The 56,137-nt window shown below is 71.9% G+C and carries 47 protein-coding genes, 1 tRNA gene and 6 pseudogenes (1 of these 54 cut by a window edge); 18 read left to right on the forward strand and 36 right to left on the reverse strand.

The genetic code is table 11. The annotated features are described in order from the left end of the window. Nucleotides 1–90: 90 nt before the first annotated feature. Nucleotides 91–684, forward strand: a pseudogene (locus ABD350_RS19460) (YihY/virulence factor BrkB family protein); the annotation flags it as partial. A gap of 174 nt (nucleotides 685–858) precedes the next feature. On the opposite strand, the gene ABD350_RS19465 reads toward ABD350_RS19460, so the two are convergent. Together ABD350_RS19465 and ABD350_RS37975 are read right to left on the reverse strand one after the other, a co-directional pair. Continuing rightward, nucleotides 859–1,908, reverse strand: a complete 1,050-nt coding sequence (locus ABD350_RS19465) for a fatty acid desaturase family protein (protein WP_344349449.1) — start codon at nucleotides 1,906–1,908, stop codon at nucleotides 859–861. 115 nt (nucleotides 1,909–2,023) lie between these two features. Continuing rightward, nucleotides 2,024–2,234: pseudogene (locus ABD350_RS37975) on the reverse strand (YhjD/YihY/BrkB family envelope integrity protein); the annotation flags it as partial. A gap of 52 nt (nucleotides 2,235–2,286) precedes the next feature. On the opposite strand from ABD350_RS37975, the gene ABD350_RS19470 reads away from it, so the two are divergent. Further along, on the forward strand, nucleotides 2,287–2,940 hold the full coding sequence (locus tag ABD350_RS19470) for a hypothetical protein (RefSeq protein ID WP_344349450.1): 654 nt from the start codon (nucleotides 2,287–2,289) through the stop codon (nucleotides 2,938–2,940). 7 nt (nucleotides 2,941–2,947) lie between these two features. On the opposite strand, the gene ABD350_RS19475 is transcribed toward ABD350_RS19470, so the two are convergent. Further along, nucleotides 2,948–3,166, reverse strand: coding sequence for a hypothetical protein (locus ABD350_RS19475; protein WP_344349451.1), 219 nt, complete (start codon nucleotides 3,164–3,166; stop codon nucleotides 2,948–2,950). An 89-nt stretch (nucleotides 3,167–3,255) separates the two neighbouring features. Here ABD350_RS19475 and ABD350_RS37980 point away from each other — a divergent pair. Then, nucleotides 3,256–3,412: pseudogene (locus tag ABD350_RS37980) on the forward strand (IS5/IS1182 family transposase); the annotation flags it as partial. 47 nt (nucleotides 3,413–3,459) lie between these two features. On the opposite strand, the gene ABD350_RS19485 reads toward ABD350_RS37980, so the two are convergent. Further along, nucleotides 3,460–3,942: a DUF6644 family protein gene (locus ABD350_RS19485; protein WP_344349452.1), complete on the reverse strand. Its 483-nt coding sequence runs from the start codon at nucleotides 3,940–3,942 to the stop codon at nucleotides 3,460–3,462. Between the two features lie 2 nt (nucleotides 3,943–3,944). Next, nucleotides 3,945–4,616 (reverse strand): DUF6152 family protein, encoded by a 672-nt coding sequence (locus ABD350_RS19490; RefSeq protein WP_344349453.1) that lies wholly within the window; start codon nucleotides 4,614–4,616, stop codon nucleotides 3,945–3,947. A 77-nt stretch (nucleotides 4,617–4,693) separates the two neighbouring features. Here ABD350_RS19490 and ABD350_RS19495 point away from each other — a divergent pair, with 77 nt between their 5' ends. Then, entirely contained in the window at nucleotides 4,694–5,608 is a 915-nt protein-coding gene (locus tag ABD350_RS19495) for a LysR family transcriptional regulator (protein ID WP_344349455.1), read from the forward strand. 756 nt (nucleotides 5,609–6,364) lie between these two features. Here ABD350_RS19495 and ABD350_RS19500 read toward each other — a convergent pair. Further along, nucleotides 6,365–6,805, reverse strand: a complete 441-nt coding sequence (locus ABD350_RS19500) for a YybH family protein (protein WP_344349457.1) — start codon at nucleotides 6,803–6,805, stop codon at nucleotides 6,365–6,367. Nucleotides 6,806–6,947: 142 nt separating this feature from the next. Here ABD350_RS19500 and sigJ point away from each other — a divergent pair, with 142 nt between their 5' ends. Together sigJ and ABD350_RS19510 are read left to right on the forward strand one after the other, a co-directional pair. Continuing rightward, a complete protein-coding gene (sigJ, locus tag ABD350_RS19505) occupies nucleotides 6,948–7,883 on the forward strand; it encodes an RNA polymerase sigma factor SigJ (RefSeq protein WP_344349458.1) in 936 nt (311 codons plus the stop codon). 124 nt (nucleotides 7,884–8,007) lie between these two features. Beyond that, nucleotides 8,008–8,169, forward strand: a complete 162-nt coding sequence (locus ABD350_RS19510) for a hypothetical protein (protein WP_344349459.1) — start codon at nucleotides 8,008–8,010, stop codon at nucleotides 8,167–8,169. 1,796 nt (nucleotides 8,170–9,965) lie between these two features. Here ABD350_RS19510 and ABD350_RS19515 read toward each other — a convergent pair. Beyond that, a pseudogene (locus tag ABD350_RS19515) lies at nucleotides 9,966–10,288 on the reverse strand (transposase family protein); the annotation flags it as partial. Between ABD350_RS19515 and ABD350_RS37985 the strand changes: the two are divergent. Then, nucleotides 10,271–10,333, forward strand: a pseudogene (locus tag ABD350_RS37985) (hypothetical protein); the annotation flags it as partial. The pseudogenes ABD350_RS19515 and ABD350_RS37985 sit on opposite strands and share 18 nt — an antisense overlap. Nucleotides 10,334–10,546: 213 nt before the next feature. On the opposite strand, the gene ABD350_RS19525 reads toward ABD350_RS37985, so the two are convergent. The 6 genes from ABD350_RS19525 to ABD350_RS19550 all read right to left on the reverse strand — a co-directional run bounded on the left by ABD350_RS19525 (nucleotide 10,547) and on the right by ABD350_RS19550 (nucleotide 17,267). Next, a complete protein-coding gene (locus ABD350_RS19525) occupies nucleotides 10,547–11,038 on the reverse strand; it encodes a sensor histidine kinase (RefSeq protein WP_344349460.1) in 492 nt (163 codons plus the stop codon). Further along, a complete protein-coding gene (locus ABD350_RS19530) occupies nucleotides 10,969–12,066 on the reverse strand; it encodes a histidine kinase dimerization/phospho-acceptor domain-containing protein (protein ID WP_344349461.1) in 1,098 nt (365 codons plus the stop codon). Before ABD350_RS19530 ends, ABD350_RS19525 begins: the two co-directional genes overlap by 70 nt. 35 nt (nucleotides 12,067–12,101) lie before the next feature. After that, nucleotides 12,102–12,842 carry a response regulator transcription factor gene (locus tag ABD350_RS19535; RefSeq protein ID WP_344349462.1) on the reverse strand — a complete coding sequence of 247 codons (741 nt, stop codon included), beginning with the start codon at nucleotides 12,840–12,842 and terminating at the stop codon, nucleotides 12,102–12,104. Between the two features lie 87 nt (nucleotides 12,843–12,929). Beyond that, nucleotides 12,930–14,396, reverse strand: a complete 1,467-nt coding sequence (locus tag ABD350_RS19540; protein ID WP_344349463.1) for a streptophobe family protein — start codon at nucleotides 14,394–14,396, stop codon at nucleotides 12,930–12,932. A 30-nt stretch (nucleotides 14,397–14,426) separates the two neighbouring features. Beyond that, a complete protein-coding gene (locus ABD350_RS19545; RefSeq protein WP_344349464.1) occupies nucleotides 14,427–16,628 on the reverse strand; it encodes an MMPL family transporter in 2,202 nt (733 codons plus the stop codon). Between the two features lie 180 nt (nucleotides 16,629–16,808). Further along, nucleotides 16,809–17,267, reverse strand: coding sequence for a hypothetical protein (locus ABD350_RS19550; protein ID WP_344349466.1), 459 nt, complete (start codon nucleotides 17,265–17,267; stop codon nucleotides 16,809–16,811). 295 nt (nucleotides 17,268–17,562) lie between these two features. On the opposite strand from ABD350_RS19550, the gene ABD350_RS19555 reads away from it, so the two are divergent. Then, the gene (locus ABD350_RS19555; RefSeq protein ID WP_344349468.1) at nucleotides 17,563–18,942 is read left to right on the forward strand and encodes an MFS transporter; all 1,380 of its coding nucleotides are present in this window, start codon (nucleotides 17,563–17,565) and stop codon (nucleotides 18,940–18,942) included. A gap of 154 nt (nucleotides 18,943–19,096) precedes the next feature. Here ABD350_RS19555 and ABD350_RS19560 read toward each other — a convergent pair whose 3' ends face one another. After that, a complete protein-coding gene (locus tag ABD350_RS19560; protein ID WP_344349469.1) occupies nucleotides 19,097–19,693 on the reverse strand; it encodes a TetR/AcrR family transcriptional regulator in 597 nt (198 codons plus the stop codon). Between the two features lie 161 nt (nucleotides 19,694–19,854). Between ABD350_RS19560 and ABD350_RS19565 the strand changes: the two genes are divergently transcribed. After that, nucleotides 19,855–21,411 carry a class I adenylate-forming enzyme family protein gene (locus ABD350_RS19565; RefSeq protein WP_344349470.1) on the forward strand — a complete coding sequence of 519 codons (1,557 nt, stop codon included), beginning with the start codon at nucleotides 19,855–19,857 and terminating at the stop codon, nucleotides 21,409–21,411. A gap of 23 nt (nucleotides 21,412–21,434) precedes the next feature. Continuing rightward, on the forward strand, nucleotides 21,435–22,628 hold the full coding sequence (locus tag ABD350_RS19570; protein ID WP_344349471.1) for an acyl-CoA dehydrogenase family protein: 1,194 nt from the start codon (nucleotides 21,435–21,437) through the stop codon (nucleotides 22,626–22,628). Nucleotides 22,629–22,662: 34 nt separating this feature from the next. On the opposite strand, the pseudogene ABD350_RS19575 reads toward ABD350_RS19570, so the two are convergent. Next, nucleotides 22,663–22,936 (reverse strand): annotated as a pseudogene (locus tag ABD350_RS19575) (hypothetical protein); the annotation flags it as partial. Between ABD350_RS19575 and ABD350_RS19580 the strand changes: the two are divergent. The 3 genes from ABD350_RS19580 to ABD350_RS19590 all read left to right on the forward strand — a co-directional run bounded on the left by ABD350_RS19580 (nucleotide 22,850) and on the right by ABD350_RS19590 (nucleotide 25,806). After that, nucleotides 22,850–23,275: a hypothetical protein gene (locus ABD350_RS19580; RefSeq protein WP_344349472.1), complete on the forward strand. Its 426-nt coding sequence runs from the start codon at nucleotides 22,850–22,852 to the stop codon at nucleotides 23,273–23,275. The pseudogene ABD350_RS19575 and the gene ABD350_RS19580 overlap by 87 nt on opposite strands. Before the next feature lie 336 nt (nucleotides 23,276–23,611). Further along, a complete protein-coding gene (locus ABD350_RS19585; RefSeq protein WP_344349473.1) occupies nucleotides 23,612–25,363 on the forward strand; it encodes a cellulase family glycosylhydrolase in 1,752 nt (583 codons plus the stop codon). A 218-nt stretch (nucleotides 25,364–25,581) separates the two neighbouring features. Further along, on the forward strand, nucleotides 25,582–25,806 hold the full coding sequence (locus tag ABD350_RS19590; RefSeq protein ID WP_344349474.1) for a hypothetical protein: 225 nt from the start codon (nucleotides 25,582–25,584) through the stop codon (nucleotides 25,804–25,806). A gap of 483 nt (nucleotides 25,807–26,289) precedes the next feature. Here the strand turns inward: ABD350_RS19590 and ABD350_RS19595 are convergent, their stop codons facing one another. The 3 genes from ABD350_RS19595 to ABD350_RS19605 all read right to left on the reverse strand — a co-directional run bounded on the left by ABD350_RS19595 (nucleotide 26,290) and on the right by ABD350_RS19605 (nucleotide 32,545). Next, the gene (locus ABD350_RS19595) at nucleotides 26,290–28,479 is read right to left on the reverse strand and encodes a WD40/YVTN/BNR-like repeat-containing protein (protein ID WP_344349475.1); all 2,190 of its coding nucleotides are present in this window, start codon (nucleotides 28,477–28,479) and stop codon (nucleotides 26,290–26,292) included. A 40-nt stretch (nucleotides 28,480–28,519) separates the two neighbouring features. Beyond that, nucleotides 28,520–30,904, reverse strand: coding sequence for a non-reducing end alpha-L-arabinofuranosidase family hydrolase (locus tag ABD350_RS19600; RefSeq protein WP_344349476.1), 2,385 nt, complete (start codon nucleotides 30,902–30,904; stop codon nucleotides 28,520–28,522). Nucleotides 30,905–31,084: 180 nt separating this feature from the next. Continuing rightward, nucleotides 31,085–32,545 (reverse strand): sigma-70 family RNA polymerase sigma factor, encoded by a 1,461-nt coding sequence (locus ABD350_RS19605; RefSeq protein ID WP_344349477.1) that lies wholly within the window; start codon nucleotides 32,543–32,545, stop codon nucleotides 31,085–31,087. Nucleotides 32,546–35,007: 2,462 nt separating this feature from the next. Between ABD350_RS19605 and ABD350_RS19610 the strand changes: the two genes are divergently transcribed. Beyond that, nucleotides 35,008–35,433, forward strand: coding sequence for a helix-turn-helix transcriptional regulator (locus tag ABD350_RS19610; RefSeq protein ID WP_344349478.1), 426 nt, complete (start codon nucleotides 35,008–35,010; stop codon nucleotides 35,431–35,433). Between the two features lie 212 nt (nucleotides 35,434–35,645). Beyond that, the gene (locus tag ABD350_RS19615; RefSeq protein WP_344349479.1) at nucleotides 35,646–35,861 is read left to right on the forward strand and encodes a hypothetical protein; all 216 of its coding nucleotides are present in this window, start codon (nucleotides 35,646–35,648) and stop codon (nucleotides 35,859–35,861) included. Between the two features lie 668 nt (nucleotides 35,862–36,529). Here the strand turns inward: ABD350_RS19615 and ABD350_RS19620 are convergent. Next, a tRNA-Pro gene (locus tag ABD350_RS19620) sits at nucleotides 36,530–36,603 on the reverse strand. 126 nt (nucleotides 36,604–36,729) lie between these two features. Here ABD350_RS19620 and ABD350_RS19625 point away from each other — a divergent pair. After that, nucleotides 36,730–37,437, forward strand: coding sequence for a transketolase (locus tag ABD350_RS19625; protein WP_344349481.1), 708 nt, complete (start codon nucleotides 36,730–36,732; stop codon nucleotides 37,435–37,437). A gap of 32 nt (nucleotides 37,438–37,469) precedes the next feature. Then, on the forward strand, nucleotides 37,470–38,390 hold the full coding sequence (locus tag ABD350_RS19630; RefSeq protein ID WP_344349482.1) for a transketolase family protein: 921 nt from the start codon (nucleotides 37,470–37,472) through the stop codon (nucleotides 38,388–38,390). A gap of 208 nt (nucleotides 38,391–38,598) precedes the next feature. Here ABD350_RS19630 and ABD350_RS19635 read toward each other — a convergent pair whose 3' ends face one another. From ABD350_RS19635 to ABD350_RS19705, 15 genes are all read right to left on the reverse strand, one after another. Next, nucleotides 38,599–39,915: an MFS transporter gene (locus tag ABD350_RS19635; RefSeq protein WP_344349483.1), complete on the reverse strand. Its 1,317-nt coding sequence runs from the start codon at nucleotides 39,913–39,915 to the stop codon at nucleotides 38,599–38,601. A 193-nt stretch (nucleotides 39,916–40,108) separates the two neighbouring features. Next, nucleotides 40,109–40,468: an MmcQ/YjbR family DNA-binding protein gene (locus ABD350_RS19640; protein ID WP_344349484.1), complete on the reverse strand. Its 360-nt coding sequence runs from the start codon at nucleotides 40,466–40,468 to the stop codon at nucleotides 40,109–40,111. Between the two features lie 30 nt (nucleotides 40,469–40,498). After that, the gene (locus ABD350_RS19645; protein ID WP_344349485.1) at nucleotides 40,499–41,032 is read right to left on the reverse strand and encodes a GNAT family N-acetyltransferase; all 534 of its coding nucleotides are present in this window, start codon (nucleotides 41,030–41,032) and stop codon (nucleotides 40,499–40,501) included. After that, the gene (locus tag ABD350_RS19650) at nucleotides 41,029–41,595 is read right to left on the reverse strand and encodes a helix-turn-helix domain-containing protein (protein ID WP_344349486.1); all 567 of its coding nucleotides are present in this window, start codon (nucleotides 41,593–41,595) and stop codon (nucleotides 41,029–41,031) included. Before ABD350_RS19650 ends, ABD350_RS19645 begins: the two co-directional genes overlap by 4 nt. Before the next feature lie 46 nt (nucleotides 41,596–41,641). Further along, on the reverse strand, nucleotides 41,642–42,544 hold the full coding sequence (locus ABD350_RS19655) for a LysR family transcriptional regulator (protein ID WP_344349487.1): 903 nt from the start codon (nucleotides 42,542–42,544) through the stop codon (nucleotides 41,642–41,644). Nucleotides 42,545–42,575: 31 nt separating this feature from the next. Beyond that, a complete protein-coding gene (locus ABD350_RS19660) occupies nucleotides 42,576–43,769 on the reverse strand; it encodes a glycine C-acetyltransferase (RefSeq protein ID WP_344349488.1) in 1,194 nt (397 codons plus the stop codon). A gap of 36 nt (nucleotides 43,770–43,805) precedes the next feature. Next, nucleotides 43,806–44,834, reverse strand: coding sequence for an L-threonine 3-dehydrogenase (tdh, locus tag ABD350_RS19665; RefSeq protein ID WP_344349489.1), 1,029 nt, complete (start codon nucleotides 44,832–44,834; stop codon nucleotides 43,806–43,808). A gap of 219 nt (nucleotides 44,835–45,053) precedes the next feature. Further along, nucleotides 45,054–45,626 carry a GAF domain-containing protein gene (locus ABD350_RS19670; RefSeq protein WP_344349490.1) on the reverse strand — a complete coding sequence of 191 codons (573 nt, stop codon included), beginning with the start codon at nucleotides 45,624–45,626 and terminating at the stop codon, nucleotides 45,054–45,056. Nucleotides 45,627–45,687: 61 nt separating this feature from the next. Further along, nucleotides 45,688–46,287, reverse strand: a complete 600-nt coding sequence (locus tag ABD350_RS19675) for a GTP-binding protein (protein WP_344349491.1) — start codon at nucleotides 46,285–46,287, stop codon at nucleotides 45,688–45,690. Then, nucleotides 46,265–46,636: a DUF742 domain-containing protein gene (locus ABD350_RS19680; protein ID WP_344349492.1), complete on the reverse strand. Its 372-nt coding sequence runs from the start codon at nucleotides 46,634–46,636 to the stop codon at nucleotides 46,265–46,267. Before ABD350_RS19680 ends, ABD350_RS19675 begins: the two co-directional genes overlap by 23 nt. 2 nt (nucleotides 46,637–46,638) lie before the next feature. Further along, nucleotides 46,639–47,073, reverse strand: a complete 435-nt coding sequence (locus ABD350_RS19685) for a roadblock/LC7 domain-containing protein (protein WP_344349494.1) — start codon at nucleotides 47,071–47,073, stop codon at nucleotides 46,639–46,641. A 95-nt stretch (nucleotides 47,074–47,168) separates the two neighbouring features. After that, a complete protein-coding gene (locus ABD350_RS19690; RefSeq protein WP_344349495.1) occupies nucleotides 47,169–49,481 on the reverse strand; it encodes a sensor histidine kinase in 2,313 nt (770 codons plus the stop codon). 503 nt (nucleotides 49,482–49,984) lie between these two features. Next, nucleotides 49,985–51,151, reverse strand: coding sequence for an MBL fold metallo-hydrolase (locus ABD350_RS19695; protein ID WP_344349496.1), 1,167 nt, complete (start codon nucleotides 51,149–51,151; stop codon nucleotides 49,985–49,987). Nucleotides 51,152–51,839: 688 nt separating this feature from the next. Continuing rightward, on the reverse strand, nucleotides 51,840–52,625 hold the full coding sequence (locus tag ABD350_RS19700) for an SGNH/GDSL hydrolase family protein (protein ID WP_344349505.1): 786 nt from the start codon (nucleotides 52,623–52,625) through the stop codon (nucleotides 51,840–51,842). 176 nt (nucleotides 52,626–52,801) lie between these two features. Continuing rightward, nucleotides 52,802–54,874, reverse strand: coding sequence for an alpha-galactosidase (locus ABD350_RS19705; RefSeq protein WP_344349497.1), 2,073 nt, complete (start codon nucleotides 54,872–54,874; stop codon nucleotides 52,802–52,804). A gap of 172 nt (nucleotides 54,875–55,046) precedes the next feature. Between ABD350_RS19705 and ABD350_RS19710 the strand changes: the two genes are divergently transcribed. Beyond that, a complete protein-coding gene (locus tag ABD350_RS19710) occupies nucleotides 55,047–55,844 on the forward strand; it encodes a tyrosine-protein phosphatase (RefSeq protein ID WP_344349498.1) in 798 nt (265 codons plus the stop codon). Between the two features lie 17 nt (nucleotides 55,845–55,861). Here ABD350_RS19710 and ABD350_RS19715 read toward each other — a convergent pair whose 3' ends face one another. Beyond that, nucleotides 55,862–55,984, reverse strand: coding sequence for a DUF6126 family protein (locus tag ABD350_RS19715; protein WP_344349499.1), 123 nt, complete (start codon nucleotides 55,982–55,984; stop codon nucleotides 55,862–55,864). Then, nucleotides 55,981–56,137, reverse strand: the 3' portion of a protein-coding gene (locus tag ABD350_RS19720) for a helix-turn-helix domain-containing protein (RefSeq protein WP_344349500.1). 464 nt of this gene lie beyond the right edge of the window; only the last 157 of its 621 coding nucleotides appear in the window; its start codon lies beyond the right edge, outside the window; its stop codon occupies nucleotides 55,981–55,983. The genes ABD350_RS19715 and ABD350_RS19720 overlap by 4 nt, the downstream gene beginning before the upstream one ends.

Below are 56,137 nucleotides of genomic sequence, written 5' to 3' on the forward strand. Positions count from 1 at the left end.
ACTGGGCGTCAGTCAACGACACACCCAGACCAACGATCCGATGATCTGAAAGAAACGGCCTAGACGGAGCCAGAAGGCCGCGACGGGGCCGTGGGGCCGAACGAGGGGGTGGACGAGCGGGCTCCGGACGCGCCGACCGAGCTTGGAAAGCGATCCTGGTGGGCGGTGCTGAGGGAACGCTGAAGGAGTTCAAGGACGATGAGCCCGCAGACCGGGCGGCTGCATGAGCCCGCAGACCAGGCGGCTGCCCTGACCTATTACGGGGTGCTGTCCCGTTCCCGGCGATGCTGGTGCTGGTGTCGCTGATGGGTATCGCGGGGCAGTCGGCAACGCGCAGGTGATGGACAACATCAACGAGCCGGCGCCGGGTTCCGCGCGCAGCATCATCAGCAGCGCCGTGAAGCGGCTGCAGGGCTACGGCGGCGTGGGCTCCGTCATGGCGATTGTGGGTCTGGCGCTAGCCGTGTGGTCGGCGGCGGGCTATGTCGCCGCCTTCATCCGTACCGCCAACGCCGTGTATGACATGCCGGAGGAGCGTCCGTGGTGGAGGTGCTGCCGGTCTGTCTGGGTGTGCCGGTGATGCTGCTGGTCCTGGCGGTGATCAGTGCGCTGATCGTTGTGTTCACCGGTGGGCTGGCACGTCAGGCGGGCGCCGTGCTGGGCCTGGGCGACGCGGCGCTGACGGCGTGCAGGAGGACCGACGCCGTTTCGCCTGAGGCAGCCGCACCGCCCGGGCGTCGGGCTCGCCCGTGAGCGCGCCGGTATTCGCCGCGCGTGGCGGGCGTGCGTTGCTTGCCGGGCCATGGGCCGCGCGGCCTCCTTCTTGGCGGGAGCCGCCCTGCGGTGGGCGGGCGAGCGTTACGCACGGGCGGTGCTGATACGGGCTCGCCGCAGTGGCGCTCCTGCTCGGTGGAGGCTGGCGAGTGCCTGCCGGTAGGAGCTGATCAGGCCGGTTTCCAGGTAGTCCACTCCCAGTTCCTGGCAGTAGCGGCGGACGATGGGCTGGGCCTTGCGCAGGTGGGGGGTGGGCATGCTGGGGAACAGGTGGTGTTCGATCTGGTGGTTCAGTCCGCCCAGCGCGAGGTCGGTGAACCAGCTGCCGCGCACGTTGCGTGCGGTCAGGACCTGGCGGCGCAGGAAGTCGGGACGGTCGTTGCCGGTCAGGATCGGCATGCCTTTGTGGTTGGGTGCGAACAGGCAGCCGAGGTAGAGGCCGAACAGGCACTGGTGGACGGCCAGGAACGCGATCGCCATGCCTGCGGGCAGGACGAGGAACAGCGCGGTCAGGTAGGCCGCGGTGTGCCCGTAGAGCAGCATGCCGTCCAGGGTGCGGTTCTTCAGGGCGCGGTTGCCCAGTGCCCGCGCGCTTGAGACGCGAAGGTTGACCCCCTCCAGCGCGAGCAGCGGGAAGAAGAGGAACGCCTGCCAGCGGCCGATGAGCCCCGGCAGTCCGGTGGCGGCGCGGGCCTGGCCTTGAGACCACACCAGCAGGTCGGGGGCGATGTCCGGATCGAGGGCCTCGTGGTTGGGGTTGGCGTGGTGGCGGGTGTGTTTGTCCTGCCACCATCCATAGCCCATCCCGATCGCGGCCCCGGCGATACGGCCGGACGTCTCGCTGGGCCGGCGTCGACGGAAGACCTGGCGGTGCGCGACATCGTGGGCGAGCAGAGCGACCTGTCCGAATATCACGGCGAGGTAGGCGGCGACCGCCAGGCTCCACCAGCCGGCGCCGACGAGGACGAACGCGGTCCAGCCACCGGCGTAGGCGACGGCCACGGCGATGGACCGGACGGTGTAGTAGCCGGGGCGCCTGTTCATCAGGCCGGCCTCGGTGATCTGCTTGGACAGGCGGGCGAAATCACCGCCGCCCGCGGGGGGCGGGCGGCGGGATGCGGTGTGCGTGGTCATGCTGTCGGTGTGTCCTTCCCGGGTGACGGGCCGCGTCCGGCCGACGGTGTGCCGGATGCGCGGTGGCAGCCGGGTACCCGCATCCGTGCCGTCGGCACGGCAGCCGGGGTGCTTGTCAGAGTTTGCGGGTGTCGCGGGGCTCGACCCAGGGCTCTTCGCCGGGAGGGTGGCCGCTGTCGACGGCCCGGGCGCGTTCAAGGCCGAGCAGGATGGCGATGTCGGAGATCCACGACCAGACGGGAAGATGATCACTTCGGCCAGCTGCCGTAGTTCTTGTTGTAGCTGCTGTAGTTCGCCACGTAGAAGGCGAACGCGACGATGGCGGCCGTGACGAGCGGCCCGCCGTCGCCGGAGGGCGGCTCGAGTCAGTACAGCGCCATGAGCGGCGTCGAGATCGGCCGCAGCCCCTCCCCCTCGGTCTCGGAGACCAGCAGCGCGAACTCGGAGCAGCTGCGCGGCCGGCTGACCGAGACCATCACCCGGGTGATGGCCGTGCTGTCGAACAACCCGTACAACCTGTGGGCCGGCGAGAGCCTCGCCAATCAGTCGATCAACCGTGTCGGCCAGCAACTCTCGGCCCGGCTAGGGCAGTTCGAGGACGACGACGAGCTGATCGAGGAGGTGCGGAGGCGGGCGGCCGCAGGTGCCGACAACGCCAACCAGGACCGGAACGTGTGGACGCGGGTCCGGGACACCCTGGAGGGCGTGGCCGCCTCCGACGCCCGCAAGTTCATCCAGTCGATCGTGGACTCCTTCGACATCGACATCCCGGTGACCGGCGAGGACGAGACCTCCAGCACGTACGGCGGTCTGGCGGACCAGGCGGCCGTCGTCCGCAACGTCCTGGCCACCGGCCTCGCCCAGGAGGTGCTGCAGATGAGCGGAGGTACCCTGCCCGACGACTTCGACGACCTGATCGCGCACGTGGGCGACTGGCTGCGGCGGTACCTGCGCCCGCAGACCCTGCAGACCGGCATGTCCCGGGGACGCCGCCTGGTGGGCGAACGGAGCCGGCAGGGCGAGGAGGGTTGATGCCTCGTCAGGACGCCGGGCCGCGGTCGGCGTCGCCGTCAGGCTCCGGGAGGCCGAGGAGGCGGAGGTGGGCCGCGGCGGCGGTGGCGACCGAGCGGCGGGCGGATTCCAGCAGCGCCCGCAGGCCGTGGCCGTCGTCGCGGGTGCCGCTCAGCGCGACCCCGAACCCGGTGAACGCCGACCGGCGCAGCGCCGCGTCGCCTGGTGGGCCGGGAACAGCGAGCACGACCGCAACCACTGAGCCGAACGGGTGACGGGCCGCGCCCACGCCGACAACGCGTGAACACGAGGACCTCATCGTGCCCGCCCGTATCGGCCCGGGTGTGGGCCAGGTCCACCGCTTCGTCCTGGACGAACTCGGCGCCCGAGGCGAGCTGGACTGGTCGGGGTGCGCGTTCGACTCCGTCAGTGTCCGGGCCCTCGAAGGGGGCACCTGACAGCTCCTCGTCCTGGACGGCGAGCACACGCTGGCAGAGGTGGGACCGTCGGCGTGGGTGACGGCTGAGGCAGGGTCCCGTGTCAGGTGTAGGCGAGCAGGCGGCCGGCGGCGATCACTCCGGACCACACGAGGATCGAGACGACGGCCGCCGTCCTCGCCCGCACCGGGCTCGGGACCCCGATGTCCCAGCCGTCGACGTGGCGGAAGGCGCCCCAGTGGAAGACGGCGGTGTTGACGCCGGCGAGGGTCAGCAGGCCGAGCTTCCACGGGGCGGCACCGCTGTTGCCGACGGCCACGGCCCCGGCGACGAACAGCACCACGCCGCTGACGACGGCTACCGCGAGGCCGAACCGGGCCAGCGGCAGCAGATGCCGGGCGGCCGCCGTGACGGGCAGCAGCCGACGGCCGACCCCGAGCAGCCGCAGGTCGAAGGCGACGGCGGGGCCGACGAGCAGCGCGATGCCGAGGATGTGCACGCTCTCCAGTGAGGAGTACACCAGGGGGGTGGTGCGGACGGCCTCGCCGAGGCCGGAGCGCTCGAGCCGGGAGAAGAAGTCGTCCACGGTCAGCCCCGTCCGGCGCGGCGCACGACGTAGTACCCGCCCCCCAGGAAGAGCAGCAGCACGCCACCGCCGGTCAGCAGCCAGACGGTCGTGTTCGCGGGGGCGTTGGACAAGTGGGCGGTGCTGCTCTGCTCGCCGGCCGGTGCCGTCCCGCCCGTCCCGGAAGGGGGTTCGGGGGCCGCCGGCAAGGGCACGGACCGCTGGCGTACGGTCTGTCCGTTCTCCAGGACGATCATCTCGGGGCGCAGTTCGTCGTCGTGGTCCCGGTCCGGGTAGCCGACGACCTCCAGCTTGTCGCCCTCCTCCACCTCCCCCTCCATGCCCCAGGCGGACAGCCGCTCCAAGGGCGCCAGGATCAGGGTCAGCTCGTCGCTCGGACCGGAGTAGGAGCGGGTGGCCCGCATGACGTCCCGGCCGCCGATGTCCTCCAGGTCCGGGGGGATCTCCCGGCCGGCCCAGCCGTCCGGGACCCGCGTGTGCTCGACGCGCAGCGTCACCTCGGGGTGCGGGTTGCCCCAGCGGACCCCGGTAACGGTGCCGGCGGCGTAGGAGGGGGCGGTCGTGTCGTAGTGCTCCCAGCCGTGGTGCGCGGACGCCGGAGCGGCGGGTATCAGGGCCAGGGCGAGTGCGGCAACGGTCATGGCCGACGCGGACGTGGAGGAACGAGGTCGCATGTCCCGCAGTCTCGTCGGCCGGCCCGGCCGCACCTCCGATTGTTCACCGGACTCGGGGCGCGTGATTGCCTGGGGGCATGAATCTCGAACAGCTGCGCTGCGTGGTGGTCCTGGCGGAGGAGCTCCACTTCGGCCGCACGGCACGGCGTCTCGGTCTGCAGCAGCCGACTCTGAGCCAGCAGGTGCGCAGGCTGGAGGACGAGCTGGGCGTGGCCCTCTTCGAGCGGACCACCCGCGACGTGGCCATCACGGCGGCGGGCGAGAGTTTCGTCGCCGAGGCCCGCCTGGCCCTGCACCATGCCGAGCAGGCGCGGATCGTCGCCCGGCAGACCGGGCGCGGGGAGGTGGGCCGGCTCTCCCTGGGCTTCGTCGGCTCGGTCGTCCCCGAGCTGCTGCCCCGGCTGCTGCGCCGGTTCCGCCGGGCGTATCCGGGTGTGGAGCTGGAGATGCGGGAGTTGCCCAGCGCCCGGCAGGCCGAGGAGTTGCTCGCCGGACGCATCGACGTGGGAATACTGCACGCATGGGGTGAGGGTGAGATGCCGGACGGGCTGGCCGCCCAGGAGATCCACCAGGAGGCCTTGGTCGCGGCGCTGCCCAGACGGCATCCGCTGGCGGCCCTCGCGCCGCTGCCCACGGCGCGGCTGGCCGGGGAGCCGTTCATCCTGTTCCCCCGCCGTCTGGGGCCGGCCCTCCACGACCGGATCACGGAACTGGCCAGGAGCGCCGGTTTCGAGATCCGGGTGGCGCAGGAGGCGGGTCACATGCAGACCATCCTGGGGCTGGTCGCGGCCGAGGTGGGGGTGTCCGTCGTGCCCCGGACGATGGCGGCGCTGCGGCAGCCCGATGTCGTCTTCCAGCGGCTCGACCCGGAGCCCGCGCCGCTCCCGATGCAGCTCGTGTGGCGGCACGGTGACACCAGCCCGGTGGTGCGCACCTTCCGGGCCATGCTCACGGCGGCGCCCTCCGAGCCCCGCGGACGCCGCGACGGGTGACTCCCCGCCCGCCAAGGGCCGCGCCGTACCGCTTGGAGTTCCTGGAGACCGGGTTGGTGAGGAGGGCGGCGTAGGGATCCGGTCAGCCTCCGTGCCGCGTGGGCGAGTTCGCCGCTGTCCCGTGGACAGGGGATGAGGTCTTTCAGCCGCACCGGGTGGGAGTCGAATTCGACCTGCGTGTCCCACCGGCAGGAGACGGGCGGTGTCACCGATGGGGCGAAGTGCTCGGCGGTATCGACGCGTTGCCGGGAAGTGTGACACGTCGCGGGAGCGAGCCGGTGGGGGACTCGGGTGCCGTCCGGCAGAAGCAGGCGGGCTCCGTCTCTGCCGATGGAACTACCTGGTCCACCTCCGCCGCGTCGGGGTGGCCAGGCCTTCGACCGGGGCCTCCCGAGAGGCGCCGGTTCGGAACCGGTTCCCGCAACCATCGCCACGGCGCCGCCCGCGCATGCCGCCGATCCCCTCTTCGACCATGTGCACGTGGTGGTGAACGAGCAGACCGGCCGCGGTCCGCACGATGCCCTGCGGCAAGACGTACGGGCCCTTGCACCGGAATCCCAGGATCAACAGGGGAACCAATGCCCTGGTAAACGAGACATGACCCAACGTCCTCGACTCGAACAGCAAGGGGAACGTGTATCTGAAGGAGAGGACAACCGGCAACCGTTATCAGAGCTGGCTTTTCTCCGGGCCTGACGCGGCCCGCGTCCGCTGCCGCGAACCGCACTTCGGCGACGGACACGAGCCGACTGAGGATCAGGCGGGCTGGTCCTTGTCGGTGGGCAGCCAGACCCGCATGGTCGCCGGGTCGATCGGAATCGAGATGTGCTCGTGCGTGATCGACCAGGCTCCGTTCGACCGCCGGAGGCAGACGGTCTCCCGTACCCATATCGACGCCTGGAGCCCGCCCTTGCGCTCTCCCGAGTCGCGGTGAAGCATGTGCGCGAACGCGGTGTCCCCGCTGGTCACGAGGGTGAGGTCGTGCGTGTCCAGGCTGATGGGGCCGACGTACCCGTCGAACCAGCGCAGGAAGTTGCGGCGGATCTCGTCGGTCCCGGCGAACCGCAGTGGGGGGACGACGTCGTAGTAGACGGCGTCGGCGGCGTAGAAGGACATGAGCCGGTCGATGTCCTTCGTCTGCTGGGCCTCGGCGCGGTTCGCCAGCAGGGCCCGAAGCTCGGACTCGTGGGTGGCCATTCGTGTACTCCTTCGATCGAGGTGTGTTTTGGGTACGACGAGACGGCCCGGCGGATTGTGAGGCGGGGCGCCGGTCTCACATTCCGGGGCCCTGTCTCGTCGTACAGGCGAGGGAAGATCCGACCGAGGGAGCCGCGAGACCATGACGACCAGTTCGACCGTGCCGGAAGACGGCCGCCTCGACCCGGTTCCGGGCGCGGTCACCGGTGAACGCCGCCGGCTGATCAACCTCGCCTACCGGATGCTGGGCTCCCTGGCCGAGGCGGAGGACGTCGTCCAGGAGACGTACGCCCGCTGGTACGCGATGTCCCCTTCGCGGCGGGAGGCGGTGGCGTCCCCCGGCGGCTGGCTGACCAAGGTCGCCGGTCGTATCTGCCTCGACGTGCTCCGCTCGGCCCGGGCCCGGCGGGAGCGCTACGTGGGGGAATGGGTCCCCGAGCCGCTGCCCGAGCGCACCGAGTGGCCCGCCGGCGCGACGGACGGCAGCACGGCCGATCCGGCCGACCGCATCACGCTCGACGAGTCGGTCAGCATGGCGTTCCTCGTCGTACTGGAAGCGATGACCCCGGCGGAGCGCGTGGCGTTCGTCCTCCACGACGTCTTCCGTTACCCCTTCTCCGAGGTGGCCGGCATCGTCGGCCGCACCCCGGCCGCCTGTCGTCAGCTGGCGTCCTCGGCCCGCCGCCGCATCGAGGTCTCGCGGGCTCCCTTGTCGCCGACGGCCCAGCCGGCCCGTGTCGTCAGGGAGTTCAAGCAGGCGTGGGAGACCAAGGACATCCACGCACTCATCGGCCTTCTCGACCCCGACGCCACCGCCGTCGGAGACGGCGGCGGGCGCGTCACGGCCCTGCTCCACCCGATCGAGGGTGCCGAGCGCATCGCCCGCTTCTTCGCCGACCGGACCCGCCCGGGCCGCCTGAAGGTTCGGGAGTACACGGTCAACGGCCAACCCGGACTGGTGGCCCACCTGGACGGCGTCGTCGTGGCGGTGTACGCGTTCGATGTCGCGGACGGCCGGATCCGACGGATCTGGGCCGTGCTCAATCCCGAGAAGCTCCGGCCGTGGAGGACGGGCTGACGTCCGCCCTCCACGGCGGACCGCGAGATGACGTGCCGCGAGGTGGAGATCCCCGAGGTCATCCCCCTGGTACTGCTCGTCAGCGACGGAATCCCGGACAGGTGACCATGGCGAGGCCGAGGAATTGCGCCGGGACCGCGCGGGCACGCCGCAGGCCCTCGCAGACGCACTCGGCGCCGCCGTCGACGTCCACAAGATCACGGCCGCCGGCGCGGCACTCTCCGCGCACCTCAGCGCGGCCGGTGCCCCCTGCTCGCTCCCGGGCCCGATCGTCATGACCCGCTGACACCGGTCAAGGGAGCACCGGCCCTCAACTGGTCCCCAAAAACGGTCAGGGCCGGGTTCGGATGTCTCCGGACCCGGCCCTGACCTGCGACTCTCACGAGTCGGGACGACAGGATTTGAACCTGCGACCCCTTGACCCCCAGGAGCGAAAGCCTCACTCCGCCGCCCCGAGCGAGGAAATCGCAACAGGCCCTTTCGGAAGGGGGGAGTCATCTTGCCTGTCACTCGCTGCACCCGGGAGAGCCGGACCGGGAGGAAAAACATTTCCCCGGGGTATCCAAGGTCCGCGACTGCACTAAAATCTCCTGAAAGTAAATAAAACACTTGCCCGGAATCCTGCCGGGTTCCCGTTTCCGGTGTCCGCCCGGCATGCGGGCGGCGGGACAAAGGTTCTTCCTGGCCGGTGTCCCGTCGGCGCAGCCCGTGGCAGGAGTGGCCCCCCTGTAGAGCACGACGGCCGGTCACCGCGCCGGCCGGGTACGGATCGCCGCCTGCCAGCCCGCGGCACGGCCGGTCCACGCGGACATGCCGCTTTCCCCGCCCGCCTGTACGAGCCAAAGATTTTCGGGCGGACCAGAAGACAAATCGGCCATTAATCATCGAAACAGAACTGCCTAAATAATACTTTTTACCCGGTCGGTCACTCGGGTTATCTCAGCCGAAAAGATGGGGACATCCGGTATGAGCAAGGAGATGAATCCGGATATCCATTCGCCTGGGTGCCGAGCGAGGCGCCCGGGTAAATGATCGCCGGGACTCATGAACCATCTCGCCCGGTGGCGTCCCTCGCCTCGGCTGCGGAACGGCTGCCACCGGACACGACGTGTAGGACTACGGCAACCGGGAGGCATCATGGCTTCACCGTCAGCGAATCCCCCCACGACCGTCCCCGCGCAGGCTTCCCGGACGCCTGACAGCGCGGACGCTCCCGATCCCAGGTGTGTTCCCGACACCCCGCCCGAAGAACCTCCGGAGCCGCCGTGCGGGCCTCAGTGCCCTCCTGATCCCCAGGGGCCGCCCGGCCCACAGGGGCCGCCCGGTCCCCAGGGGCCGCCCGGTCCGCAGGGGCCGCCCGGCCCACAGGGCGTGCCGGGGCCCCAGGGAGCACCCGGCCGTATGGGCAACGCCGGGCCTGCGGGCCCCACGGGGCCTGCGGGCGAGACAGGGTGCGCGGGACCGGCCGGGCCCGCCGGCCCGGAGGGGCCGCCTGGCCCGCGGGGCCCCCGCGGGGTGGAGGGCCCGCCCGGCTGCGCCGGGCCGTCCGGTCCGCCGGGCCCCGAAGGTCCTCAGGGGCCGGAGGGCTGCGAAGGCCCGCCGGGCAGGGACGGCAAGGACGGGAAGCCCGGTGCACACGGGCTGCAAGGGGCCGACGGCCGTGAAGGCCCCCCCGGCCCCCGCGGCCCCCAGGGTCCGCAGGGTGAGCCGGGGCCGGTCGGTCCCTGCGGCCCCCGTGGCCCCCGGGGCCCGCAGGGTGACCCCGGCGATCCGCCGAGCCGGGAGCACCTGCGCCAGCTCGTCCGTGAGTGCCTCGCCGAGCTCGGCTTCTGTACATCCGTCTGACCGGGGCCGCCGGCGGGGGGCCCCGGTGGCGGTGTTGGGGGCCGCGTACAGGGCGGAGGGCTGCCACGGCACCCCCGCCTCGGGGTACAGGCAGGCGTGTCCGGCTGCTTCGACGGCGGGCAAGGTGATCTGGTGCGTCCGTACGTGGTCGGGGTGGCCCGTCAACCGGCCGAGAACCTCGTGCGTGATGACTTCCCTGGAGCGGCAACGCCGAACAAGCCCAGTGAACCTCTTCCATCCTGAGTAGTTGCAGGTCAGGAGCGTGTGGACGGCCTGGACGATGGTGCTGATGCGGCGGGTGGAACAGCGGGCCTGCCGGAGCAGTCGCCAGGTCTTGAGTCGGGCGAAGGCGCGTTCGCCCGGGGCCCTCGGTTTGGCGTGGTCGCGGTTGAACTGCTGGTAGTGCTCGGGGTGTTCGCCGTGGTGGTAGTAGGGGGTACGGAACGTGGCGCCGGCACCCTGGTAGGCGCGGTCGGCGAGTACGAGGATCTGTCGGGTGGGCAGGCTTGGTCGATGCCGTGGGCGCGGGCCGCGGTCAGGTCGTGGGTGCGGCCCGGCGAGGACGCGCCCTGCCCGCCTACCACACCGACAACGAACAGGGGTTCACCTTCCGCACCCACGACCACGCCTGGCACCCCACCGACCACGAGGGCCTCACCCTCCTCCACCGCCCCTCACTCCCGGCCACGCCACGCCCGACAACCGAGCCACCCGCAACCGCGGCGGTGCCGGCAGCGGCCGGCCGCGGGTGTCTTCTCCGTCCATCGGGAAGAGGCACACGGGCGGAACCCCCACCTCCTGGTCGCTGGAACCTTCGCTCACGTCGTCGCGTCCACGGCCCGGTCGTCCAGCGGGTCGGGCAGGGGCAGCAGGACGCGGAAGGTGCAGCCCCGGCCGGGGGCGGTGACGAGGGTGATCTGGCCGGCGTGGGCGGTGACGAGGGCGTGGGCGATGGCGAGGCCGAGACCGGAACCGCCGGTGGCACGGGTGCGGGAGTCGTCGGTGCGGTAGAAGCGGTCGAAGACGTGGGCACGTTCGGTGGCGGTGAGGCCGGGACCCTGGTCGGCGACCTCCAGGACCGCGTGCCGGCCGACGGTGCCGACGCCGATACGGATGGGGGTGCCGGGAGGGGTGTGGGTGACGGCGTTGCCGATGAGGTTGGTGACGACCTGTCGGAGTCGGGCCTCGTCGGCGTGTGCCGGGGCGGTGGCGGGTTTTCCGCCGCCGGGCCCGGTCAGGGTCACCGGGCGCGTGGCGTCCAGGGCCTGGACGTCGTGGAGGGCGTCGGCGGCGAGGGTGCGCAGGTCCATGGGGCGAGGTCGAGGGCGAAGGCGGATTGCCTGGCGGCACGCGTGCCGCCGGTGGCCGCGCCCTCGGTGTCCTCGTCCAGGCGGGCGAGGAGGAACATCTCCTCGACGAGGCGGGTGAGGCGTGCGGACTCCTCGGCGATGCGAGTCATCGTCTGGTCGACGTCCTCGCGGGTGGGCATGGCGCCCATGCGGTACAGGTCGGTGTAGCCCTTGATGCCGACGAGCGGCGTCCGCAGTTCGTGGCTGGCGTCGGCGAAGAAGCGCCGGGTTCTCGCCTCGGCCTCCGCGCGGGCCCGGAAGGCCGTGTCGATGCGGCCGAGCATCTGGTTGAGACAGGTGGTCAGGCGTCCCACTTCGGTGTTCGGGGCGGCCACTTCGGGGACGCGGTGGGAGTAGTCGCCGGCGGTGATCGCCGTCGCGGTCTCCTCGATCCGGGTGAGGGGGCGCAGTCCGGAGCGCACGGCGAACCAGCCGGCGACGCCCAGGATCGTGAGCAGCGCCGCGCCTGCCGTCAGGGAGAGGTTCCGGGTCTTGGTGACAGTGCGGTGCACCTCTTCCAGGGAGGTGGCCACGACGACGCTGCCGCGGGGCGCGGAGCTGTCCGGGGGGAAGACCTGGGCGGGCTGGGTCAGGGCGATGACCCGCCAGTGGTGCTCGCCACCGCGCGCGGGCACGGTGAAGGGGCGGCCCCGGTGGGCGAGGACGGTGGCACGGTCGAGACGGGGCAGCTCGGGACCGCCGCCCGGGGGCGCGGTGCTGGCGTCGAAGGTCCTGTGGGTGGCGCCGGTGTCGTCCACGTACGTGACGGTCGTGTCGCCGAGCACGCTGAGGGCGCGCACGCTCGGCGGGGTGCCGGCCCCGGACGGCGGTGCCAGCCGGGCGGCGATCTGTCCGGTCAGGACGAGCCGGTCGTCCACCCGGTCCTGGAGGTAGCCGCGCAGGGCCGTGGTGACGAGCAGGCCCGTGCCGAGGAGACCGACGGCGACCAGCGCGACGGACAGGCACAGCAGACGGGTGCGCAGCGACATCCGGCCGAGCCTCACCGTGGGTGAAGGGAAGCGCCTCACGGCCGGGGCTCGCGGATGACGTAGCCGACGCCGCGGACGGTGTGGATGAGTTTGGGCCCGTCGGTGTCGACCTTGCGGCGCAGGTAGCTGATGTAGGTGTCGACGATGCTGGGGTCGCCGCCGAAGTCGTACTCCCACACGCTGTCCAGGATCTGGCCCTTCGACATGGTGCGTCCGGCGTTGGCGACCAGGAAGTGCAGGAGGCGGAACTCGGTCGGGGACAGCCGTACGGTCCGCCCCGCCCGGGTGACGTGGTGGCTGTCGGGTTCGAGCTGCAGATCGCCGACGGTGAGGCGGGCCGGCGACTCGCCCCGGGTGCGGCGCAGTACGGCGTGGATGCGGGCGATCAGCTCCTCCAGGTCGAAGGGCTTGGTGACGTAGTCGTCGCCGCCGAGGCGCAGTCCGTGCAGCCGGTCCTGCCGGTCCTCGCGTGCGGTGACGAAGAGGACCGGCACGTCGCCGCCCCGGCCGGGCAGGGGCGAGCGGGGCTGGGCGCGCAGCCGGCGGATCACCTCGAAGCCGTCCATGTCCGGGAGCATGACGTCCAGGAGGACCAGGTCGGGGGCGTGCCGTGCGGCCAGGTCGAGGGCTTCCCGGCCGGTGGCGGCGGCGTCGACGTCGAACCCGGCGTAGCGCAGGGCGGTGCGCAGCAGTTCCCTGACGGTGGGTTCGTCGTCGACGACGAGCAGGTGGTCCGGGCGGCCCGCGGTGCGCGGGGGAGGTGTCGGTGCCGCCATGGTCGTGGTTCGCCGCCTTTCCCGGATGCCACGGTGCCGCTTCGCGCGGGCGTTGCTCAAACGTTCTTCTCAGGAGATCACATGGCCTCAGGGGGCCGGGTCCGGCGTGAGGGAGCGGCGCCTGGACGTGGTACCGGACGATCCCGCGGGGCCTTCGCGGCGCCGTGCCCGTCGGCCCTGGAGGCGGCTTCCGCCGTACCCGGCGAGGGCGGCCGCGACGAACGCGGTGAGCGCGGACAGCCGGGGGCTCGTGTCGAGGCCGACGCGCAGGCCGCCCATCTCGCTGCCCATGAGGCTGACGCCGATGCGCAGTGAGCCGCGCGCGAGGTAGGGGAGCACGAACGTCGCGGCACCGACCGCGATGCCCATGCGCAGGGCGGTGTCCGTGTGGCGGTCCAGGAAGGAGTCCGCGTCCTCCCGAGCGGTGCGGGCCGGGGTGCGGGCGGCGGCGACGTATCCGGCGAGGAGCAGCAGGAGCAGGGTGAGCAGCAGTCCGATCACCCACAGTGGTACGCCGGCGCCGGCCCAGTGTCCGAGGTCCACCACACGGTCCCGGTCCGACGCTCCGTCCCGCTGCCCCGCGCCGAGCATGCCGGCCATCCCGCCGCCCTCGGGCCGCGGCCGCCGCACCCCCGCCTCCCAAGAGGTGCCCGCCCCCGTGGTGAGCAGTGCGGCGATCAGGTTGGGACCGGCGAGCAGCAGCGCGCCCGCGGCCTCGGCCGCCCGCTCCCGGCCGGTCAGCGCCGCGGCCCCGGCGAGTACGGCGACGGCCAGGGCGACGCAGCACAGCACGGCCGCGGACCCCGTCAGGGCGGACAGGACGGCGTGCCACTTCAGCCGCGGCCCGCCGAGGGCGACGGGGCGGGGCAGCGTCGTACGGCGGGCGGCGAGGCAGCCGACCGCGAGAACGGCGACCACGCCCAGCCAGCCGAGGAACGCGGTGGTGACGACATCGGTCCGGAAGTCGACCGAGGACAGGCCCGAGGCGAGCCCACCGCCTGCCCCGCCGCCGAACCGGCCGGAGCCGACCCGTTCGGCGATCCTGTCCTTGACGTTCTCCGGCAGCCGGACCGTGCCTCGCGCCAGGCCGGCGCACACCGGGAGGGCCACCGCCGTGATCGCCAGTGCGCCGCCGCACCGCGCCCACAGCATCGCGGGGGTAGGTCGTGCCCGGCGGCGCAGCGGCCGGAAGAACCCCGTGGCCAGGACGGCCGTGCCCAGGAAGGACAGCGTCAGGGGGGTCAGCGCCACCTCACCGGCCAGCCCGAGGCTCAGGCCACCGCCACCGCCCCCGCCAAACAGTCCGCCGAGTCCTCCCGCGTCGGCGGACCCGGCGGCCACGGCGGCCGACTCCAGGGTGACGCCGCCGCCGACGGCGAGGCTCACCAGCACCGGCACCAGCCGGGCAACCGGTGCGACGGCGCCGGCACCGAGGAGGACGAGGGCCGCCCAGGCGGTGGCGGACATGGCGACGAGGGCGGTCACGGCGGCGAGGGCGCCTGCGAGAGCGTGACGCCACACGGGAAGGGAGGGGCGGGACGACGGTGCGGACATGAGCGGACTCCTCCGAACGGGGAACGGGGTTCAGGTACCGGAGACATGGCCCGCGGCCGCGTCGACGGGGGCGGCCCCGCCCGCCTCGGCCACGCCCTGGCGCGAGGACTCCAGCCGTTCTCCCTCCACGTCGAGGTCGGGCACGAGCCGGTCCAACCAGCGGGGAAGGCTCCATGCCCGCCGGCCGAGGAGGGCCAGCACCGCCGGGACGAGCGTCATGCGGACGACGAACGCGTCGAAGAAGACGGCGGCGGCGAGCCCGAACCCGATGGTCTTGAGGATCTGCTCCGCGGAGCCCAGGAACGCGGCGAACACCGAGACCATGATCACGGCGGCGGCGGTCACCACCCGTGCGCTGTGCTCGAATCCGCTGATCACACAGTCCTTCGGTGACTGACCGTGGACGTACGCCTCGCGCATCCGGGTCACCAGGAACACCTCGTAGTCCATGGCGAGGCCGAAGACGACACCCACCATGAAGATCGGCATGATCGACACCACCGGCCCCGGCTCCGTGACGCCGAAGACGGACCCCAGCCATCCCCACTGGAAGACCGCGACCACCGCGCCCAGCCCGGCCAGCACCGACAGCAGGAAGCCGAGCGCGGCCTTGAGCGGAACGAGCAGGGAGCGGAAGACGGCGATGAGCAGCACGAACGCCAGACCGACCACGAGGGCCAGGTACGGGATCAGCGCGTCCGACAGCTTCTGCGAGACGTCGACGTTCATCGCGGTCGTGCCGGTGACCAGCGCCCGGGCGCCGACGTCCCGGGCGAGCGCCGGTTCGCGCAAGGCGTGCACGAGGTCGGCGGTCCGCGTGCTGCTCGGGGACGCGGCCGGTACGACGCTCAGTACGGCGGTGTCACCGGAGGCGCTCAGCCGGGGCTGTCCCACGGCGGTGACGTCCTCGCGGCCGCCTGTCCGCCCGGCGACGCTCTTCGCGGCCTGTTCGGCGCTGCCACCGCCGTCGGCCTGGACGACCACGGTGAGCGGGCCGTTGAAGCCCGGTCCGAAGCCCTCGGCGATCATGTCGTAGGCCCGGCGCTGGGTCGTCGAAGCGGGCTTGCTGTCGTCGCCGGGCAGGCCCGTCTCCAGGGACGCCGCCGGGAGCGCGACCACGCCGAGCAGTACGACGCCGCCAAGGAGCACGGCGACGGGGCGCCGGGTGACGAACCGGGCCCAGCGCACGCCCGCGCCCGGCCGCCGCCGGCCCTTCCGCCGTGGACGGGCCGGTCCGATCCGGCGTCCGCAGAGTCCGAGGAGGGCGGGGATCAGGGTGATGGCGATGAGCACCGCTATGACGACCGTGCCGGCCGCGGCGAGGCCCATCTGGGTCAGCATCGGGATGCCGACCACGGACAGGCCGGCGAGGGCGATGACCACGGTGAGCCCGGCGAACACCACCGCGGAGCCCGCGGTGCCCACCGCGTGTCCGGCCGCCTCCTCACGACCGCGTCCGCGCGCGAGTTCGGCCCGGTAGCGGGAGACCACGAACAGGGCGTAGTCGATGCCCACGGCCAGTCCGATCATCACGGCGAGGCTGGTCGTCGTGGAGCCGAGGCCCAGCGGTTCGGCCAACACCCGGATGACCAGCGCGCCGAGGCCGACGCCGAGCACGGCGGTCAGCAGCGGCAGTCCCGCCGCGAGCAGCGAGCCGAAGGTGAGGACGAGCACCACGGCGGCCACCGCGAGGCCCACGGCCTCCGAGGAGTGACCCGCGCCCCTGGCCTCGACGGCGTTGCCGCCCGCCTCCACGGACAGCTCCGGCGAGGCGGCCCGCTCGACGGTGTCCCGCAGCGCGGTGCGGGAGCCGTCCTCGAGCTTCGAGGCGGACACCTCGTAGGACACCTGGGCGTAGGCGGTGGAGCCGTCCTTGCTCACGGACCGGGTGGTGAAGGGGTCGGTGACGCGCGCGACCTGCGGATCGTCCCCGAGGGCCCGGACCGTCTCCCCGATGGCCCGGCGCGTCTGCGGATCGGTGACCTTGCCGTCCTCGGCCCGGAACACGACCCGGGCGGTCGCTCCGTCCGCCTTCAGCTCGGGGAAGTCCCGCTCCAGCAGGTCGTACGCCTGCTGTGCCTCGGTGCCGGGCATGGAGAAGTCGTTCGGCGGCGCGGCGGGGGCGCGTCCGGCCAGCACCCCCGCCCCCACGAGCAGTACCACCCACAGCAATGCGACCGGCCAGCGCCTCCGGAAGGAGAACCGGCCCAGCCTGCAGAGGAATGTCGCCATGGAAAGGGCTCCCAGTCGGATCGGGCTTGCAGAAGTTCCGCCGCCGACGCTGTCAGCCCTCTCTGACCGGACCCGGAGAGATCCTGGGAGTTTCCTGGGAGTCCCGGCCGCCACTGTAGAGACATGACAGACATGTCCACCATCGGTGCGGCCCGGTTCACAGGAAGCTCCCGGACGGGGTCAGCCCAGGCCGGCGAGGTGCGCACCGATCCGCGGGAACGTCCGGACGAACGGGGCGACCGGCACGGACGGCGAAATGACCTGGGAGCCGAAGTGGACGACGACGAGGTCGAGTCCGGGCGAGACGAAAAGCCGCTGGCCGTGGATGCCGCTGGCGAGTTCGGGGACGTAGGCGTCCGTCCGGGCCGAGCGGTCCAGGAGCCCCTCGCGCGCCAGCATCCCCGCGAGGAGGCCGAGGTAGGACTTGGCCACCGACGCGTTGAAGTGGGGGTCGTGGGGTGCGGCGCCGTGCGGGTACGCCTCGTGGACGACCACGCCGCGGTGCAGGACGAGGAAGGCGTCGGTCTGCGCCGTCGCGAAAAGGTCCGGCAGGGTGGCCGTCGCAGCGCCGAGGTCGAGGCCGAGCGTGTCGAGGCCGGCGGGTTCGGCGGGGGCCGAGCGGGGCCGGGACCGCGCCACACGCGGCGGCTTGGGGAGAGCTCACGGCCGGCCGAGGTGAAGCGGCGGATCCGGCCGGGGTCGGTGTAGCCGCGGGTCCACAGCAGGTCGCCCAGCCGGGCGTCCGTGTCGGTCATCTCGACTCCGCTGACGCAGAGGTCTTGAACGATAACGCCGTTAACGTACAACCTGTTCGTTAACTACGACAGCGCGCGGCGCCCGCCTTCCCGCCTTCGGGCGCCGTACGAGCCTGGAGATCCCCGCCTTCGCACCGGGGGTGCCACCTCCACTCCCTCCCGAGCCGCAGGAGTGCCCCATGGCCGAACCGTCCTCGTCCGCACCATCCCGCAGGGACGCCGCGGCGGCCTCACCGCGCGCCGGGGAACCGGGCCGACGGCACGCATGGCTGATCGCCGCGATGATCGTGACGTTCATGCTGGTCAACTACGCCGACAAGTCCGTCCTGGGGCTGGCGGCCGTGCCGATCATGGACGAACTCGACATCAGCAACAGCACCTACGGCATGGTCTCCAGCTCGTTCTCGCTGCTGTTCAGCCTCTCCGGGCTGGCCGTCGGCTTCGTCTCCGCCCGGGTCTCCAGCCGCGCACTGCTGTTCGGCATGGCCGTCGCATGGGCGGTGGCCCAGTTGCCGGTGCTGTTCGTGGCGTCGGTGCCGGCCCTGGTCGCCGGGCGGGTGCTCCTGGGGGCGGCCGAGGGACCGGCGGCGTCGATGTCGATGCACGCGCTCTACAAGTGGTTCCCGGCGGACCGGCGGGGGCTGCCCTCGGCGCTGCAGATCGCAGGCGCGGCGCTCGGCACGATGGTGGCCGCGCCGGCCGTAACAGGGCTGATCAGCGCCTTCGGCTGGCGGTCCGCGTTCTGGGCTCTGGCCGTACTGAGCCTGGTGTGGGCGCTGGCGTGGTGGCGGGTGGGACACGACGGCCCCTACGGCGAGACCCGTACGGCGACCGCCGTGGTGGGCGGGCAGCGGCTGCCGTACCGGCGCCTGCTGCTGAACGGAACGGTGCTGGGCAGCATCGCCGGGGCGTTCGGCGCGTCCTGGGCCCTGGCGCTCAGCCACGCATGGCTGCCCGCGTACCTGCGCACGCAGCTCGACATGACGCCGGGCACGGCGGCCACGCTGATCAGCGCGGTCTCGGCGTTCAGCCTCGTGCTGCTGCTCTCGGCGCCGCCGTTGCTGGACACGCTGCGCCGCCGGGGCCTGTCGGACCGGTGGTCGCGCGGTGTCCCGCAGGGGATCGCGGTGGCGGTGGCGGCGCTGGCCATGACCGCGCTGCCGTTCGTCGACGCCCGGGGTGCCCATCTCGCGCTGCTGGCCGTGGCGTTCGGGGGCCACGCCATCGTCTTCCCGCTGCATTACATGACCACCTCGGCCGTCGTCCCCCCGCTCCAGCGGGGCGCGGTGTTCGGCATCGTCGCGGCGTCCGGCACCCTGCCGGGACTGTTGGCCCCGTATCTGACCGGGTGCCTGCTGGACTCCGCGCCCTCGCAGAACGCCGGGTACACCCACGCGTTCCTGCTCTCCGGCGGGGTGATGCTGGTGTGCGGGCTGGTCTCGCTCCTCACGGTCCGGCCGGACCGGGACGCACGACGACTGAGCCCGGACACGGAGCAGTCGGCCGGGGACGTGCGGCGGCCGTACCTGGGCACACAGCGACCGGGCGAGGACGCGTAAGCGGCCGGGCGAGGACGCGTAAGCGGCCGGGCGAGGACGCGTAAGCGGCCGGGCGAGGCGCGGGGCGGTCCTCCACCCCGGACGACCGGGCCCCGCCCCTGAGCCACCCCGGCGCGGACACTCCCCCCGGCCCCGGGGCGCCCGGTCCCGCCGCTCAGGCCGGCGGCTCGAAGCCGCTGGCCCAGTAGCGGCCGCGCATCGCGAGGTCGAGCAGCATGCGCACGACCTCCTCCGCGGGCAGGGAGGGTGCGTCCTGCTCGACCCACCAGCGCAGCACCGCCAGCTGCTCCCCCACCCACACCCGGGCGAGCAACTCCGGGTCGATGCGCGGCTTGACGGCGTTGCGCTCCGCGCGCGCCCGGAACTCCTCCGCGGTGGCGCGCGCGCAGGCGTCGACGAACATCCGCAGGGGCTTGCCGTCCCCCTCACCGCGCAGCACGATCCGGTACAGGTCGCGTTCCTCGCGCGCGTGCCGCAGCATCTCCAGGACCGGCTTTCCGGTGAAGCCGACCGCGCTGTCGGCGACGGCCGGGGCCAGCCGCTCGCCGAGTTCCGCGAGCAGGTCGGCCGTCACCCGGGCGAACAGGTCCTCCTTGTCCCGGAAGTGGGCGTAGAAGGTCGCCCGGGCCACGTCCGCGCGCTCGGTGATGTCCTCCACGGTCAGCGCGGTGAAGCCGCGTTCCAGAACGAGTTCCACGAGGGCCGCCCCCAGCGCGCGCCTCGACCGTCTGGTCCGTCTGTCCTCGGCCATGGGGCCCTCCTCGATCCTCGAGCCTCGGTGCGCGCCCAGTGTAGGAGAGCCTTGACATGCGAACAGTTACTGAACAGTCTGTATGACATTGATCAGTCAGTCCGGCAGCGCAAGGCCACAGACTGCCGTCGTCTCCCGACACACGCCTCGGAGAGGTCATCATGAACCTCGGCACCTACTTGTCCCGCAGCGCCCGCTACTGGCCAGACGCCCCTGCACTCGTCTGCGCGGACCGCTCCTGGACCTTCACCGGACTCGACCGCGCGACCGACCGCCTGGCCTCCGCCCTGGCCGCCCGTGGCCTGCGCCCCGGTGACGCCGTGGCCTCGCTCGCGTGGAACCGCGGCGAGCTGGTGGAGGTCGAATTCGCGCTGTACAAGGCAGGATTGACACGGGCCCCGATCAACGCCCGCCTCGGTCGCGGCGAGATCGAGCACATCCTGCGCTACGCCCCCGTCCGCGCCCTGGTCTTCGACGCGGCCCATCGCGAGGACGCCCTCGCCGCGATCACCTCGGCCGGCACCGGCTGCCTGCCCGTCCCACTGGACACGGGAGGGACGGACGGTGTCCCGTACGACGCCCTGCTGGCCGAGGGCGCGGAGACTCCGTTCCGTGTCGAGGTCGACGAGTCGCAGCCCTGCGTCCTGAACTTCACCTCCGGTTCCACCGGGGCACTGAAGGCCGCGGTGCAGACGGTCGGCAACCGCCTGGCCAACATGCGCAAGCTGCTGATGGCCGACGAGTCCCGTCCCCGTCCCGGCACCCGTTACCTGGCCTGCGGCCCCATCACCCACGCCACCGGGATGGGCCTGCTGGCGGGAGTGTTCGGCGGCTCCACGACATATGTCCTGCCCACCTGGAGCCCCGAGGGCTTCCTGGAGACGGTGGAGCAGGAGCGCATCACCGCCACCTTCCTGGTGCCCGCCATGGTGAACATGCTCCTCGCCCACCCCGGGGCCGAGCGCTATGACCTGTCCTCCTTGACGAGCGTGCGCGTCGGCGGCGCACCCATCTCACCCCAACGGCTGCGCGAAGCGGTGGAGTTCTTCGGCCCGGTCGTCGCCCAGGGCTACGGGCTCGGCGAGACCACCAGCGTGGTCGCGGCCCTGAGCGGCGAGGAGATCGCCCGCGCGGTGAAGGAGGATCCGGAATTGCTCCAGTCCTGCGGACGTGCCGCCTACGACACCGAGATACGCGTCGTGGACGAGGCGGGCCGCGAGCTGGGGCCCCGCGAGGTCGGGGAGGTCATCGTGCGCGGGCCCGACTGTGTGCGCGAGTACTGGAAGGAACCCCGGCTGTCCGCGGAGACCTTCCGTGACGGCTGGGTCCACACGGGAGACCTCGCGTGGATGCGGGAGGACGGTTATCTGTTCCTGGTCGACCGCAAGAAGGACATGATCATCTCGGGCGGCTTCAACATCTATTGCACCGAGGTGGAGGCCGCCCTCTACGAACACCCCGCCGTCCAGGAGGTGTGTGTCGTGGGTGTTCCGGACGAGCGGTGGGGCGAGGCCGTGAAGGCGGTCGTGGTACGCCGCCCGGACACGACCGTCACCACCGAGGACCTGATCGCCTTCTGCGCCGACCGACTCGACCGCCTCAAGAAGCCCCGCTCCGTCGACTTCGTCACCGAACTCCCCCACAACCGCAACGGCAAGCTCGATCGCAAGGCGGTTCGCGAGCCGTTCTGGGCGGGCACCGCCCGCCGCGTCAACTGACCGATCACACCAAGGAATTACCGGTGACATTTTCCCTGCGCCCCACCTACGCCGACGCACGGACCGCCGAACTGGTGGACCGTCTGCGCGACTACCTCGACGGCGAACTCGCCGACCACGAGCGCGAGCACGGCATCACCCCGGCCACCCGCCTCACCCGCGCCGACCTCGTACCGGTCTGGCGCCGCAGCCGCGAACTCGGCTTCTACGGCATCCACCTGCCCGAGGAATACGGCGGCCAGAACCTCGGCTACTCCCAACTCGCCGCGCTGAAAGAGGAAATCGGCGCGAGCGGGCGCGTCCTCGCGCACAGTGTGCTCGGCGACATGGGCGGACCACTACGGGCCGGTGACATCCTCCAGCACGCCACCGCACACCAGCTGGACACGTACCTGCTCCCGCTCATCCGGGGCGAGCGGGCCTGCTGCTTCTCCCTCACGGAGACCGACGCCGGCTCCGACGTCCGCTCCATGCGCACCGTCGCCGTACGCGACGGCGACGGCTACCGGCTGACCGGACACAAGGTCTTCTCCTCCGCCGGCCCCTTCGCCGACTTCGCGATCGTGGTGGCCCGCATGGCCGGCACCGGCGAGAAAGAGGGCGAGAAACCGAGGTTCTCCGCCTTCCTCGTGGACCTGGACAGCCCCGGCTGCCGGGTCGAGGACGGGGCGACACCGATGTCCGGCGAGCACATCGAGAGCGACGTCGTCCTGGAGGACTGCCATGTTCCCGCCGCCAACCTCCTGGGCGAGGAGGGCAACGGCATGCGCATCGCACTCGGCAGGGTCACCACCAACCGCCTGCTGCACTGCCCGACCGTGCTCGGCGCCACCCGCCGCGCCCTCCAGCTGACCCTGGACCGCACCCGCACCCGCCAGGTCTCCGGCAAGCCCCTGCTCATGCTCCAGGCCATCCAGCACAAGGTCGCCGACATGGCCACCGACTTCTACGCCGCCCGCTCCATGACGTACGCCGCGCTGGCGGCGCTGGACGAGGGGCGTGAGGTGCCCGCGGAGGCGTTCATGTGCAAGCTGTTCGTCGCCGAGTCCGCCTTCCGCATCCTCGACGAGGCCGTACAGATCCACGGCAAGGAGGGCCTGACCCAGGGCAACGAGATCGAGTACCTCTTTCGCAAGATCCGCATGTTCCGGGTGCTCACCGGAACGTCCGAGATCCAGCGCAACGGCATCGCCAAGCTCTTGGCCTTCCAGCACTGACCTCAGCCGGCCGTCCCAACCGGACAGGAGCTGGGGGGGACAAGCCCTTGATCATGGTGTTGGTCCAGCGCATCTGCCGCAAGGTCGCCGGACGGCACGCGGAGGCCAGGGCGAGGAGTTCGTCGTCCTTGGTGGCCTGTGCGGCCTGTGCGGCCTGTGCGGCCTGTGCGAGCATCTCCCAGCGTAGGGCTTTCTCCGCGGCGCCGAGGCGGAGTTCCGCGATGGATCTCGTGCTCGGTGCGATGGCGCTCGGCCACGGCCGTCAGCCTCCCGGCCAGGTGCCTCTCTCCGTGGCGGAGGCTCGCGATGTGAGGTTGACGCCGATCCCGGGCCGCCTCGTCACGTTCGTGGTCCAACTGCTCGCCCTGACCGCGCGGCGCTTCGGCGACCGGCCCGTGGGACGGGCACTGGGCGACCACGCCCACGGCACCGAGCAGCCGGTCACACTCACGCCCCAGGTGATCAGACCCTGCGCGCCGGCCTGGACCTGCAGTTGCTCCAGGATCCAGGAAGCCGACGACGCCGGCGGTGTGGTGGTGCGTCGTGCCCTCGGAGGGCATGCCGGGGGCCTGCGGTGTCCAGAAGCCGCCGACCGCTCTGGGCTCCGTGCAGGGGCTGGGCCATTCGGACTTCTGTCGCGCGAATGAATCGCCCCCATCCCGCTCTCGTCGACCACCCTTCTCTGCCCGCTTCCGAAGCCTCAGGGTTCGACATCGGAAACAAGTCCTGCAGAGAGCTTCCGTCCGGTTGCCCGGCGCGTCTACGCTCCCTCCTATGGGAGCGCTCCCATAGGCGCAGCGTCATGCGCAGTATCGAAGGTCATCCAGCCAGGTGGTGGCGCGTTGCCCACTGTGGAACCCGCTCTGAGGCCGGTCTCTCGCCGGGCGGTCCCATGTGGAGTGATCGGTCATATACGTGCGTCGAGGGAGAGTGCGATGAGCATGCGAAGAGCCCTTCGGGCTTTCGGCGTTGTGGGAGTGCTCATGGCGGGTTCGGTGGCCGGATTCGGCGGCCCGGCCTCCGCGGCCGCCTCGCCGGCGGCCGGTCAGTCCGCCGCGGACGGCAGGACATCGGCGGTCGCCGCGGCGCCGGCGCTGCACGTGTCGGGCAACCGCCTGGTCACCGGGTCCAATTCCACGTTCCGCCCACTGGGCGTCAACCGGTCCGGCGGGGAGTTCGGCTGCGTCCAGGGCAAGGAGATATTCGACGGGCCGACGGACCAGGCGGCCGTCGACGCGATGAAGGCATGGAAGATCAACACTGTCCGGATCCCGCTGAACGAGGAGTGCTGGCTGGGCACCGGGAACTTACCTCCGACAGCGCCCAGCGCGGCGGCGTACCAGCAGGCGGTGAAGACCTACGCGGACCTCCTGGTGGCCAACGGCATCAACGTGATCCTCGACCTGCACTGGACTTGGGGCGAGTACACCGGCCCCGGCGGAGGCTGCCCGGACGTCGCGGCCACCTGTCAGAAGCCGATGCCGGACGCGCGCTACACCCCCACGTTCTGGTCCGAGGTGGCCACGATGTTCAAGGGGAACGGAGCGGTCATCTTCGACCTGTTCAACGAGCCGTACCCGGACGCGGCCAACAACTGGTCCGACGCCACGGCCGCATGGACCTGTCTGCGTGACGGCGGCACCTGCGCCGGGATCACCTACCCGGTCGCCGGCATGCAGACCCTCGTCAACGCGGTACGCGCCACCGGTGCCACCAACGTGATCATGGCGGGCGGTCTGGAGTGGACGAACAACCTGAGTCGGTGGCTGGAATTCAAGCCGGCCGACCCCACCGGCAATCTGATGGCCTCATGGCACTCCTACAACTTCAACGGCTGCGTGACCACCTCGTGCTGGGACAGCAACATCGGAGCGGTCGCCGCCCAGGTGCCGGTCCAGGCCGGCGAGATCGGTCAGAACACCTGCGCCCATGACTACATCGACCAGGTGATGGCCTGGGCGGACGCCAACAAGGTCGGGTACACGGCCTGGACCTGGAACCCTTGGGGTTGCAGCGGTGGCAGTGTGCTCATCGAGGACTGGAACGGCACACCGACCAGCACCTACGGTGAGGGGTTCAAGGCGCACCTGCTCAGCCAGACCCCCGGTGATCCCGGCGGTGACACCGCTGCGCCCACCGCTCCGGGGACTCCCACCGCCTCCGAGGTGACGGCCACCTCCGCGACCTTGAGCTGGGGGGCCTCCACGGACAACGTGGGTGTCACCGGCTACGACGTCGTCCGTGTCACCGGCGGCACCGAGACGCGGGTGGCCGACTCGGCGTCCAACCGGGCCACGGTCACAGGGCTGTCCGGCAACACGGCCTACACCTTCGCCGTTTACGCCAAGGACGCGGCCGGCAACCGCTCCACCCGCTCGGCCACCGTTACCGTTACCACCACCGGCACCCCGGCGGGCACCTGCTCCGTCGGCTATCGCTTGGTGGGGGACTGGGGAAGCGGCTTCCAGAGCGAGATCACCATCCGCAACACCGGCGCCGCCGCTGTCAGCGACTGGAAGCTCGGATTCACCTTCACCAACGGCCAGACCATCAACAACATGTGGGGCGGTACCCCCACCCAGACAGGCGGCTCCGTGAGCGTGATCCCCGCCTCCTACACCGACACCATCACCGCCGGCGGTTCCGTCACTCTCGGTTTCATCGCCAACAGGGGCGCCACGAACACCGCCCCGACCACCTTCACCCTCAGCGGCAGGACCTGCACCACAGCCTGACCACGGCCGCTGCCCCGCAACCGACATCAGGTGCGCCCCCGCAGTCGCCCCACCGCAACCCCCGGAAACCCAGGCCCGGCGGTATCGGACAGGGAGCACCCGCCGGCCCGGCCACAACCGCCGGGCCGGCGGCCCTGTAGGGTGCCGAAATCGCAGCACGGCCGGGACCTGCACCACCGCGCGGAAGATGACGGTGGAAACGGGCTGCGTCCCTGCTCGTGCCGACCACCGTCGGCACCTGCGGGTGCGTCGCCGCCTCCCGGGCGATGCTCTCCAGCGTGACGTCCTGCCCCGTCCGCCACTCGTACTCCACCCTGCGCAGGGCGTCGAACAGCGCCGCCGGGTCGTCGATGACCGCTTTGCGCTCCAGCCCCTTCCACGCCGACAGCTCCCAGAACGACGGCTGGGTCGCCGAGACCGGCAGCACCGTGGCCCCGAAGTGATCCACCAGCCCCCGCAACCCGCTCAGGATCGGCGCGAGAAGACGGTCCGGCAGCGCCTGCACCTCGTCCAGGACGATCACCGAGCCGGCCGGGTTGTGCAGACGCCGCATCTGCGACGGCCGGTGCGAGAAGAGGGACTCGCCCGCTGGAGGCCCCGTCGGCCGGACCGCCGAGCCCGCTCCTCTGAGCGGCCCATGGCCGGTCGCGTCACCCGGACAACTGCGTACTTTGCTGGTGACGCCGGCGGCTGACTTCACCCGAGACCGCACCTGGACAGCAGACAGACTGGCTCGGGGGCTGCGGTCCGGTGACGGTGGTGGCTGGGCGAGCGGCTCGATGTCCCCGGCAGCCACCACACCTGCGCAACCAGGAGACAGCCTGCCCTCGCAGCACGGCGGGCCGGTTACGCCGCAGGCCGCCCTCCTGACCGTGGTGTCGCCTCGGCCAGGAAGGCTGCCCGCTGTCACGGGTGAGGCACGGGGATCAGGACGGGTCGCCGTACTGGAGGCCGCGGCCGTTGGTGCCGATATAGACACGGCCGTAGGTGTCGGGGTCGCCGGTGATGACGCCCTGGCTGCCGATGGCGCCCCACTGGTGGGCCTTGTCGTTGACGCGGGTCCAGGTAGCGCCCTTGTCGATGGAGCGGAAGACGCCGGTGACGCCCTTGACCCTGCCGATCAGGAACAGCGTCTGGTACGAGGCGCGCGGCGCCGCCTTGCCGAAGCCGACCGCCGAGGCAGACGTCACCGAGGTGAGCCGGGTGAACGTGCGGCCGCCGTCCACGGAGTGAAGCAGGCCCTTGCCGCCGCCCGCGATCCACAGGTCGCCGGCCCGGCCCGGGACGGCCTTGAGGCGGCCGTCGGCGGGCAGGCCGGTCGCGCGGGCGGTGAAGGTCGCGCCGCGGTCGGTGCTGGCGTGGAGCGTGCCGCCGGTCAGGGAGTAGAAGGTGCGGGCGGAGGCGCGGTCGGCGACGACCTCGGCCCCCGTGCCGAGCCCTCGCACCTTCGACCAGGTCGCTCCCTTGTCCGTCGAGCGGTACGGGGCCTGCCCGGCCTGGGTCCACACCAGGGTGGAGCCGTCCGCCGCGAGGGCGATACGGCCGCTGTGGGCGTCGGCCACCGGTTCGGCGGCGAAGCCCCGCCAGGTGGCGCCGCCGTCGGTGGAGTAGGCGCCGTCCTGCTTGCCGCCCGTACCGACCCGCGCCATCACCGACGGCCTCGACGCGGCGTAGTCGATGTCGGTGCTGTTGCTCATCATCGGGTTCTTCATCCGCCCGGGCGGCACCCGCGTCAGGTCGGTGTGGCGGAATCCGCCCTGGTCGCCCATGGCGGTCAGGACGGTCGCCCCGCCGGGCGGGGCGATGGCGTCGAAGACCGCCGTCTCCTCGAGTCCCTCGGCCCCTACGGTCCAGTGGCTCGTCGGGGCGCCGGCGTCCTCGCTCCGCCAGATTCCGTTGCCGGTGCCGTACAGCACGTGCCCGGAGTCGAACGGGTCGATCGCGAGGGCCGTCATCCAGTGACCTGTGTGGGTGCCGACGTAGGGCGCATCGGAGGCGTCCCTCACGGACCTGCCGGCGAGGGCCTTCCAGGTCGAACCGCCGTCCGTGGTGCGGTAGATCTCGTCCTCGGGGTACCAGCGGTCCAGCGTCGTGACCATCACCGTGGACGGCTTGCGCGGGTCGACCGCGAGCCCCGAGAAGCCGTACGAGCCCCGCGAGGGGGACACGTCCTTCCAGCCCCCGCCGCCTGGCGTGTACTTCCACACCGAGCCGCCGGTGACGCCGTTGGGCCCGAGGTTGTCGGTGTACGTCAGATACAGCGTGCCGTCGTCCGTGACGACACCGTGCTGCGGCAGCTGGCCGGTCGGCTGCCCGGCGACCGCTTGCCACGTGGCACCGCCGTCCGTCGACCGGTACAGGGACGTGGATCTGTCGGCGACACCGACGTACACGGTGCCGCTGCCCTTCGGCCCGTACGTCACGAACGAGATGCCGGCACCGCTGCCCGCCCCGTCCTTGACCGGGAAGGACTCGACCTGACGCCAGGACGCACCGTGGTCGGTGGACCGCCACAGCCCGTTCTTGCGGGAGCCGAGGAGCAGGTTCGAGTTGTCCGACGGGTCGACGACGAGGCGTTCGCCGGCGCCGCGGCCGTCCTCGTTGCCGCCGAGCTTGAAAGGCAGCTCGGTGCGCTTGAAGGTGCGGCCGCGGTCGGTGGAGCGGAGGATCGCACCGTTGCCCGCCCAGTCGTTGGTGTACGTGCCCGCGCCGAGGTAGAGGCGGTCGGGGTCGACGGGGTCGGTGGCGAGGGAGTCGATACCGAGCAGGTTCCAGTCCTTCTCGCCGAGCCAGTCGGTCAGCGGGACCCACTTCTCGGCGCGGGCGTTCCAACGGTACACGCCGCCCATGTCGGTGCGGGCGTACAGCAGGCCCTGCTCACGCTGGTTGAAGACAAGGCCGGAGACGTAACCGCCACCGACGACCTGCGCGTTCTTCCACTTGTACGGTGCTGTCGCGGGCGCCCCGGCCTTCGCGGCCTGGGAGTCGTCCTGCGTGAGGAGCAGGTACGGCACGACCGCGGCGGGCACCGCGAGCAGCAGGGCGACGGCGCCCCGGCGGCGACGGTGCAGACCGCGCCGCCGGGAGCCCGCGCGGGTGGGGGAAGAGGTGTTCATGGGGGCTGTGCTCCTTGCGAATAGCTGTCTGTGGAACGGCTCAGCGCTGCAGGGTCAGAACACCCGGCCGGTACGGCAGCGCGTCGTAGGGAGCGTCCGAGTTCGGGGACTTGCCCTGGTAGAGCAACTGGAGGTGGCACGGGTCGATGGTCATGGTCTGGTCCGGGTTGGAGCGGATCAGGTCACCGTGGCTGATGTCGTTGGTCCAGGTCGCGCCGCTGTTGGCCTTTCCCGCGAAGGGGTTGGACTCGGTGGCGGCCTGCGGGGTCCACGTGCCGTTCAGGCTGGTCGCCGTGAAGGAGCGGAAGTAGCGGTTCTCGCTGGCGCCCCGCGCCTCGACGATCATCAGGTACTGGTTCTGGCCCTGGACCTTGTAGACCTGCGGTGCCTCGAAGAGGTTCTTGACGGTGTCGCTCATGACCGTCGTGTACGACGAGCCGAAGTTGCCGGGGAAGTTTCCGATCGGCATGGACGCCCGGTAGATCTTGCCGTTGTCACCGGCGAAGAAGAGGTACATGTTCTTGTCGTCGCCGATCAACGTCTGGTCGATCGGACCGGTCCCGGGGTCGGCCAGGCTGCCGGTGAACAGGGGCTGCGGCGCGGACCAGCCGTTGGGGTTCGTCGGGTCGGCCGAGGTGCGGTAGCTGAAGGGCGAGGCCCCCCACTGGTACGTCAGGACCCAGATCTTCTTCGGCGCGAAGTAGAAGAGGGTGGGCGCGACCGCGTTCTGGCTCATCTTCGTCTGCGCGGCCGTCCCCATGCCGGACCAGTCGGTGAACGGGGCGAACGCCATCGAGCCGTACGAGACTCCCGTCCACATCGACCCGTACACAAGGTGCTTGCCGTTGTACAGGACGTGGGTGAAGTCCTTCAGCGAGGCCCAGCCGTTCGCGGGCTGCGCGAGAGCGCCGGTCGAGCGCCACTTGTACGTGGACGGCAGCGCGCACGTGCCACCGGCCGAACCGGAGGGGGCGGTCCACTTCTGGTTGTCGACGCCGGCGCAGGTGTACAGCTGGATCTTGGTGCCGTTGGAGCTGCCCGCGCCGATCGCGTCCAGGCACTTGCCGGACTGGACCCCGGAGATCGAACCGTTGGGGTTGATGTTCCACTGCTGGTTCGTGCCGGTGTTGCAGTCCCAGATGACCACCTCGGTGCCGTTCGCCGTCCCCTTGGCCTTCGCGTCCAGGCACTTGTTGCCGAACACCTTCAGCTGCTTGGCGGCGGTGTACGTCCAGCTCTGGTCGGACTGCCCGCCGCAGTCCCACAGCTGTACCGGAGTGCCGTTGGCGGCCGAGGAGTCGGGGACGTCGACGCAGCGGCCGGAGGCCACGCCCTTGATCTGGCCGGTGCCGTCACCCGGGGCGGCCGGGGTCGAACCCGCCCCGGCGCCGAACGCTTTCCTGACGGCGTCGTACGCGGGCTTCGGCTTGCCGGCCGCGTCGAAGAGCAGCGGCTTCTCGTCCGCGCGCCACGAGTCGCTGTCACGGACACCCCACACCGTGATGCCGGTGCAACGCTTCACGCCGAGGCAGGCGTTGACCGCACTCGCGTAGTGCGTAGCAGAGGCCTGGGCGATGTCCAGCTCGGTGATCTGCACGTCGACGCCGAGGGCGGCGAAGTTGGCGAGGGTCGTCTTGAAACTGGCCGGCGGACCGCCCACCCCGAAGTGACTCTGGAAGCCGACGCAGTCGATGGGGACACCGCGCGCCTTGAAGTCCTTGACCAGGCGGTACACGCCCTGGGTCTTGGCGGCCGACCAGTCTTCGATGTTGTAGTCGTTGTAGCAGAGCTTCGCGGCCGGGTCGGCTGCGCGGGCGGTACGGAACGCCTCCTCGATGAAGCCGCTGCCGAGCACCTTCTTGAACACCGACTCGCGCAGCGCGCCGCTGCCGCCGTCCTGGAATGCCTCGTTGACGACGTCCCAGGCGTAGATCTTGCCCTTGTAGCGGCCCATCGTGGTCTTGATGTGGTTGTTCGTGACGCTGCGCAGCGTGCTCGGGTCGTCGATCGTTTTCACCCAGTCCGGCAGCTGCGAGTGCCACACCGTGGTGTGGCCGCGCAGCCGCTGACCACGCTCCAGGGCACGGTTGACGATCTTGTCGGCGGCCGCGAACCGGAAGTTGCCGCGGGACGGCTCGACCGCGTCCCACTTCATCTCGTTCTCCGGGGTGATCATGTTGAACTCCCGGTCGGCGATCGACGTGTACGTCGAGTCGCTCAGCCGCCCTGCGGCTGTCGCAGTGCCGAAGTACCGGCCCGACGAGGAAGCCTCGGTTCCCAGGCTCGCGGCCCCGGCGGAGTCGGGGAGCAGCGTGAGGACACCGGCCACCAGCACGGAGGCGGTGGTCAGCCCGATCGCCAGCGTCCTGCGGGGCCGACGGAGCCGGTGCAGGCCCTTCCGGGGTTCGTCGGTGTGTCTGGTCATGGGGAGTGGCCTTCTTCAGGGGACAGATCAGCGGGGGACACCTGTGAAGCGGCGCCCCTGAAGTGGAGGCTGAGGAAGGTGGGTCGGCGTAACGAAAAATATGCGCGCCCGCACAGTGACGCATCTCACGGCAGAAAAACGTAATGCGGGCGAGGTGCCGAAGTCAGCGGATCCCGGCTCTCACGTCAGCGGCGCACGGACGACGAAAGAGGCCTGGCCGGTGAAGGTGCGCGTGCCGTCGGAGCCGTCGAGGCGGATCGATCCGTCGCGGGGCCGCAGGGCGGAGCCCGGGTAATTGTGCGCGTGCAGAGTCACCGATCCGTCGATCGTCCCGGGGCGCGGGCAGAAGGTGGCGTCCTCCCGGAACAGGCGGCTGCCGTCGTCGGTGCTCAGGCGCAGCCGCAGGTAGTGGTGGCGCAAGTACCGGCCGTCGGCCGCCCGGAACGTGACACACCGGCTGTCCACGAGCCCCCTGCTGACGGTGAAGGTGGCCGCGGCGCTGCTGAGCTTCGCGAAGTCGCCGTCGAACGCGAGGAATTGGCCGGGCCGGTCCACGGATTCGAGGGACCGCGCGCCCAACGGAACCACGGCCGAACCCGGCGGCGACGGCGTGGCCGACGGAGCCGGGGTGGTCGTACCGGCCGTCGGCCCGGCGACGGCGCCGGGCACCCGGTGCTCCGGTTCGGGCCAGGCGACATACGCGGCGGTCCCGGTGACGAGCACCGCGCCGGTGGCGAGCGTCGCGATCGGATGGGCGGTCACCGCGTGCAGCTTGCCCAGCAGAGCGCCGCCCCCTGCCGCCGTACCCGTGGCGCTTGCGGCTGCTGCCGTCGTCGCCGTCGTACCCGACAGCAAACCCTTCGTGATCAGCGCCCCGACGAGTGCCGCCGGCACGGCCAGCGTAAGGCCGGCCAGGAGCAACTCGGCCGGAATCTGCTCGGCCGCCGTCGCCGTACATATCGCGCAGTCGCGCGTGTGCCGGGCGATCCGCTTGCGCCACACGGACGTTCGCGCACCGTCCCAGCCGGAGACGGTCGCGCTCAGGCCCGGACAGCGCGGTTCGGCTGCCAGCGCGGCGACGATCGTCCGGCTCAGTTCCAGTTGCTCGCGCATGCGCTGCAGGCGGACCCCGGCGTGCGAGACGCTGACCCCTGTCGCGTCGGCGATGTCCTGGCGGCTGAGCAGCCCGGCGCACTCCTGCCACCACAGCGAAAGGAGCACCCGGTGTTCCGCGTCGAGCCAACGGGCGGCTTCGGCCGCCTGCCCGCGCTCGTCGGACATGCGCAGCCGCAGGATCGTCGTGTCCTCCAGAGGTGCGGCGGCGTCCGGCACCGGGAGCGCCTCGTCGATCAGCGTGGTCCGGTCGGCGAGCGTGCGCTGCCGCTGCCAGTACGTGTTGATCTGCCGGAGCGTGATCGACACCAGCCACGACCGGAAGCTCTCCGGGGCCCGCAGCGCGGGCAGGTCGCGTACCGCGCGCAGCAGCGTCTCCTGGACGACGTCGTCCACGTCGGCATGGCCGCTCAGCGCCCGTCCGATGATGTTGTACAACAACGGCAGATATGCGGAAACGAGCACCTCGCGCGCCCGCTGGTCACCGCGCTGCGCCGCGACGACCAGCCTCACGTGATCGGCGTCCATGAGCCCCCGTCCCATCTCTTCAGGGAAGCGATCCCCCGAGTACGGCGCCACACCTTAGCCGTGGGGACCACGACGTCATCCCCCAGGGGCGACGATCACGCGACGCGCGGGTCGATTGCCCTTCTCAGCCGACTCCAGGATCGCCACGCACTCACCGTGCGACGTCATCGAAAACATGTTGCCCTGGGCGCAAGCGGTAAAGCAACAGGTCAGAAAGGCTTTCGGGTCCCGAATAAGGGCCGGCAGGCACCCGGAGCGTCACGGCCGTACGTTGGTCCGGCACAGGCAATCTGGCGTGTCATGTCATGGCTACCCGGCAGTACGGCAGCACCTCCCCGGTACGAAGCCTCACGCCGATGAGTCGTGTCGGTGCGCCCACCGTGAACCCGCCACGCGTCAGTCGGCGTGGGGCTCTGACCCCCAGCATGTCGTGTTCGAGATCTCGCTCGCTTTTGGGTGGCAGCCCGCCCCGCAGCGAGTCGAGTGGAGCCAAGCGTGGCCTGATCAAGAGGACATGGCGCGGTAGCGGGCACACCACGGTCGTCACTGCGGACGGCCGCTACTACCTCGAGCAAGGCAAGCTTCCCCGGGAGGTGCAGGCGGAGCGGGAGCGGTTGGCCGGCGACGCCCGGCAGGTCGCTCTGGCTCCAGACGGTGGGGGGTGAGCTGATCGCCCGGTTGCGCTCGGCCTCTGGGAGGGTCACCGTGTCAGATCCCGCTCCGCGGACCCGGGGCAGGTGGCGGGTGGCCTTGTACGACGCGGTGCATCACGGTCACGTACCCGAAGGGCACAAGCTGCGCTGAACCGGGCGGCAGCGTGGTGACTGCATCTTTACGCTGCTGGGCGAGGAGCCTGAGAAGCCTGCGCAATCGGTACCGGTACCGGTGATCGATGTACCCGGTGTGCTGGGCCGTCCTCATCGGCTGGTCCGGCCCACACGTACGGCCCTCGGCAGGTCCAAGACGGTGGTCGACACCCGCGCGATGCCCGGGGTCATTCGGATGCATGTGTCACGGGTCCAGGCCGACCGGGCGCTGCGGATCATGCACGCTCTTCTGACCGAGGCGGAACGCCGCCGTCATCAGGTGGAGACCCGCACCGTCCACCGTCGCGGCAGGGCCGTCCAGGAGATGGTCGCCGTCATCCGCGGCCGCACACTCCCGCTGGCCAACAGGGAGCGGACGACCAAGGTGCCGCGCGAGCCGACCGCTGAGGAGATGAGCCGGCAACGACGCTTCTCTCGGGCCCCTGTACCCAAGTACAACCACGAGTTCAGCGGACGTCTCGAACTGGGTGCGCCTGCCGGCAGCGGTACCGGACCTGGTACGCCTACGGCGACAGCACACGGTGGGCCCTGGAAGCACGCCTGGGGCACCTCCTGCATGATCTGGAAGGCTGTGCCGCGGCGGCCGAACGCCGGCAGCAGGAGGAAGAACTCCGCAAGGCCGAGCAGCGGCGCCGCTGGCTCGCCGCGGTCCGCCGGGCACGCGAGCAGCAAATCGAGCGGCATCGAGCGCAGGTACCCATCACGGACGGGCAGAGCGGCCAGGGCGTCGCGCACCGGCAGGGTGACTGCCTGGCCCGCGTCGCGCCCTGTGGGGTCAGCGGCCGGGACGGCATGCGGTGGCGGGGACGAGCAGGGCCGCGAGGGCGGCGGCGACGGCGGCGGTGGTCCGGGCGAAGCGCACGACGGAGTCCTTTCGGAGGTCACTGGTCGTGCTCTTCCTAGCGACGACTCCGTACGACGCGCCTGGGAAACCGTGGCCTCTACCCGTTCAGGGGATACGCGCGATGGCCTGCAGATGCATCGGGCGGGTCCGGCCCCGCGCCGGCACGGACGATGCTCCCCGCAGCTGCGGGGATGGTCCCAGCGCAGGGTGCTCCAACACCCGCCGAGGGCCCTGCTCCCCGCACCCGCAGGGATGGTGGTCAAGGGTGCCAACAACTCCACGAGCTCGTCACTTCGGTGTCAGCGCACATGCGAACAGACGCACTCCACCTTCGAACGGACATATGACTCAGCGGGAGCGCTCGTCGCCACGATTCTCCCGGCAGCTTGCCACACCTGCGCAACCAGCAGACCGTCTGAACAGCGACGCGATACACCTGATGCCCCATCAGAACGAGCGTCAAGGTACCTCGCAGAGCGTCATTCGAGCGTCAAGATATCGCCCGTAACGCCCATAGCGCACATCATGCACACCCGCCGAAACCGCAGGTCAGCGACCCTTTTCGGCAGGCTCCAGGATCGCGACGCACTCCACATGATGCGTCATAGGAAACAGGTCGATCGAGGACCGCAGCGGCTGGCTCTTCACCCCCGGTCATGTCGCGTCAGCCGGGCAACACAGCCCGTGATCGCCGGTTAGCCAAACCGGCATATTCGGAGACGATTATCTGGTCAACGCCCGTTTCGGAGCCCAACCGCGAGTGTTGGTGACTGGCGTCAGCGCTGCTGCCGATGAGGCACGGCACGCCTCCGTTCCCGGAACGTGTCGCCCGCATCCGAAGTCTTCACCGACCCGCCTGGTGTTCCGTACTGCCCGGAGATTGCCCGCACTTGCCTGTCCCGATAGCAACAAGCACCAACGCCGAACCCCATCACCAGAAGAAGACCACAGCACAACCCACATCTCCCCGCCGGCATGCCGTCCCCGACGATGACCAAGCACCCCTCCTGACCAACGCCTGGTACTCGACCAGCGACCTGGCCGCTCGTCTCCGGGTGGACGCCTCGACACTGCGCCGATGGCGCACCGCCCGGCCTCCCCAAGGGCCGCCGTTCGTCGCTCTGTCGGAGCGTGTCGTCATGTACAGCGCCCTCGATGTCGAGGAATGGCTGCGCAGCCGCCGTACCACCCCCACCAAGGGGATCCATGGCCGATAGGACCAACATCGCCGTCGGCATCCGGATCTCCACCGACATCGAACACCGCCCCGACCGGCCCCGCCCCGTATCGGGCGCGCGTCCGATGGTGGGATCCCACCACCAAACGTCGCCAGTCACTGCCCGAGGGGAAGAACAGTGAAGAAGCGCAGGAGTGGCTCCAGGCCATCGTCCAGGCCGTCCAAGCCGGCCTGACTCCGTCGACCGCCACCATGACGCTGGCCGAATACGGCGAGGCGAACATGGACCTCGCGCTGCGCGGCCTGGAGTTGAAGACACTCGACCCCTACCTCGCGGGGTGGCGAAAGCGTGTGGTTCCTGCCCTCGGGCACCTCGCCGTTCGGTTGATCACCAACGGTGTCGTCGACCGGACCGTGCAGCACCGGCTGGCAGAAGCTCTACAAGCAGGCCGAGGACGAACTCCGTGATCCGCGTGCGCTGGCCCTGCCCGACTGGGACGCCCTCGTCCAGCTGGCCGACGCGCTCGTGGCCGCCTCCCACGACGAGTACCGCGGGCGGGGAGACGTCGTCGTCCTCGCCGCGTGCACCGCCGCCCGGATCGGCGAGGTCTCAGGCTGCCGCGTCCAGGACAGCGGCCTGACCGACAAGGGCACCAAAGGCAAGCGGGCCCGCCAAGGTCCCCATCATCGAGGAGATCCGCCCTCTCGTCGTCGCCCAGCGCATCCTGTCCGCCGGCCCCGACCCCGACGCCCGCCAGTTCACCGGCCCGCGCGGCGAACGCATCTCCACCACCGTCCTGCGCGACGCCAGCCACTGGGACGACGTGGTCACCAAACTCGGCTACGAACACCTGCGCCGCCACGACCTCCGGCACACCGGCCCGACCTGGTTCGCCGACGCACGCAGGGGTTCCGGTCCACGTCCTACGGCGCATCGCCGGCCACGGCTCCCCAGCCGGCGTAGCACTCTCCGCGCACCTCAGCGCGGTCCGTGCCCCCCGCTCGCTCCCGAGCCCGATCGTCATGACCCGCTGACACCGGTCAAGCGGGCCCTGGTCCCCAACTGGTCCCCAAAAATGATCAAGGGCCGGGTTCGGATGTCTCCGAACCCGGCCCTGACCTGCGACTCTCACGAGTCGGGACGACAGGATTTGAACCTGCGACCCCTTGACCCCCAGTCAAGTGCGCTACCAAGCTGCGCCACGTCCCGGTGCACGGTCTGACCTGGGGTTTCCCTGGCCGAACGCGCAGAGAAACAATACCGCACTCGGGTCGGTGGTCGCGCGCCACTTTCCTCATTGACCTCAAGTTTGGTTGAGGTTGCACGATCAACCGTATGACGAGCTCAACGGAACAGCGCCGTATGTACGGCTACGACGACCTGACCCGGCTGATGGGGCTGATGACCGGCGACGAAAAGCACGGCCCCGCCGCCACCTCCACCCTCGACGTGCTGTGGGTGCTCTACGACCGGGTGCTCCGCGTGACCCCCGAACGGCGCGCCGACCCCGCCCGCGACCGCTTTCTGCTCAGCAAAGGGCACGGCCCCATGGCCTACTACGCCGTGCTGGCCGCGAAGGGCTTCGTCCCCGTGGAGTGGCTGCCGGGGTTCGGCACGTACGACTCCCCGCTCGGACACCACCCGGACCGGGTGCTGGTGCCGGGTGCCGAGATCGGCAGTGGGTCGCTCGGGCACGGGCTGCCGATCGCCGTGGGCACCGCGCTGGGCCTGCGTGCCCAGGGCCGGACCGATCCGGCGGTCTGGGTGCTGATCGGGGACGCCGAGCTGGACGAGGGCAGCAACCACGAGGCGATCGCCTTCGCCGGGCCCGCCGGACTGGACCGGCTGCACACCGTCGTGATCGACAACTCCTCCGCCAGTCACGCGCTGCCCGGCGGGATCGCGGCCCGGTTCGAGGCGGCCGGCTGGTCCGCCGTCACCGTGGACGGCCGCGACCACGCGGCGCTGTACGCGGCGTTCACCGCGCCGCACCCGGGCCGGCCGCACGTCGTCGTGGCCCGTGTCGAGCCGAAGAACGCCTGACCCTCCCCCGCTCTCCGAAAGGGCACACCTCCATGGACACCATGCGTGACCGCTTCGCCCCCGTCGTCTCCCGGCTGCTGGAGGAGGACCCGCGGGTCGCCGTCGTCCTCGCCGAGATCGGCCTCGACGGCTTCCGGGACGCCATGCGCCGCCATCCCGACCGGGTGATCAACGTCGGCATCCGTGAACAACTGCTGGTCGGGGCGGCGGCAGGACTGGCGCTCACCGGGCTGCGGCCCGTCGTACACACCTTCGCCAGCTTTCTCGTGGAGCGGCCGTTCGAGCAGGTCAAGCTGGACCTGGGCCATCAGAACACGGGCGCGGTGCTGGTGAGCGCCGCCGCCTCCTTCGACTGGCCGGCCGGCGGCTTCACCCACATGGCTCCGGGCGATGTGGCCCTCCTCGACACGCTGGACGGCTGGACCGTGCATGTGCCCGGGCATCCGGACGAGGCCGGGACACTGCTGCGGCACGCGGTCGCCGCGGGCGACGACAAGGTCTACGTACGGCTGTCCGTGCAGTCGAACCGACAGGGGCGGCTGATCGACGGACAGCGCTTCGTCACCGTCCGGGAGGGCCGCTCGGGTGTCGTGGTCGCCGTCGGCCCGCTGCTGGACACGGTCCTCGCCGCCACGGAGGGCCTGGACGTGACCGTGCTGTACGCGACGACGGTACGGCCGTTCGACGCGGCCGGGCTGCGCCGGGCCACGGAGACCGCCGGTACGGACGTCGTGCTGGTCGAGCCGTATCTGGCGGGGACCTCCACGACCGCGGTCAGCGAGGCGCTGTCCGATGTGCCGCACCGGGTGCTCGGCCTCGGCGTCGGCCGGCGTGAACTGCGCCGTTACGGCACGGTCGAGGAGCATGTGGCCGCGCACGGCCTGGACGCGGCGAGCCTGCGGGAGCGGATCGGCGGCTTCGTGGGAGCCGGCCGGATGCCGGTGGGCGGGTGAGCCGGGGGGCTCAGGGGCAGGTGAGCCTGGGGCCTCGGTGGCAGGTGAGGGCGGGGGGTTCGGTGGTGGTGAGGACAGGGGGCTCGGTGGCGGCACGGTCCGGTCCGCGGGGGCGGGTGCCAGGGGCATACGGGCTCCCCGGCCGTGGGAATCGCCGGCCCCGGTGGGCGGACAGGTCCGGTGGTGTGTCCGGTGGGTGGCCGGGGTCTCAGTGGGCCGGTGCGGGCGGGCCCCCGTGGGCGGGCGCGGCCGGTTCGGCCCGGACCAGGTCGCGTATCGCCGGTGTCGCCAGCAGGATCACCGCCACGATCAGACTCACTGCCGCGGCGGTCAGCAGGACGTGACCGGTGCCCAACGCCCCGGCCGCCGGTCCGGCCAGGGCCTGGCCGACGGGCATCATGGCGAGGGAACCGGCCACGTCGTAGGCGTGGATGCGGTTGAGGACGTCGGCCGGGACCTGCGTCTGCACGGTGGTCGCCCACATCACGCCCCAGAACGACATGCCCGCACCGGCGAGCGCGGCCCCCGCCGCCATCGCCGGCACCCCGAGGCCCGCTCCCACGGTCGCCGGGAAGCCGAAGAAGGCGAAGAGGGACAGTGCCCCGGCGCGGAGCATGCGGCGGGGGCGCAGCCGCAGGGCGAGCAGGCCGCCGATCACCGTGCCCGCGCCGAGGGCCGAGTTGACCAGGCCGTAGGCGCCCGCGCCGTGCTGCCCGACGACCTCGGTCGCGACCAGCGGGACCGTCGGACCCCAGACGGCGATCATGTACAGGCACCAGACGGCGATCACGCCCCACAGCCAGGCGCGGGAGCAAAACTCCCGCCAGCCGTCGACGAGATCGGCGCGGAAGGCGCGCAGGGCGGGGCCGGTGGCGGCCCGGGGCCCCGCGGGGAGCGGGGGCAGCCGGAGCAGCAGCAGGCACAGCGCGCTGAGCGCGTAGGTGGCGGCGTGCGCGGCGAAGACGCCCCCGGCCGAGGCGAGGCCGACCAGGACGCCGGCCACGGCGGGGCCGGCGAGCTGGGCGGCGGACTCGGCGATCCGTATCGCGCCGTTGGCGCCCTGGACGTCCGCGGCGAGGCGGGGCACGGTGCTGGCCACGCCCGGCTGGAAGACCGCGCCGGCCACGCCGTTGACGATGCCGACGGCGCAGATCTGCCACAGCACCACGTGCCCGGCGAAGAAGAGGCCGGCGGCGAGGGACTGGGTGCCGAGCCGGACGAGGTCGGCGCCGATCATCAGCCTGCGGGTGCTGAACCGGTCGGCGATGACCCCGCCGAAGACGACCAGGCCGGCGAACGCGGCGGCGGTGGCGGCCATGGCGACACCGACCGCGCCCGCGCCGTACCCGTGTTGCAGCAGGCCGGCGGCGAGGGCGACGGGCAGCATGGTGTCACCGAGCCGGGCGACGGCCCGGGCCGTGAAGAACAGCGCGAAGTCCCGTGACCACACGGCCGGGGCCCCGGCCACGGCCCCTCGCGCCCGCCGCGCGCCGAGGACGCGCCGCGCATCCGTTCTTCCGGTCATCCGTGTGCTCCCCTCCCCGTCACCGGTGCGTCCGGCGTCCCCGGTGTCCCCGGTGTCCTCAACTCCTCGATGTCTTCGACGACTTCGATGCCTTTGGTGCCTTCGATGTGTCCGCCGGTGTCAGGCCGTCGCCACCCCGCGCCGCTCCCGTCGCGGGATGATGCCACCTCCCGCCCGCCTCCGCCGGGGTTTTTCAGCCCCCGGACGGGAGCCCCAATCCGGGGTGGGCGTCCAGGAGTCGGGGCGGGGCGGCCTGGCGCCAGGAGTCGGCCAGGATGTCGTGCAGCTCCGCCTCGTCCTCCAGGGCGGCCAGTCTCGCTCTCACCCAGGCGAACTGGGCCTCGTGGCCGGCGATCCAGAACTTGTCGGGCTCGGCCAGCACCAGTTCGTCGCGCTCCTCCTTGGGGCAGCGCACGGCGATGGACGTCTCGTCCTCGGGCAGGGTCGCGAACATCTTCCCGGCCACCCGGAAGGTGGGCATGTTCCAGGCCACCTTCTCCGTGGTGTCCGGCAGGGACAGGGCGATTCGGCGTACGTCTTCTGCGTCCGGCATGCCACGCAAGGTAGCCCCTGCCACTGACAATCAGTCTTCGGGCCGGCCACCGATCCGCTTGTAGTACAGCGTCGTCGGCCGTGGTTCGCCCGCCGGGCTCAGCGCGTAGTCGGGGATGGTGCCGGCCGCGGTCCAGCCGGCCGAGCGGTACAGCCGCTCGGCGGGGCTGCCGGTCTCGGTGTCGAGGTGGAGCAGGGTGCGCCCGTCGGCCGCGGCGGACCGCTCGGCGGTGGTCAGGAGCCGGCGGCCGAGCCCTTGGCCGCGCGCGCACCGGTGCACCATCAGCTTGACCAGCTCGGCCCGGTGCCGGCTGTTCGGCTTGCCCGGGAAGTCCAGGCCGACCGTGCCGGTCACCCGGTCCGTGGCGTCCAGGGCCGCCCAGACGGCGAGCCGGCCCGTCGCCACGGCGTCCGCCCGCTCCCGCCACCAGGCGACCGCCTCGGCGTGGCCGAGCGGTGCGAGGAAGCCGACGGAGGCGCCCGAGGCGACGGTGTCGGTCAGCAGCGCCGCCAGGCCGTCGGCCCGCTCGCGTATCCGGTCGCCGTCCCAGTTCTCGATCCTCATGGCCGTACCACCGCCAGGACGTAGCGCGCCGGGTCCGGGCCGGTGCAGCGAAACCGGGTCGCGCCGGTCACCCGCATCCGCAGGCAGTCCCCCTCGTCGAGCCGGTGGGCCTGTTCGCCGACGGTGACCTCCAGGGTCCCGGCGAGCAGCCACAGGTGCTGTTCCAGGCCGGGTACGGGCGGGCGGTCGTAGGCGAGGTCCGCGCCCGGGGCGAGCCGGCCCTCGACCAGTTCGCCGCGCAGTCCGGTGTGCGGCGGGGACACCGACCGGCGGACGAAGCCGGCGGCGCGGTCCTGCCACACCTGCTGCTCGGCGGCGCGGACCAGCGGGGCCGGGGCCGCCTCGACCTCGCCGAGCAGCTGGGACATGGTGCGGCCGTAGACGTGGCAGAGCCGGTTCAGGACGGCGGCGGTGGGGCTGGTCTCCGCGCGTTCGGCGCGGGACAGGGTGGACCGGCTCACTCCGCTGCGCTCCGCCAGCTCGCCCAGGGACCAGCCGCGCTCGGCGCGCAGCTCGGCCAGCCGGGCGCCGATGAGGAGATCGACAGGATCCTCGCTTCTCATATCCGGGACGCTAACCCTGATATGAGACGGCCGTGTTACGGACGCCTCACGTCCGCGCCGCCTCGCCGAGCGCCTCCAGCACCGGGCGGATCAGCGGATGTCCCTCGGCTCCCCGGCGTACGGCGGCGAAGACGCGGCGGGTCGGGGCGACGCCGTCGACGGGGCGTACGACCACACCGGCGAGGTCCATGCCGCACAGCGCGGAGCGCGGTACGAGGGCCACGCCCGCGTCGGCGGCGGCGAGCGCGACGACGGCCCGGAAGTCGTCGGAGGAGTGCTCCAGGCGGGGCTGGAAACCGGCGCTCTCACAGGCGAGGACGACCACGTCGTGGCAGGGATTGCCGGGGTAGGGGCCGATCCAGGGGTCTTTGGCCAGGTCGGCGAGAGGCACCTCGGGGGCCTCCGCCAGCCGGTGTCCGAGGGGGACGACCGCGTCGAACGGCTCGGCGTAGAGCGGGACATGGGTCAGCCGGGGGTCGTCGGCCGACGGGGCTCCCCGGTACTCGACGGCGACCGCCACGTCCACCTGCCGGTCCAGGACCATGGGCAGGCTGGCGTCGCCCTCCGCGTCCCGCACCCGGATCCGTATGCCGGGCGCCTTGCCGGCGAGGCGGGCCACCGCCGGGGCCACGACCTGGGCGATGCCGGTCGCGAAGGCCGCCACGGTGACCGTGCCCGCCTCGCCCGAGCCGTAGGCGGCCAGCTCGGCCTCCGCCCGCTCCAGCTGGGCGAGGACCGCGTTGGTGTGGCTGAGCAGGATCTCGCCGGCCGGGGTGAGCCGTACGCCCTTGGCGCCGCGCTCCACCAGGCGGTGGCCGGTCTCCTGCTCCAGGGCCGTCAGCTGCTGGGAGACGGCGGAGGGCGTGAGATACAGCGCGGCGGCCGCCGCGGTGACCGTGCGGTGGTCGGCCACCGCACGGAGGATGTGGAGCCGCCGTGCCTCGATCATGTCCCCGATTATCCCAGCTCGTCCGGCCTGGTCAGGCCGCCAGTTCGGCGCGCGCGGCGACGAACGCGTCCACCGCGCGGTGCACGTCGTCCGTGGAGTGCGCGGCGGACAGCTGGACCCGGATGCGGGCCTGGCCCTGGGGGACGACCGGGTAGGAGAACCCGATCACGTACACCCCGCGCTCCAGCAGCAGCTCGGCCATGCGGGCCGCCTGCGCCGCGTCGCCGATCATGACGGGGGCGATGGCGTGGTCCCCGGGGAGGATGTCGAAACCCTCCTCGGTCATCCGGCGGCGGAACAGCGCCGTGTTCTCGGCCAGCCGGACACGCAGGTCGTCGGCGGACTCCAGCAGGTCGAGGACCTTCAGGGAGGCGGCGGCGATCACCGGGGCGAGGGTGTTGGAGAACAGGTAGGGGCGGGAGCGCTGGCGCAGCAGGGCGACGATCTCGGCGCGGGCGGCGACATAGCCGCCGGAAGCGCCGCCGAGGGCCTTGCCGAGGGTGCCGGTGATGATGTCGACGCGGTCCATGACGCCGTGGAGTTCGGGGGTGCCCCGGCCGGTCGGGCCGACGAAGCCGACGGCGTGCGAGTCGTCGACCATGACCATCGCGTCGTAGCGGTCGGCGAGGTCGCAGATCTCGCGCAGCGGCGCCACGTAGCCGTCCATGGAGAAGACGCCGTCGGTGACGATCAGCCGGCGGCGGGCGTCGGACGCCTCCTTCAGCTTGGCCTCCAGGTCCGCGAGGTCGCGGTTGGCGTACCGGAACCGGCGGGCCTTGGACAGCCGGATGCCGTCGATGATGGAGGCGTGGTTGAGGGCGTCGGAGATCACCGCGTCCTGTTCGCCGAGCAGCGTCTCGAAGACACCGCCGTTGGCGTCGAAGCAGGAGGAGTACAGGATGGTGTCCTCCTGGCCGAGGAACGCCGACAGCCTGGCCTCCAGCTCCTTGTGCACCTCCTGGGTGCCGCAGATGAAGCGGACGGAGGCCATGCCGTAGCCCCAGCGGTCCAGGGCCTCGTGGGCGGCGGCGATCACCTCGGGGTGGTCGGCGAGCCCGAGGTAGTTGTTGGCGCAGAAGTTGAGGACCTCGCCGGGACGGCCGCCGGCGGTGACGTTCACGGTCGCGGACTGCGGGGTGCCGATGACCCGCTCGGGCTTGTGCAGGCCGGCGGCGCGGATCTCGTCGAGGGTGGCGCGCAGGTCGTCGCGGACGCTGTCGAACATGGGGGGGCTCCTGAAGGTGCTCGCGGTGGAAGGGGGTCAGACGGTCCAGTCGAGGATGACCTTGCCGCCCTTGCCGCTCGCCGCGTCGGCGAAGGCGGCCTCGAAGTCGCGGTAGCCGTACCGGCCGGTGATCACGGGGGCGAGGTCGAGACCGCCCTCCAGCAGCACCGACATCGCGTACCAGGTCTCGAACATCTCGCGGCCGTAGATGCCCTTGATGGTGATCATCGAGGTGACGATCCGGGCCCAGTCGACGGGGAACTCCTCGGCGGGCAGGCCGAGCATGGCGATCCGGCCGCCGTGGGTCATGTTGGCGATCATGTCGCGCATGGCCTCGGGGCGGCCGGACATCTCCAGGCCGATGTCGAAGCCCTCGCGCAGGCCCAGTTCACGCTGGCCGTCGGCGATGGTGTTCCCGGCGACGTTCAGGGCGAGGCTCACCCCGATCTTGCGGGCCAGGTCCAGGCGCTCCTCGCTGACGTCGGTGACGACGACGTTGCGGGCGCCGGCGTGCCGGGCCACGGCGGCGGCCATCAGGCCGATCGGTCCGGCGCCGGTGATCAGGACGTCCTCGCCGACCAGCGGGAAGGACAGCGCGGTGTGCACCGCGTTGCCGAACGGGTCGAAGATCGCGGCCACGTCGAGGTCGACGGGGATCCGGTGCACCCAGACGTTGGACGCGGGCAGGGCCACGTACTCGGCGAACGCGCCGTCGCGGCCGACGCCGAGGCCGACGGTGGCCCGGCACAGGTGGCGGCGGCCGGCCAGGCAGTTGCGGCACTTGCCGCACACCAGGTGGCCCTCGCCGCTGACCCGGTCGCCGACGCGGACGTCGGTCACATCCCGGCCGGTCTCCACGACCTGCCCGACGAACTCGTGCCCGACCACGAGCGGGGTGCGGATGGTCTGCCGGGCCCAGCCGTCCCAGGCCCGGATGTGCAGGTCGGTGCCGCAGATACCGGTCCGCATGACCTTGATGAGGACGTCACCGGGGCCGATGGCGGGCTCCGGGACGTCCGTCAGCCAGAGTCCCGGCTCCGCCTTCTCCTTGACCAGCGCCTTCAACGCTACGGCTCCTGTGGGTGAGGCCCGGCCCGCGGGCATGCCGAAGGAGCCCGCACCGGGTCAGAGGGGTGGAATCACCCCGCAATCTGCCCTATGCGCGCGCCGGGGTCCATCGAGCTTTTCTTAACCGGCGCCTCAGGTTTCCTACAGGCCCCGCAGGTCTCCCCCATGTCCCGGGCGCCACGCCGTCGTTGAGCCCTGTCCCGGCGGGGCGGGGCCTCACAGGGGCAGGCCGTCCCGCGCGCTCTGTTCGAGACGTACGACGAGATCGGCGGCCAGTGCCTTGATGGTGTCCAGGCCGGCCCTGCCCCAGGCGCGCGGGGATGTGTCGGCGGCACACACCGTGCCGAGCGCCATGCCGGAACTGTCGATGAGCGGGGCGCCGAGATAGGAGCGGATGCCGAACTCGTCGACGACCGGGTTGCCCGCGAACCGCGGATAGTCACGGACGTCGTCCAGGACCAGCGCCTTGTGTCGTACCACCACATGGGGGCAGAACCCATGGTCGCGCGGCAGCACCCGGCCCATCTCGGCCCTGCTGCCGTCCTCCCGGACGACGGGGGCGGCGGGGGTGCTCAGGCCCGCGAAGAACTGGTGGTCCTCGCCGACGAAGTTGACCATGGCGTAGCCGGCGCCGGTGAGCCGGGCGAGGTGGCCGGCGAAGGCGTCGAGCGCGGGGTCGGGGCGGCCCGCGAGGCCCAGCCGGCGCAGCCGGTGGACACGGGCGGGGGCCTCCCTGTCCTCGGGGGTGAGCAGCAGACCCCGGACCGGCCGGGGCGGCTCGTAGCTCATCGCCGGGCTCCGGCGCTGTGGGTGTACCTCATATAGGGACTCCGTGGACGGTGGGTCGGGATCACATGGGGGCGCCCTGGCTGGGGGTGACAGCCGGGGCGAGGGCCAGCAGATGACGTACGAGGGTGAGCAGGGTCTGGACGCCGGAGCTGGAAATCCGTGCGTCGCAGCGCACCACCGGGATCTCCGGGCCGAGGTCGATGGCGGTGCGCACCTCGTCGGGTTCGTAGCGGTGGGCGCCGTCGAACTCGTTGACGGCGACGATGAAGGCGAGACCGCGCTCCTCGAAGAAGTCGACGGCGGCGAAGCAGTCCTGGAGGCGGCGGGTGTCGGCGAGGATCACCGCGCCGAGCGCGCCCTCCGACAGTTCGTCCCACATGAACCAGAACCGCTCCTGCCCCGGCGTGCCGAACAGGTACAGCACGTGTTCCGGGTCGAGGGAGATGCGGCCGAAGTCCATGGCGACGGTGGTCTCCATCTTGTTCTCGACCCCGTCGAGACTGTCCGTGCCGACGCCGACCGTGGTGAGCAGCTCCTCCGTGCTGAGCGGCGCGATCTCGCTGACCGCGCCCACGAAGGTCGTCTTACCGACCCCGAACCCGCCCGCGACCAGGATCTTGAGCGCGGTGGGGAACGGGTCAGAGCTGTCGTCGTAGTCCATCGAGCACTGCCTCCAGCAGAGACCGGTCAGTGGGGGTGTGGTGGTAGGCGGGCGGCTTGGTGGTCAGGGCACCGCAGTCGACCAGGTCCGACAGCAGCACCTTGGTGACCACTGCGGGCAGCCTCAGCTGGGCGGCGACCTCGGCGACCGAGACGGGCGCGCGGCACAGGTCGAGGGCCTGCGCGTGCTCGGGACCGAGGTAGCCGAGCGGGGTGACGCCGGTGGCCATCACCTGCGACATCAGGTCGAGGGCGATGCTGGGCTCGGTACGGCCGTTGCTGACCGTGAACGGCCGCACCAGCCGCCCGGCCGCTTCGTCCAGCCAGGGGTCGTCGCCGGCTGCGGCCACGCTCAAGGCCTCGTCGCCGCGGGGTCCGCGGTCTGCTGCCGGGGGGCGGTCACCAGGTAGGGGCGCACGCTCTTGACCAGCATCGCCATCTCGTAGCCGAGCACCGCGGCGTCGGCCTCGCGGCCGGCCAGCACGGCGAGACAGGTGCCGGAGCCGGCGGTGGTGACGAAGAGCAGCGTCGCATCGAGTTCGACCACGACCTGACGCACGTCGCCGCCGTCACCGAAGCGGACGCCCGCGCTGCGGCCGAGGGAGTACAGGCCGCAGGCCAGGGCCGCCATGTGGTCGGCGCTGTCGGCGTCCAGGCCGTGTACGGACTTCACCAGCCCGTCGGAGGAGAGGAGCACCGCGCTGGTGGTGTGCGGTACGCGCTGCACGAGGCCGCTCAGCAGCCAGTCGAGGTCGGATGCGGGGACGGTCGGCGCATCGCTCGCCATGGTGGATCGACTCCTTGGGGTACGAAGATCTGCGGGAGCGCTGGGGGCGGGGGTACGACGTGCGGGGGCGGGACTTGGGGTGGGGACGGGTACGGTCATCCGGCCGGGGGGCTCCCGTCGGCTCGGCCGGTACCGCGAGCGCCGTCCGACACGGGCACGTGGTCATGAGCGGGGGGTATGGGGGCTGGAGCCGGTAGTTGCTTGGGGGTGGTGTGGTCCGGGTCCATGTGGTCGGGGCCCATGTCGGGTGCGCCCATGCCGGGTGCGCCCATGTCGGATGGGCTCATGTCGGATGGGCTCATGTCGGATGGGCTCATGTGGTCTGGGGCCATGTGGGAGGAAGCCGTGTCGGGTGCGCCCATGTGGTCACGGGTCCTGTGCTCGGGGGCCATGTGGGCGGAGGCTGTGTGGTGGGCCGCCGTGTGCGCAGCGTCCATGTGGAGTGCGTCCATGTGCTGGGCCTCGGCGAGTCCGATCCCGCGCTGGAAGGCGGCCATCAGGCCGGGGTCGTGGCCGGCTGCGGCGCCGGCGTCCTGACGGGGTGTCGGGCCGCCGCGCAGTTGGGACGCGATGTGCTCCTGGGCGCGCCTGCGGGGCAGCCGGGGCTTGTCCATGGTGTCGGAGAGGTCGCGCACCATGTCGACGCGCGGGGTGGGCAGCAGACCCGCGTGTGCCTCCACCACCGGCCGGTCCTCGGCGCTGACGCCGGGTACGGCGTCGGCGGGGTTGGGCCGTGCCCCATGGGTACCGCGAACCGGCAGCGGGGGCAGGGCGCCGCCGCCCTGGCGTCCGCCCGTACCGTCGGCGTTGTGCCGCCCGGAGCCGCGCTGCGCGTGCCGCCGCCGCCCGGTGCCCGGCACCTGTCCGGCACCGGTCCCGGCGTCGGCCTCGGTTGCGTTCCCGGCGCCGTCCCGGAACCCGGTCACGGCGTCGGTGACGGCATCGGTGCCGCCGGTCCCCGTGCCGGTGGCCGGCGCGGAACCGTTTCCCGCGCCGCCCCCGGCTCCCTGCCCGTCCGTGTCCCGGCTCGCGCCCCCGGACGAGGGCACGGACGCCGGCATCCGGGGCTGCGGCACGGCGGTGGACTCGGTGCCCATGTCCATGCCCGCGCCCGCGCCCGCGCTCTTGTGCTCGCCCGATTCCGGTTCCAGTCCCGGTCCCGGTCCCGCGGCGGCACCCGTGTCCGTGCCCGGCACGGCCCGTTCCTGGCCCAACAGCGCCTGAGGGACGACGAGAACAGCTTGCACACCGCCGTAGATGTTGGTCTGCAGCCGCACGTGGATGCCGTGCCGGCGGGCGAGCTGGGAGACGACGTAGAGGCCGATGCGGCCGTCGGCCAGCAGGCTGGCGACGTTGACCTGGTCGGGGTCGGCGAGCAGGGCGTTCATCCGGTGCTGCTCGGTGACGGGCATGCCCAGTCCGCGGTCCTCGACCTCCACGGCGAGCCCGGAGGTGACGAGGCCGGCGCGGAGCAGCACCTGGGTGTGCGGGGCGGAGAACACCGTGGCGTTCTCGATGAGTTCGGCGAGCAGGTGGATGACGTCGGCGACGGCGTGGCCGCGCAGCTCGCCCTCGACGGGCGGTACCAGTTTGACTCGGGAGTACTGCTCGACCTCGGCGATGGCGGAGCGCAGCACCTCGGTCATGCTGACCGGGTTGCTCCACTGGCGGCGGGAGACGGCGCCCCCGAGCACGGCGAGGTTCTCGGCGTGCCGCCGGATGCGGGTGGCCAGGTGATCGACGTGGAAGAGGCCCTTGAGCAGGTCGGGATCCTCGATGTCGTTCTCCAGGTCGTCGAGGATCAGGATCTCCCGGTGCACGAGCGACTGAAGCCGGCGCGCGAGATTGACGAACACCTCCAGCTTCTGCTCGCTGCCCGTCTGGCTGGAGAGCTGGGCGGCCCGGACGACGGCGGTGACGGCGCCGTCGTACGCGCGGGCCAGGTCGGCGGCGAGCAGCTCGAAATCGTCGGCGTCCGCGGGGGGGCCGCGGCGCCGGCCGCGCTGCGGCGGGGTCTCGCCCTGCCGGAGCCCGTCGACCAGGGCGTGCAGGTCGGCCTCGACGCGCGCGGCGGTGCGCCGGAGCGCGTCGACGCGGTCGGCGATCGAACGGGCGGCACGGTCGGCCGCCACGGCGGCGATCAGGATGCCGGCGACGGTCACGCCCGCCGCTCCGGCGACCATGGCCCACAGCAGGGGCCCGGTGTGCGCCCCGGCGGAGCGGACGCTGAACAGCACCGCGGCGCCGGCGCCGAGCGCGACCGCGAGGGGCGGCAGGACGGCGAGCCGCATCAACTGGGGCCGTATGTGCGTCTCGGGCAGTGCGGGAGCGGGTCGGGCGACCGGCCGCCCGTGCCGGCCGCCCTCGCGACGGTCGGCGCGGGCGGCCGGCGCTCGGAGGTGAGACATCTGCGTCCTCGTACTGGTCCGTCGGGCCTGGGATCCAAGTGCGGTGCGCGCTGCGGGCATGCGTCGATGCGGGCACGCGTCATCGCGACGTCGGCCGGCGGGACCGAATCCGGCCGCACGCCACCCGACGGACACTCACAGTAGTTGTCCGCGCATCCTGTGTGGTGGGCAGTTGACAAAGTCCCCCGCGCAGCGTCCCGCTCTGGTATGAGGAGCCGTACGACAGACCGATAAGACGGCCGAGATTTCCGCGTCCGGGGCGAAGGAGACCGGTGCGACCTGGTCGGAGGCGATCAGAAGGCACGACGGGGGGCGGCGGGCCGGATCGGCCCGCCGCCCCCCGTCAGGTGTGAACGCGCGAACGCCAGTGCGCCTCGGACGTTCGCCGGGCCGCCTCCCCCCTGGGGGCCGCCCTGGCGAATGTCACCGAGAGTGGTCGCCTTGGCCTTGAATCGCCGGTGCCGAACCCAGGGCCCCGCCCGGCCCCGTACCGGCGGCTCCGCTCAGCCCCGTGCCGGCGGCTCCGCCACGAGGGCGCCGGTCGCGCGCCAGGTGCGCCGGACGTCGCCCGAGACATGCCGCCACCAGGCCTCCGCCGGCAGTTTTCCGGCGGGTTCGAAGGGCTCGCCCGGACGGGGCAGGGCCACCGCCTGGCCGGCCTCCTCGGCGACCTCCTTGGTCCACTCCCCCGGTTCCGCCCAGGGGTGCGGGGCGAGGTTGAAGGTGCCCCAGTGGATCGGCAGCAGCGCGCCGTGCGGTGCCCCGCCCTGCAGGTCGAGGTGGGCGCGCAGGCCCTCCTCGGGAGTCATGTGGATGTCGGGCCAGAACTCGCTGTACGCCCCGATCTGGATCATCGTGGCGTCGAACGGGCCGTGCGCGGCGCCGATCTCCCGGAAACCGTCGAAGTAGCCGGTGTCGCCGCTGTGATAGATCCGGTGCTCCTCGCCGGCGACGGCCCAGGACGCCCAGAGGGTGTGCTGGGTGTTGCGCAGCCCCCGGCCGCAGAAGTGGCGGGCCGGGGTGGCGGTGAGGGTGAGTCCGCCGATCCGGGTGGACTCGTGCCAGTCCAGTTCGCGCAGCCGGTCCGGGGAGACGCCCCAGTGCTCCAGGTGGGCGCCGACGCCGAGCGGCACGGCGAACAGGGTGTCCGTGCCGGCCAGCGCCTTGATGGTGGGCAGGTCCAGGTGGTCGTAGTGGTCGTGCGAGATGACGACGACGTCGACCGGGCCGAGCGCGGCCAGCGGCAGCGGGGCGGGATGCAGCCGCTTGGGACCGGCGAAGGGGAACGGGGAGCAGCGCTCGCCCCAGACGGGGTCGAACAGCACGCGGTGGCCGTCGACCTCGGCGAGCACGCTGGAGTGGCCCATCCAGGTCAGCCGCAGTCCGGTGGCGGGCGGCTCGGCCAGGTCGGCGAAGGTGGTGGGGTGCACCGGGACGGTGCCGCCGGGCGAGCGCAGCGGCCGGGTGTCCTTGTCGAGGAACACCTTGGCGAGGTCCAGTGCCGAGGCGCTCGGCCGGGTGCGGGCGGGGCCGCCGGGGTTCTGGAAGACGCCGTCCCTGAAGTGCGGCGAGCGGCGGATGCGTGCCAGGCGGGCGCCGCCCGGTTCCGCGCCGAAGGCGGCGGGCCGCAGGGCACGCGGCCCGGAGCCCGGAGAACGCAAACCGGTCACGGTACCTCCCGGTGGAGTGGGGTGAGGCCCCCATTATGGTCGGGGCCTCCGACAGCCCGGACAGGGCGGGGTGCCCTCCTCGCGCCCTGCCGCCGCCGAAGGCCCGTCCGGCTCCCGCGGTTTCGGCGGCCGGCCACGGGAGCGACCGGGGCCGGGGCCGCCGTCATCGGGCGGACCGAGACGAAAGCCGTGGCGGCCGGTACGGGCCCGCGCGGGACGGCCGGAGCAAGCCCGCGCGGGTCAGCCGGTGCGGCCTCGTACTGGACGGCCGGAGCGAGCCCGTGCGGGTCGGTCGGAGCAGCCCGTGTGAATCGGTCGGTGCGGCCCCGCGCGGGGCCGCTCGCCACGCGCGCGCGAGTCCGGCCGACGTTCCCGTGCGCGCGGCCCTGCGGTGCGTTCACGTACACGCGCCCCCGCCGGTCAGGCCGGTGCACGGTGAGGTCGTAGGCGTCGTCCGTGTGCGCGGGGCCGGTCGGTGAGGTTCCGCGGCCGGCCGCGCCGGCGAGACGGAACGGCGGTGCGGCTGATGCCGCATCCGGGACGGTGCCCCGGTACGGCGTGCCGAGTGGGCAGACGACGCCCTCGCTCGCGAACCGGGCTCGCCGCGGCGGGCGTTGCGCGGTCGGTGAGGGACGCGGGCCGCGTCCCGGGCCGCCCGTGCGGGCGGTCCGGGGCGGGGCCGGCGGCGTCAGGCCACGGAGGCGATGCGCATCTTGATGTCGTCCGGGGAGAGCGTGCCCTTGGCGGTCACATGGTCGCCGGAGGACTCGCCGCGCAGCCGGCGCCCGATCCAGGGCACGAGGAACTCGCGCGCCCAGTGGACGTCGTCGCGACGGACCTCCAGGGTGCCCCGGGGCGGCAGCGGCGGCCACGGCTGCTCGGGGTCGGCCGGTACGTCGAGGCCGAGGACCTGTCCGGCCCGCAGCGCCACGCGCGTGTGCCCTTCGGGCGAGAGGTGCAGGCGGTCGCTGTCCCAGGCCCGGCGGTCCTGCACGGACCTCAGGGACCACAGGTCGAGCACGGGGCAGCCGTACCGGTCGGCGATGGCGCGGACGTGCCCGTTGTACGTGGCGATCTTGCCGCGCAGGTGCTTCAACAGGGGTACGCCACGGGTGTCGAAGCCGGTCGTCACCATCACCGTGCCGGCGGCCGCGGTCAGCCGGGCCACGGCCCGTTCGAAGCGTTCGGCCACCTCGTCGGGGTCGGTGCCCGGACGGATGATGTCGTTGCCCCCCGCGCAGAAGGAGACCAGGTCGGGTGCCAGGTCGACGGCGCGCGGGACCTGGTCGGCCACGATCTGGTCCAGCAGCTTCCCGCGCACGGCGAGGTTGGTGTACTGGAAGTCGCCCTCGGGACGCCGGTCGGCGAGCAGCACCGCGAACCGGTCGGCCCAGCCCACGAACGCCCCGTCGGGCCCGGGGTCGCCGACGCCCTCGGTGAAGCTGTCCCCCACCGCCACGTACGACCCGATCACTGATCTGCTGTCACTCTTCGAATCGTCTGCCACGTCGGACCATGATTCACCTTCGGATGTGACCTACGCGACCGTAGGCAGGGGTTGACGAACGGTGAGATGAGCCACTCTTAAAGACTTTGTAATACAGGAATAAAGGCACTTCGGGTCGGCGGCCCCGCTTCCCGGCGGGCGGTTCATATGCGGTGCAGCCGGAGGACCGTCGCATCCAGGTCGCCCCTGAGTTCGGTGCGCAGACCGTGGTGGAGCAGGACCGCACCTCGGTGCACTTCGCCCGTTTCGCGGCATTCGTACGACGCTGTCGGGTCGAGTCCGCGCAGCCGTACCGCCGGGACCGGCTCGCCGTAGTGCTGAGCCTGGAGCCAGGCGAGGACAACGGTCTCCTCGCCGCGGAGGTACTGGACGGCGCTCAGGCCGCCCGTCGGGGGCCTCAGCCGGTACAGCTCGCCGTGCTGCACCAGCGGGCGGATCTCCTTGTACAGCTCCACCCATCGCCGGGCCTCGGCCCGTTCCTCCGCGCTCCACCGGGTCAGGTCGCCGCCGACCCCGAGCACGCCCGCCATGGCGCTGACGAACCGGAAGCGCAGCGAGCCGGCCCGCCCGTTGAGCTGGGTGTTGGGGCTGTCGGTGACCCAGGCCGCCATCACGCGCGCGGGATGGAGCTGGGTGAAGCCGTGCTGGATGGCGAGCCGGTCCAGCGGGTCGGTGTTGTCGGAGGTCCACACCTGGTCGGTGCGGCCGAGCACCCCGAGGTCGATCCGGCCGCCGCCACCCGAGCAGGACTCGAAGGCGACCCCCGGGTGGGCGGCCCGCAGCCGGTCCAGCAGGGCGTACAGGGCGCGCACATGGTCCACCCACAGGCGCTGCGGGTAGGGTTCCCCGGGCCAGCCGGCGTCGGTGAAGCAGCGGTTGAAGTCCCACTTCACATAGTCGACCGGGGCGCTGGAGAGCAGGGTGTCCAACCGTTCCCACAGGTACCGCTGGACGTCCTCGCGGGCGAGGTTGAGCACGAGCTGGTTGCGCAGTCGCGTGGGCTCGCGTCCGGGGTGGTGCTGCACCCAGTCGGGGTGGGCGCGGTACAGGTCGCTGTCCGGGTTGACCATCTCGGGCTCGACCCAGATCCCGAACCGCATGCCGAGCGCGTGCACATGGTCGGCGAGGGGTTTCAGGCCGCGCGGGAAGCGGTCCGGGTTGGGCGTCCAGTCGCCGAGGCCGGCGCGGTCGCTGGTGCGGGCGCCGAACCAGCCGTCGTCCACGACGAACAGCTCGACGCCGATCTCGGCGGCCCGGCGGGCGAGGGCGGCCTGCTGTTCCTCGCAGATGTCGAAGTACGTCGCCTCCCAGGAGTTGAACAGCACGGGCCGGTCCTGTTCGGCGTCCGGGATGACGTGGGCGCGCTGGTAGGCGTGCCAGGCGCGGCTCGCGCCACCGAAGCCGCCGTCGCTCCACAGGCCCGCGAAGACGGGGGTGGTGTACGAATCGCCGGGCGCCAGGAGCAGCAGGCCCGAGTCGTCGTGTCCGGCGCCGCCGGTGATCTGCACGCGGGCGTCGGGGAGTTGGGCGACGGCGATGCGCCAGGAGCCGGACCAGCCGAGCGCGCAGCCGTAGACCTCGCCGCGCTCCTCGGTGGCGTCGGTGTCGAGGGCGACCCAGGGCAGGTGCTGGTGGCCGGTGTGGCCGCGGCGGCTGCCGATGACCTTCTCGCCGTAGGTGAGGGGGGCGGTGGTGAGCCGGGACTCGGCGGCCCATCGGCCGTGCAGCTGGGACAGCCGCCAGCCCTCGCGGTCGGGCAGCGTCCAGGTGGCCGCGTCGGCGCGCAGCAGTTCCACGGGCGCGGGGCCGCCGTTGACGATGGTCACCCAGCGCTCGACCACGTCGCCGCGCATCCGGTAGTGCAGTGTGACGGCCACGCCGTCGTCGTCGAACCGCAGCCGCAGGGTGCCGTTTTCGACGGCGTACGACACGAAGCGCCACTCGGTGCCGCGCCGCCGGTCGGTGCGGACGGACAGGGCGGGGCGGACGAAGCGGGGGCCACCCTCGACGGGGTACTCCTCGCGGCCGTCGAGCGGGGACTCGAAGGGCCGGGCGGCGGGCAGCGGGCGCGTCGCCAGTGCCTCGGCGTCGGCGAGCGCGATCGGTGGCCCCCAGTGCAGGTGGAGCAGTTCGTCCGCGTCGGTGAGATGCAGGGCGTAGCCGCTGCCGGGGCCCGACAGCAGCCAGGTACGACCGTCTTCGGCGATGTCCACCATCGAGGCCTCACAGGTATCAACAGTTCCGCGCAAGTCCCGACATCATCGGGGGTCCGGGCCCGCCTGACAATGCCTGTGGATAACTCATTGCCCGAGGAAATCGATGCCGTATGGTCGATCTCAGTGCCCGCCGGCGAGCCGCGACGGCGGGGAACGACCGGGAGGAGCCCCCGTGACGCAGCAGGTCCCGTCGACCGAGCCGGAGCTGGCAGGAGTGCGCAATTTCCGTGACGTGGGCGGGCTGCCGACCGTGGACGGGCGGCGGGTGCGCCACGGAGTGCTGTTCCGCAGCGGGCATCTGGCGCACGCGACCGAGGAGGACGCGGCCTTCCTCGCCTCTCTGGGGCTGCACACGATCTTCGACTTCCGCAACGCGGCCGACCAGAAGCTGGAGGGCGCCGATGTCGAGCTGCCCGGCGTGCGGAATGTGAACCTGCCGCTGAGCGACCCGGCGGACGGCGCCGAGTTCTGGAAGATGGTCCGCGACGGCGACCTCGACCAGCTGCGCGCGATCCTCTCCGACGGCAAGGGGGCGGCCCGGATGACCGCCTCCTACCGGGCGATGGTCAAGCAGCGCACCGCCGAGCACTCCCGGGTGCTGCACGCACTCGCCGACGACAGCGTCCCCGCGCTGATGCACTGCGCGGCCGGCAAGGACCGCGCGGGCGTGTCCATCGCCGTCACGCTGCTCGCCCTTGGCGTGGAGCGCGAGGCGATCGTGGCCGACTACCTGGAGTCCGGCGCCAGGCACCGCCGCTACAAGGTCCGTCGCAGCGGCAGCGCGGACACGGCGTACACGCCCGAGGTGATGGAGCTGCTGGACCCGCTCTTCGACGCCCGCGCCGAGTACCTGGAGGCGGCGTTCGCGAGCATCGAGGAGACCTGGGGCGATGTCGAGACCTATCTGGCGCAGGGCCTGAAGCTGACGCCCGAGGCGCGTGAGCGGCTGCGCGAGCGCCTGCTGGACTGAGGTGGTCGCGGGGGGTGTCAGCTCTTGCCGCCCACCTCGAACAGCAGGTAGAGGAAGGCGGCAAGGACGTGCCCGAGGGCGATGTAGATGATCAGCCGGATCCAGAGGGAACGGGGGAACTTCTCCTCGAAGTTGCTCATGGCAGCTCTCCGGTCGGCGAGCCCAGGCACAGCGTGGCCGTGGGGCTCTGCAGCAGGGTGTGGACGAACAGCAGCTCCACGCCGTCGTGGTCGTCGGCGGCGAGGCGGTGCGGGGTGAGCGAGTCGAAGTGCGCGCTGTCCCCGGGGCCGAGC

Source organism: Streptomyces nogalater (assembly GCF_039532885.1).
Classification (GTDB): Bacteria; Actinomycetota; Actinomycetes; order Streptomycetales; family Streptomycetaceae; genus Streptomyces; species Streptomyces nogalater.

What these genes read in the sequence shown, in the direction of transcription:
- ABD350_RS19465 (WP_344349449.1), bottom strand. Translation starts at nt 1,908, where the DNA reads ATGACCACGCACACCGCATCCCGCCGCCCGCCCCCCGCGGGCGGCGGT.
- ABD350_RS19470 (WP_344349450.1), top strand. Translation starts at nt 2,287, where the DNA reads ATGAGCGGCGTCGAGATCGGCCGCAGCCCCTCCCCCTCGGTCTCGGAG.
- ABD350_RS19490 (WP_344349453.1), bottom strand. Translation starts at nt 4,616, where the DNA reads ATGCGACCTCGTTCCTCCACGTCCGCGTCGGCCATGACCGTTGCCGCA.
- ABD350_RS19495 (WP_344349455.1), top strand. Translation starts at nt 4,694, where the DNA reads ATGAATCTCGAACAGCTGCGCTGCGTGGTGGTCCTGGCGGAGGAGCTC.
- ABD350_RS19500 (WP_344349457.1), bottom strand. Translation starts at nt 6,805, where the DNA reads ATGGCCACCCACGAGTCCGAGCTTCGGGCCCTGCTGGCGAACCGCGCC.
- sigJ (WP_344349458.1), top strand. Translation starts at nt 6,948, where the DNA reads ATGACGACCAGTTCGACCGTGCCGGAAGACGGCCGCCTCGACCCGGTT.
- ABD350_RS19525 (WP_344349460.1), bottom strand. Translation starts at nt 11,038, where the DNA reads ATGGACCTGCGCACCCTCGCCGCCGACGCCCTCCACGACGTCCAGGCC.
- ABD350_RS19530 (WP_344349461.1), bottom strand. Translation starts at nt 12,066, where the DNA reads ATGTCGCTGCGCACCCGTCTGCTGTGCCTGTCCGTCGCGCTGGTCGCC.
- ABD350_RS19535 (WP_344349462.1), bottom strand. Translation starts at nt 12,842, where the DNA reads ATGGCGGCACCGACACCTCCCCCGCGCACCGCGGGCCGCCCGGACCAC.
- ABD350_RS19540 (WP_344349463.1), bottom strand. Translation starts at nt 14,396, where the DNA reads ATGTCCGCACCGTCGTCCCGCCCCTCCCTTCCCGTGTGGCGTCACGCT.
- ABD350_RS19545 (WP_344349464.1), bottom strand. Translation starts at nt 16,628, where the DNA reads ATGGCGACATTCCTCTGCAGGCTGGGCCGGTTCTCCTTCCGGAGGCGC.
- ABD350_RS19555 (WP_344349468.1), top strand. Translation starts at nt 17,563, where the DNA reads ATGGCCGAACCGTCCTCGTCCGCACCATCCCGCAGGGACGCCGCGGCG.
- ABD350_RS19560 (WP_344349469.1), bottom strand. Translation starts at nt 19,693, where the DNA reads ATGGCCGAGGACAGACGGACCAGACGGTCGAGGCGCGCGCTGGGGGCG.
- ABD350_RS19565 (WP_344349470.1), top strand. Translation starts at nt 19,855, where the DNA reads ATGAACCTCGGCACCTACTTGTCCCGCAGCGCCCGCTACTGGCCAGAC.
- ABD350_RS19580 (WP_344349472.1), top strand. Translation starts at nt 22,850, where the DNA reads ATGGATCTCGTGCTCGGTGCGATGGCGCTCGGCCACGGCCGTCAGCCT.
- ABD350_RS19585 (WP_344349473.1), top strand. Translation starts at nt 23,612, where the DNA reads ATGGCGGGTTCGGTGGCCGGATTCGGCGGCCCGGCCTCCGCGGCCGCC.
- ABD350_RS19595 (WP_344349475.1), bottom strand. Translation starts at nt 28,479, where the DNA reads ATGAACACCTCTTCCCCCACCCGCGCGGGCTCCCGGCGGCGCGGTCTG.
- ABD350_RS19600 (WP_344349476.1), bottom strand. Translation starts at nt 30,904, where the DNA reads ATGACCAGACACACCGACGAACCCCGGAAGGGCCTGCACCGGCTCCGT.
- ABD350_RS19605 (WP_344349477.1), bottom strand. Translation starts at nt 32,545, where the DNA reads ATGGACGCCGATCACGTGAGGCTGGTCGTCGCGGCGCAGCGCGGTGAC.
- ABD350_RS19610 (WP_344349478.1), top strand. Translation starts at nt 35,008, where the DNA reads ATGAGGCACGGCACGCCTCCGTTCCCGGAACGTGTCGCCCGCATCCGA.
- ABD350_RS19615 (WP_344349479.1), top strand. Translation starts at nt 35,646, where the DNA reads ATGACGCTGGCCGAATACGGCGAGGCGAACATGGACCTCGCGCTGCGC.
- ABD350_RS19625 (WP_344349481.1), top strand. Translation starts at nt 36,730, where the DNA reads ATGACGAGCTCAACGGAACAGCGCCGTATGTACGGCTACGACGACCTG.
- ABD350_RS19630 (WP_344349482.1), top strand. Translation starts at nt 37,470, where the DNA reads ATGGACACCATGCGTGACCGCTTCGCCCCCGTCGTCTCCCGGCTGCTG.
- ABD350_RS19635 (WP_344349483.1), bottom strand. Translation starts at nt 39,915, where the DNA reads ATGACCGGAAGAACGGATGCGCGGCGCGTCCTCGGCGCGCGGCGGGCG.
- ABD350_RS19640 (WP_344349484.1), bottom strand. Translation starts at nt 40,468, where the DNA reads ATGCCGGACGCAGAAGACGTACGCCGAATCGCCCTGTCCCTGCCGGAC.
- ABD350_RS19645 (WP_344349485.1), bottom strand. Translation starts at nt 41,032, where the DNA reads ATGAGGATCGAGAACTGGGACGGCGACCGGATACGCGAGCGGGCCGAC.
- ABD350_RS19650 (WP_344349486.1), bottom strand. Translation starts at nt 41,595, where the DNA reads ATGAGAAGCGAGGATCCTGTCGATCTCCTCATCGGCGCCCGGCTGGCC.
- ABD350_RS19655 (WP_344349487.1), bottom strand. Translation starts at nt 42,544, where the DNA reads ATGATCGAGGCACGGCGGCTCCACATCCTCCGTGCGGTGGCCGACCAC.
- ABD350_RS19660 (WP_344349488.1), bottom strand. Translation starts at nt 43,769, where the DNA reads ATGTTCGACAGCGTCCGCGACGACCTGCGCGCCACCCTCGACGAGATC.
- ABD350_RS19670 (WP_344349490.1), bottom strand. Translation starts at nt 45,626, where the DNA reads ATGAGCTACGAGCCGCCCCGGCCGGTCCGGGGTCTGCTGCTCACCCCC.
- ABD350_RS19675 (WP_344349491.1), bottom strand. Translation starts at nt 46,287, where the DNA reads ATGGACTACGACGACAGCTCTGACCCGTTCCCCACCGCGCTCAAGATC.
- ABD350_RS19685 (WP_344349494.1), bottom strand. Translation starts at nt 47,073, where the DNA reads ATGGCGAGCGATGCGCCGACCGTCCCCGCATCCGACCTCGACTGGCTG.
- ABD350_RS19690 (WP_344349495.1), bottom strand. Translation starts at nt 49,481, where the DNA reads ATGTCTCACCTCCGAGCGCCGGCCGCCCGCGCCGACCGTCGCGAGGGC.
- ABD350_RS19705 (WP_344349497.1), bottom strand. Translation starts at nt 54,874, where the DNA reads ATGGTGGACATCGCCGAAGACGGTCGTACCTGGCTGCTGTCGGGCCCC.
- ABD350_RS19715 (WP_344349499.1), bottom strand. Translation starts at nt 55,984, where the DNA reads ATGAGCAACTTCGAGGAGAAGTTCCCCCGTTCCCTCTGGATCCGGCTG.